The following is a 57671-nucleotide window of genomic DNA, read 5'->3' on the forward strand; positions in this document are numbered from 1 at the left end:
ATCGCGCAGGATGCGCGCGCGAATGGCCTCCGGCGTCTGGGCTTCAATGGGAACCTGGCATTCCGGGCAGTGCTGGGTGCCCAGCTTCACGAACAGCAGCCTCAGGAAGTGGTAGACCTCGGTCATGGTGGCCACGGTGCTCTTGCGCCCGCCCCGGCTGGTGCGCTGCTCAATGGCGACCGTGGGCGGGATGCCGAAGACCGCGTCCACATCCGGCCGCGAGGCGGGCTGGACAAACTGGCGTGCGTAGGCGTTCAGGGACTCCAGGTAACGGCGCTGGCCCTCATTGAAGATAATGTCGAAGGCCACAGTGCTCTTGCCGGACCCGGACAGGCCCGTGATCACCGAGAGCTTGTTGCGCGGGATGCGGATATCCACGTTCTTGAGGTTGTGCTCCCGGGCGTGGTGGATGGTGATGGCATCCGGCAGCCGTGGGGCCGTTTCAGCCTGCTCGGCCACCGCCATAACCTCTGCGGAAGTTGGCGCTGCCGGCCCCTGATCGAGGGACGCGCGATAATCCCTGAGCGCCCTGCCCGTGTGGCTCGACTCCACGGCCATAACGGCATCCGGTGTACCGGCCGCGATCAATTCCCCGCCCGCGTCACCGCCCTCGGGACCCAGGTCAATCAACCAGTCCGCCGCGGCCATCACATCCAGGTTGTGCTCGATCACGGCCAGTGAATGCCCCTGTTCCAGCAGCCGGCGAAAGGCACTGAGCAGCGTGGCCACGTCATCCATGTGCAGCCCCGTGGTGGGCTCATCAAACAGGAACAGCAACCGCTCGTCGGTCCCCCGGCGCCCGCTGGCCTTGGCAAGGTGCCCGGCGAGCTTCAGGCGCTGGGCCTCGCCGCCGGAGAGCGTGGGCACGGGCTGCCCGAGGCCCATGTAGCCAAGGCCGACGGCCTGCAGCGGTTCCAGCCCCCGAAGCACGTTCGGGTAATCCGCGAAGAAATCCACGGCCTGGTTCACCGACATTTCCAGGATCTCGGCAATGGACTTGGGGCCGCTGTCGTACCCAATGGATGGTGCCAGGGTGACTTCCAGGATCTCGGGCCGGTAGCGCCGCCCGTCGCAGTCCGGGCAGCGCAGGTAGACGTCGCTCAGGAACTGCATTTCCACATGCTCGAAACCGTTGCCACCGCAGGTGGGACAGCGGCCATTGCCAGCGTTGAAGCTGAAGGTGCCCAGGGTGTAACCGCGCTCCTTGGCCTCCGGCAGCGCCACAAAGACCTTGCGGATGGCGTCGAAGGCGCCCACATAGCTGGCGGGGGTTGAGCGGGTGGTCCGGCCGATCGCGGACTGGTCGATCAGGATGGCGTCATCGATGCGCTCATGGCCCTCAATGGCCTCATGAGCGCCGGGCACTTCCCCCGGATGCCCCTTGATCTCGGCCAGGGCCCGGTATAGGACGCCCTCCATCAGTGTGGACTTCCCTGAGCCACTCACGCCGGTGACCACCACCATGCGGTTCAGGGGCAGATCCACATCGATCGATTTCAGGTTGTGCTCGGATGCGCCCCGTATATGAATCCACTCATCGGGCTTCGGGGCTTCAACAACGCGCTCCGCGGCTGCCCCTTCCACCACGCGGCGGCGCCCGGTGAGGTAATCGGCGGTCAGGGAGCTGCTGCTGCCCATAAGCTCGGCGGGTGTGCCCTGGAAGACGATCTCGCCGCCCCGCTCTCCGGGCCCTGGTCCGATATCAATGACCCGGTCGGCGGCGTGCATCACCTGCGGATCGTGCTCAACCACGAGCAGGGAGTTGCCTGCATCCCTCAACCGGTGCATCACGCCGATGATCCGGTCCATGTCCCTCGGGTGCAGACCGATACTGGGCTCATCCAGCACGAACAGGGTGTTCACCAGGGAGGTGCCGAGAGCCGTGGTGAGGTTGATGCGCTGCACTTCGCCCCCGGAGAGGGTGCGGGACTGGCGGTCCAGCGTCAGGTAGTCGAGCCCCACGGCCACCAGGTAATCCAGACGGGCGCGAATGGCATCCAGAAGCAGGTCTGAGGCTTCGTCCAGGGGGGCCGGCAGGTGCAGGTCCCGGAACAGGGCCTGGTTGCGCGCCAGGGACAGGCCCATCATATCGGCAATGTTCAGGCCGGGCTGCGCCTGCAGTGTCTCATCCGAAAACCCCGCGCCCATGGGCTTGAAACGCTGCTCCGGCGCCAGCACCGCATCCGCGTCGGCCTTGCTCCCAACTCGCCAGAGCAGGGACTCGGGCTTAAGCCGCGCGCCGTGACAGGTTGGGCACTGGTCGTAGGAACGGTAGCGGGACAGCAGCACCCGGATGTGCATCTTGTAGGAGCGGGTCTCAAGAAAGTCGAAAAATCGCTGTACGCCATACCAGCCGCCCCGGTTGGAGTCCCAGCTCCAGTCGGCCTCCCCCTCAATGACCCAGCGACGGTCGCCTTCATCCATGTGCTCCCAGGGAACATCCGTGGGGACGTGGTTCCGCCGGGCATGACGGATCAGATCCTGCTGGCATTCCTCGTAGCTCTCGGTCTGCCAGGGCTTGATGGCGCCCTCTTCCAGACTCTTGCGCTCATCCGGAATCACCAGCCGGTAATCAATGCCCATCACACGACCAAAGCCACGGCACTCGTCGCAGGCACCCATGGGGGAGTTGAAGGAAAAGCTGTTGGGGATGGGATCGGTGTAATCCAGGTCGCAGTCCGGGCAATGCAACCCCTTCGAGAACCGCCACTGCGCTGTGGGCTCACGGTTCTCATCCAGCGGAAAGACACTCAGGCGCCCCTGACCGGCGCGCAGCGCGCCCTCCACGGCTTCCGTAATGCGGTCCCGGCGCTTCTCCTCCAGGCGGACCCGGTCCTGCGTCACCCTCAGGGTGCTGTCATCCACCTGTTCCACGCGGGTGTATCCCTGGCGCTCAAGTTCAGCCTGCACCTTCTCGGCGGCCACGTCCCCGGCCAAGGGGATATCAAAGGTGATCAGTGCCCTTGCGCCTTCGCCCCGGGACAGCAGGTTGTCAACGATGCTATCTTCACTGTCACGGCGCACCTCCTCACCACACCCCTGGCAGAACAGCCGGGCAGCACGGGCGAATAGCAGCTTCAGGTGGTCGTTCAGCTCCGTCATGGTGCCGACGGTGGAGCGGGAATTGCGCACCGGGTTGGTCTGGTCGATGGCAATGGCCGGGGGAATGCCCTCGATGGCGTCCACAGCGGGCTTGTCCATGCGGTCCAGGAACTGCCGTGCGTAGGGGGAGAAGGTTTCCACGTAGCGGCGCTGGCCTTCGGCGTAGACGGTATCGAAAGCCAGGGAGGACTTGCCGGAACCACTGGGGCCGGTGATGACGGTAAGCTCCCCCAGGGGCAGCTCCACATCCAGGTTCTTGAGGTTGTTCTGGCGCGCGCCACGCACGCGGATCACGTCATTGGACATAGATGGCGGATGCAACTCCGAAACAGGGGTTCAACGGTGCCCTAGGCACAGGGAGATCAAACGTAGAATGGTACGCCAGTCGAACGCAAGCAGATTCCGAACACAGGACACCGATGATCGCCAAGAACCCTGAAACCCGCTACTTCCTTTTCTTCGTGCTCTTCTGGGTCGCGCTGCTCGGCGTGGCATCGCTCTTCTTCGGGTCCTGGCAGTCCCACCAGCAGAACCCCAATCAGGAACTGGTGAGCCAGAACAGCAACGGTGTGATTGAGATCAAACTTGAGGCCAATCGACAGGGCCATTATGTGGCCAACGGCAGGATCAACAACGAAGCCGTTACCTTCTTCCTGGATACCGGTGCCACCAGCGTATCGGTGCCCGAATCCATTGCCAACGAGGCTGGGCTGAAAAAGGAATACCAGGCCCGATCCCAGACGGCCGCCGGAACGGTAAACGTATGGGGCACGACCATCGATACGCTAAGGCTTGGAGACATCACACTCCGCAACGTCTCCGCCACCATCAACCCGGCCACGGATATGGACATTGTACTGCTGGGCATGAGTGCCCTGGGGCAACTGGACTTCTCCCAGAGCTCCGGCACGCTCACCCTGCGTACAACGGACAACTAGTCCAGAAGGCGCTGGTCCGGCGCCCGGGTTGCCACGTATCCATGACTACAGGCAAACCACGAGGCGGCAATCATGGATACGCTTTTCTATGACGGACAATGCCCATTGTGCAACCGGGAGATGGGTTACCTGCGGAAGGCCGCCGATAACGGACTGGTGCTTCAGGACATCCATGAACTGGTTGACCCCCATGTCTGGCCCGGGGTCACACAAGAGCAACTGCTCAGGCGACTGCACCTGTTGCGCGAATCAGGGGATTTTGAAATCGGGCTTGAGGCCAACGTCAGGGCCTGGAGCCATACGAGGATCGGCTGGCTGTTGAGGCCACTTCTATGGCCGGGTATCAGGCGGGTTATCGGGGTGTTCTATACGCGATGGGCGGACCGGCGCTACTGCAACCGTTATGCCTGCGGACTGGATCGGTGACAGTGCCCATGGCCGGTGATGGCCTTGAGCCAGGAAAGATGGTCGGCGTGGCAGGATTCGAACCTGCGACCCCTTCCTCCCGAAGGAAGTGCGCTACCAAACTGCGCCACACGCCGTAACTGGCCCTTTCATCGAAGGCGGATTCTACACCAAAGCCGTTTCTGCACCAAGCAATAACCGGCAGAGCCTCCGCGAACGGGAGCGAATTATCAGGATCGCGCCCGGTCCCTGTCAAGCAGATCCACACCGAAATGCAGTGCGTACCAGCCTCCGTTAGAATAGACCCCTGAATAATGATTTTGAGGAATGCATGCCACTGCCCCCCTTTCCGTTCGATAACAGCTATGCGCGACTTCCGGATGACTTCTTCGAACACAGCCGTCCAACGCCGGTTAGCACTCCGGAACTGATCCATTTCAACGTGCCCCTGGCCGAAGAGCTCGGAATAGACACCTCAGACGCCGACGAGGCGGAGCTTGCCGCTGTGTTTTCGGGAAACCGGGTCCCTGAAGGCGCGGAGCCCATTGCCCTGGCCTATGCGGGACACCAGTTCGGAAACTTTGTTCCCCAGCTCGGGGATGGGCGCGCCATCCTGCTTGGCGAAGTGATCGATCAGGACCACAAACGCCGTGACATCCAGCTCAAGGGGGCCGGCCGGACACCGTTCTCCCGCGGCGGGGACGGGCGCGCGCCCCTGGGGCCGGTGGTGCGTGAATACCTGCTCAGTGAAGCCATGCACGCCCTGGGCGTACCCACCTCGCGGGCCCTGGCAGCCGTTGGAACCGGCGAAAGCGTGCTCAGGAACCGGCCTGAACCGGGGGCCATCCTCACGCGGGTCGCCGCCAGCCATATCCGGGTCGGCACCTTCCAGTTCTTCGCGGTCCGCCAGAAAACGGACAGCGTCCAGCAACTGGCGGATTATGCCATTTCCCGTCACTACCCGGCGGTCATGTTCACGGACACGCCCTACCTCGAACTGCTCCGAGCTGTGGTGCACAAGCAGGCGGAGTTGATTGCCCAGTGGATGAGTATTGGCTTTATCCATGGCGTCATGAACACGGATAACGTGGCCATATCCGGAGAGACACTGGACTATGGCCCCTGCGCCTTCATGGATACCTATCACCCCGATACGGTGTTCAGCTCCATCGACATGATGGGCCGTTATGCCTATGGGAACCAGCCCGACATCACTTACTGGAACCTTGCCCGCTTTGCTGAATCGTTGCTGCCCCTGATTGATGAGGATAAGCCGCGGGCGGTGGAGAAAGCCAAGGAGGTGCTCGCGGAATTCAGCAGTCACTACGAAGCTGAGTGGCTGAGGCTCATGGGGGCAAAAATTGGGCTGGAGTCGCCGGCGGAATCAGACCGGGAGTTGATCCAGGACCTCCTTGCACTGATGGCGGCCAACGAGCTCGACTTCACCCGTTTCTTCAGGGAACTCTCCCACCTGGCCGCCCATCCCGATAATGACACACGGATCACCACCATGCTCCGTACCCAGGAGGACTGGAACAGCTGGCACCCGCGCTGGCTTGCGCGTCTTGAACAGGAATCGGACTCCCCTGGTAAACGCAGCGACCGGATGCTGAGAACCAATCCCGCCATTATCCCGCGAAACCATCTGGTGGAACGGGTTATCCAGCAGATGGAGGGCGGAAACCACTCACTTTTCCATGAGCTGCTGGATCAGCTCAGGGATCCATTCGCCACGGCACTGGATGGCACGCCTCACACCCAGCCGCCCTCGAAGAACGAGAAAGTCCAGCGTACGTTCTGCGGCACCTGATGCCGCTCCCTCACTGAAACCGGTGTTCCTGATTCGTAAATTTGACATTTATTAACAGTTCTACGGCCAATGCCCTCGGATTGATACCCCCTATACATTGATCCCAGGTGTCTGATCCGGAGAGGTCAATCATGGATGTTCCAGCTCAATCAGGACAGGACAATCAGGCTTATCACGTCCCGATCCTACCACCACGGTATGTTCAGCATTTCCTTCGTTTCATGGAGGCACGGGGGATTGGTCCCCAGGCACTGCTCGAAGGAACAGGTCTGACAGAGGAGGGCCTCAGTCAACCTCACGCCGGCGTGAACATGAACCAGCTCCTGGCGCTGATCGGACGCGCCGCTGACCTTGTCGAGGACGAGACCGCGGCGTTTGAGTTCGGTAAGGAACTCGACCTCGCCGCTCACGGCCTCGTTGGCGCAGCCATGCTCTGGCAGAACGATTATTTCCGGCTTGTCGAAATGATTGTGGAGTACGAGCGCGTCTGCCTGCCCATACAGGACCTGGTCCTGACAATGCACGGCGCGGACCTGCACATCCAGCTCAATGACCTCTGGGACCTGGGCAGGATCCGGCCCTTCATGGTACGGATCTACATGGGGAGCATTTACGAGCTCTCCCGTCACGTCTGCCGGGAAATGACGTTCGAGTTTGACTTTCGAACCCGGCTCAGTGCCTCCGACTGGCAAGCCGTCGCCCCCGAGGCGGCCCTCTCGTTCAATGTCGGGATAACTCGGGCTGTTATCAGACCGACCCAGAGCATGGTCCGCGACTTACGCACCGACCTGCCCTCCTTCATCGCCAGACTTCACTCCCGACGGCAGATGGAAGCCGATGAGGACATGGACAATACCAGGCGGCAGGTGCGGGAACAGATCTTCCGCAATCCGGGCAGTGACTGCACGCTGGAGAAGATCGCCGATCAGCTCGGCATGACGCCCCGCTCGCTCCGCCGACACCTGCGGGCCGAAGACTGCTCCTTCCGTGAGCTGCGCAACGAGATTCGCAGGATCTATGCGGAACGCTATATCTCCGATACCCGCCTTCCCCTCAGCCTGATCGCTCAGAAACTCGGATTCAGCGACCAGGCCAGCTTTACACGCGCCTACCGTGCCTGGACGGGCCGCACCCCCGGAGAGACCCGTCGCGGCGAGCAGTAATCGTGCGGACCGGTTTTCTCCGGTCGCCCCCTCCCGGAACATTACCTCCAGCCACGCGCTACCCATCCCGCCTGCCCTTTCTGAGCCGCCGCTTAGAACTTGAAGCGCATCACGAAACAGGAAAACAGTTCAACTTTTAACCGCTTTTAACAAACCCTTTGCCTTTTCGGGCAATACGCCAACGCCGAAGTGAAGAGATTGTTAAGTGACAGGCTCGGGCAATGAAATGCCCGGTGTCTGGTCGTGCAATCTCGTCCTATGGATGCGCCGAAGTTGGGACGAACGCAACACCGTAACGTTTTATTCATGACAAAAAGTATGAGGACAAAATTCATGAGTTCCATCAAAAATAAACCCTCGCAACAGAAGCAGAGGCTGGTCCTGTCGACCGCTGTTGCGGCTGTGCTCGCCGCCGGCGCCACGAGTGCCAATGCGGAAGAGGTGTCCGTGACCGTCGAGCATACCTGCCCGCTGCCGCTGATTGGCGACACGGTCCTTACTTCTGAGGTCAGCACGAACCTTCCGGCAACCCTGGAGATTGGAGAAGCCACCGGCGAGATCCCGATCGACGTCGTCACCTCCATCCCCAACAACGCACGTCAGGGCCTGTCCCTGGCTGGCGGACGCACACTTGAGGGGACCGCCACTGCCAGCAACACCATTTCCCTGACCAATGAGGATGACCGTCAGCTGTCCGCGGTTCTCGACATTCCGCAGCAGCCCATCCCCGAGGAAAGCGGTTCCTTCACGGTCGACGCGTCCGGCACCGTTGAGTCCCAGACTTTCAACGAGCCCGGTGAGGGAGAGATCAATGTTGGGGGTCTGGTCCTCGAACAACAGGTTCGTGACGGAAACGGCGACCTTGTTGGCGACCCGGTGGGCGAATTCACCGCTGACTGTACCCTTAACGCCGATTCCGACACCCTCCTCCATACCTTTGTGGTAGAGGATGACGGCGGCCCGGTCGAGGATCCCGCCAGCATCGACGTTGAGCCGCAGGAACTTGCCTATGGCGAAACCGCGCCCGGCGATTCCCAGAGCGACCGGACCCAGTCCGTTGCCGTCAGCAACACCGGGGACCTTGACCTCGGCATCAACAACGTAACCATCCAGGGCAATGACGCGGACGCCTTCAACCAGACCAATGATTGCTCCAGCGTTGCCGGCGGCGAGTCCTGTGGCGTCGATGTAACCTACACCCCGGATCCGACCCTTGACCGGGATCAGACCGCAACCCTCGTCATCGAATCCACCGATGAAGAGAACGCGACGGTCGAGGTTCCACTCAGCGGCACGCCCATTCCGGAACCGCAGCCCGAGATCACCCTGGATCCGGAAAGCATCGATTTCGGCAATATCAACATTGACGAAGCCGAGGGTGTTGTAACCCGAGAGCTCGAGGTTGGTAATAGGGGTGGCGCCAGCCTGAATATCAGTGGCGTACAGGTCTCCGGCGACAATGCATTCAGCCAGACCAACGATTGCTCAAGCCTCGAGACGGACAGCAGCTGCAGCGTCAGCGTGCAGTTTGATCCGGCGGCTGGTGTCGGAGACTACTCGGGAACACTGACCATCACCAATAGCGATGAGGATCAGGAAGTACCGCTTTCGGCCTCCGTCGTCGAATCCGATGACGGCGTTGAGGTGGACTACGACCTGGTCGGCGACACCATCGTTTCCGCCTCCGACGCTCTGGTTGAGCTCACCGGTGAAATCCTGAGCACCGTTGACCTCGGCAGTGGTGATGTCACAGCGGACCTGTCCCTCGATCCCACAACCACCGAATTCGAAATCATCAAGCTCTTCAGCACCATCAAGGGTCGCGCGGATATCGAATTCGAGCCGGTTGGTGAAACCACCGGCACGCTCGAGAACGGCCAACTCACCACCAATTCCAAGCTCAACATCAAGGTTCCGGAAGCCAACGTGGTGATCTGGGGCCATGAGCTGAAGATCGGTGGCGGCACCGAGTGCCAGACCAGGGAGCCGGCCGAAATCACGCTGAAAAACCAGGGCGACAGCTTCCAGCCGCTGGATGGTGGCGTCGTGGAAGGCGTGTATGACCTGCCTGAACTCGAAAACTGTGGGCTGTTGACCCGGGTACTGAACAAGTTCATGTCCGGTCCCGACAACCCCATTGAGCTCGAACTGACTCCCCAGAACAACGAATAAACGGGAGCAACCGGGGTAGCCACCACGAGTGGCTGCCCATTCCAGAAGCAAAGAGGAGAAATTGTGATGTACACAATGAAGAAAAGCCTGATCGCTGTATCCATTGCGGCAATGCCCCTTGCAGGCGTTGCCGAACTTCAACCCATGAACGACACGCAGATGAGTGGCGTTACCGGCCAGGCCGGCGTGACCATCGAACTGTCCACGGAAGCCACGATCGACAGCGTTGAGTACAGCCAGGGTTCCGACACTGGCTCCATGCTCATGAACAACGTTCGGATCGGTGGCCACGATCCCGGTGAAACGCTGGACGTCGACATCAACGTTGATCTTGTAGACAGCAGCGGCTCAATTTCCAATCCTCAGGGAGCCATGCCCACTGACCTGGAAGACGGTGACGCCTTCATCAATGTGCGCCCTCAAGGAACTGGCAACGGCGGCGGCACTTTGGGCACTGTCGAGCAGGGACTTGATATCGGCTCTCCCGATGCCACCGATGGAGGCGCACTGGAGCTTCAGTCCAGTGACGGATCGAACTCCGCCACCCTGATCTCGAATATCAGCGCCGATTTCTGGTTCTCTCAGCTGGATCTCACCGCCCGCGTTAATAATCAGATCGCTGGCGGCAATCCTGACAGCGGCTCAATCCGGCTCAGGACCATATTCTCAGGTGAGTTGGACGCGGATTTCGATGTCGCCGCGGTCTCGCTTCCGGGTGTTCGCATTTCCGGTGAGGATCGTCTGGCTTCGCTTCAGGACCCCACGACCGACATGTCCAGCGAAGCGATTTCAGGTGTAACTATTCGGGCTGAGATTGGCGCAGGTCCCGCGATCTCCGGAAACGCGGAACCTTCGGAAACGCTGCGGGTAGATCTTACTGACTTTACCGCAAGTATCTGGATGCCCGAGGTCAACGTTGGCAGCGGTGTTGACAGCGTTGCAAGCATCGGATCTGTTGGGATCGAAAACCTCAGAATCAACGATACGCAGATGTCCATCTACGGCCGCGAATAAAGCCATCTGGGACCGGGGTCTAATCCCCGGTCCCCTCCTCCCGCTGAATCTCCAGTGGTTGGTTCCTCAGCAGCTCCTCAAGCCTCTCGTGTTCGTCGATTCGCTGCAGTACACTCTTTCTAACCGGTTCGGGCATCTTTTCCGGATCAAGCCGGAGCGCACTGGGAAACTCCGGGGCTGCGTCTTTCTTTTCTTTTTCTTCCTCTTCGCCGCTCTTCCCGGCTGACGCCGTATCCTCGTCCGCAACCGTAGAACCCCACCCCATTGCCAACAGGATGGCAGGCACACAAATATAGAGCCACTTGCCGTTCATTACACACCTCTCTTGACCATGCTGGCGTTAAGTCCACCAGCCAGCGAATCCGTGTCATTGGCCGCAACCCTTTCCCATAGGTCGTTCAGGTTCTGCGGTGCTAGTATGAAGTTCAGGTGATTTGTTCGATCAGATTTTATATCAAACATCATCTTCATCACCCGACGCAAGGAGCGCGACGTCATGAACCGCCAAAGGCTACGCACCCGCTGCTGCGTCTGGTCGTTCTGCCTGATATGGGCGGTTGCCTTTTGCTTTGCCCCCATGCCGGCACACGCCGAACCAGATAACCAAAAAACGGGTGAAGAAACGAACGGGGAAGGCGTCGAGACTGCCACCGAAGAGGAAAAAGAAAAGCCCGAAGAAGCAAAGCCTGCTGTCCAGCCCGAACTGGAGGCCAGCACCAGAAAACCAGAGCAAATCCAGCTTCCTGACAGCGAAACGGCGGATATCCGCCAGCAGATTCAGGCCCTGAGAAGCTCCCTGGACCAACGCCTGATTGCGGTTGAATCCACACGCACCCGCCTCAGCTACGCGGAATCACTTCTCAATCGACTTCAGGACGAATACAACAGCTTTGAGCTTCGCCTGGAAAAAGCCGGCCTCAACCTCACCGGTGATTACGCGAGCCTCCTTGAGCAACGGCTTGAGCGGCTTCAGCGGCAAGGCATTGCGGAGGACCTGATTGACGACATTGAAAACCAGTTGTCTACAGCGCGCGAGGAGCAGCTTCGACTGGAAGAGTTTGAAGCCGTTATCGATCCCGGCGATGATGCCCGCAGCCAGCTGAGGAGCCAGAGGGCCAGCATCATCCGCCAGCTGCACAAGGCGGTCACGGAACACATTCGGGCGCTGAACGATTATTACAGGACGGTATCGGCGCTGCAGGAACAAGTGGAGGCCTATAAGGTTCTGCTGCAGCAGCGACTCTTCTGGCTGCCCAGTGCGCCAGCTGTAGGAGCCGAAACCCTGACAGAGCTGTTTGGGGCTGCCGCCTGGTTTGCCGAGCAGTTGCGTCTTGAACCGTTCAACGACGCAATACGCGAATCGATTCAGGAGCGTGGCGGGCCCATAACCCTTCTCATCGCCCTTCTGGCACTGCTGCTCATCAAGCGCGGGGCCATCAAACGCAACCTCAGGGCCAACGGCCAGTATGTTGGGAACGTTGGCCACGATCGCATCAAGTTTACGGTTTATGCATTCGCCAACAGCATCTTGTTGGCCCTCCCCGGCGTGCTGGTATTCGCTGTCGGGGCGCTTTTACTCATGGAGGGCAACGACTTTTTCTCGGGTCTGTCCAGGGGACTGGGCACTGCAGCATTAATCGTCCTCCTGCTGGCATTTTTTCATAATGTGGCCCGCCAGGGCGGATTGGGAGACGCGCATTTTTACTGGCATAGCGACTCACTGCGCGCCCTTCGCCGGGAACTGCCGTTTCTTCTGGCGGTTATCATCCCGATCACCGTGATCATGCCGACCACCGCAACACCCGCCGGATCCGAATTCGTGGACAGCCTCGGGCGCTTGCTCTTCACCGCCGCATCCATAGCGCTGTCGACCTTCGCGCATCGTATCCTGAGTGCGATCCGGGCCGACCGGCCGCAGAGCAAACGCCTGTTGTTCCTGCATGTACTGGCAGTGGCCACGCCCCTGGTACTGTTGGTGGCATCGCTGCTCGGCTATCACTACACCGCCCTGGTACTGGAGCGCAACCTGTTCATCAGCATCTGCTGGCTGGCATTCAACATCATGCTGTTCTACATCGGGCTACGGGCGCTTTCGGTCCGCGAGCGTCGCCTGACGCTGGAGCGGTTGCGGGAGCACCGTGAGGCTCAACGCCAGCTCGCCGTAACCAGGGAAAGCGCCGAACCCTCAGGTGAAGGGGTACCGCAAGCACTGGATATGCCGGAAATGGACCTCAGGGATATCAGTCAGCAGAGTACCGCGCTCCTGCGCATCCTGATTTCGGTGCTCGTCATTACCGGCCTCTGGCTGCTCTGGGCCAGCCTGATTCCGGCCCTGCAGCTGTTCGACAACATCACGCTCTGGACCATCGCCACCGACCTGGAAGGCGGCGATCCGCTACCCATTACCCTGGGTGACCTGCTGCTGGCGCTATTCGTTGGCGTGGGTACAGTGCTCGCCGTCAGAAACCTGCCCGGCACCCTGGAAGTCATGATGCTGAGCCGGATGAAGCTTGAGCCCGGTACCAGCTATGCCATTACCACCCTCACCACCTATGCCCTGGTGTTAATCGGTGTGGTGGTTTTCCTTGGGGTGATCGGCGTCCAGTGGTCGAAGCTGCAGTGGTTGGTGGCAGCACTCGGGGTGGGTCTGGGCTTTGGCCTGCAGGAGATCGTCGCCAACTTTGTGTCCGGCATCATCCTGCTGTTCGAACGCCCCATCCGCGTCGGAGACACGGTTACCATTGACGGCATTACGGGCACGGTCACACGTATCCGCATTCGTGCAACCACCCTGGTTGACTGGGACCGCAAGGAGCAGATCATTCCCAACAAGACCTTCGTGACCCAGGATCTGACCAACTGGACACTGTCCGACTCCATCACGCGCGTCATACTGGAAGTCACCGTTGCCTACGGCTCCGATGTGGACCAGGTTCAGGAACTGCTTACGGAGGTGGCACAGACCAACGAACGGGTCGTGGATGACCCGGCACCGGCAGTGTTCTGCGTGGGCCTGGGAGATAGCGGTATTGATTTCGAGCTGCGGGTGTTTGTGAAAGATCCCCTGGACATTATGCCCCTGTCCCATGAGATCAACGCCGCCATTACTCGGGACCTGCATGAGGCAGGCATCGAGATCCCCTTCCCCCAGCGGGATATTCACGTTCGGTCAATCATGGATACATGAACTGCGACGGGGCCGTAATTCTACAACGAAAGCGTTAAATGGCGGTGGGCCAGTCCGCTTCGGAGGGCTATATATGCCTGATTTTACCCATTTTTTTAGAACGTCTCCGCAATAAATCCCTGATTACTCCCATAATCCTGTAAACCCCTGTCGCACCTTGTAACATCCAATGTTATTCTTTATGGTACGTATATGAGTACGTGAACTTTTTGAGGGGTTGGGTTTCTGGTGCGGGATTCGAACCCCTTACAGGGAGGCGGTGACATGCCAAAGAAAGCGAAAGAGATGACAGCGAAAGAGGTGCGGGATCTGAAACCGCGCATTGGTAAAGACGGAAAACCGTACAATACCTATTATGCCGTTGGTGGTGTCTCCGGTCTAAACCTGGAGGCGGCGGCAACCGGCGGCAAGTCCTGGGTTTTACGTGTCGCCGTTGGTGTCCAGCTCGACACCAAAGGGAACCCGAAACTGGATAAGAATGGCTATCCCAAACCACAGCGCCAAAGTATCGGCCTTGGTGGCTTCCCTGATGTATCGCTTTCACAGGCGCGTGACAAGGCGCGAGAGATCAAAGAAAAGATCGCGCAAGGCATCAACCCGCTGGAGGAAAAGAAAGCCGCCAGAGCCGCCCTGATTGCCGCCCAACGGCGCAACGTCACTTTCCGGGAAGTGGCGAAAGACTGCTATGACGTTAAAGCCGCTGAGTTCAAAAACGAGAAACATTCCCTGCAATGGTGGCGCACCCTGGAGGTTAATGCTTTTCCGTCTATCGGTGACATGCCCATAAACGAGATCAGCACGGATGACGTTGTACGCACCCTGAAACCAAAATGGGACAGCACGCCGGACGCGGCTGACCGCATACGTCAACGCATGGGCGCAGTATTTGAGTATGCCTTGACCGGGGATAAGCCAATCCGCACCAATCCGGTCAACCCTGCCCGATGGGAGAATCTGAAGGGCAAGCTACCTGCCTTCCAGGCCGTCAAAAAGAAATCCGGCAAGGCCAACCGTCACCATCCCGCCCTGCCCTATAAAGACATGCCGCGCCTAATGGCGGATCTGCGTTCGAAACATGCCAACGGGGCGAAGGCTTTGCAGTTTGCCATATTAACCGGCGCTCGCTCCGAGGAAGTCAGAAAGGCCACGTGGGATGAAATCGACCTGACCGAAAAGACATGGCACTTGAGCGCAGAGCGGATGAAAGCCGACCGGCCCCACACGGTCCCATTGTCGGATGCTGCCGTGGAGCTACTGAGGACCATGCCGAAAAAGACTCCGGGTAATCTGATATTCGGATCAGCACAAGGCAAAGTTATGTCAGATAACACGCTATCCAAGCTCATTAAGGACATGCACGCGGCGGATCTGAAGCGCGGTGGCGACGGATACACCGACCCAAAACAGGATAACCGTATTGCAACGCCACACGGCACGGCGCGTTCGAGCTTCAAAGAATGGGCCAGGAAGGCCACAAGATACCCGGACGAGTATTCCGAGATCGCGCTGGCACACGTCAACACTGACGAGACGCGCTCCGCGTATGCGCGTGACGAGCTACTGGCAGAGCGTCGGCCAATGATGCAGGAATGGGCGCGGTATTGTTACCAGGGCGATCAGTCGGAATCAGAGGATGCGGAGAAGGAGGCCGGTTAAAACGGTTATAAAAACCCCTTGCCTTATAACTGAAACATGCTGTAGCATTGGATCTGTAACATGCTTAATGTTACTACAAATTGCAAGCTTGAGCGATGGCAACTTAACAGCGTCAGCCGAAGACGGGGTCTCCGGAAAGGCGTTCCGACGGGGTCGGTGGCCGTGCCAGATAAGTTGAATAGCTCGTAAAAGTGGCGGTGCCACCTGCTTTGCGGAGTCAATCTGATTGATGATGCAGCCGGTGGACCGCCATTTTTTTATGCGCGTGGGGCCGGTTGCCCGGAGACCCCAAAATGAGCGAGCTGAAAAAATACCTCTCTGACAGTGATAATGCGACCCGTTACGGCGTAAGCCGTCAAACCGTCTGGCGCTGGGTGCGTCAGGGTAAGTTCCCCTCCCCTATCCGTATCAACGGATGCACCCGCTGGAAACTCTCCGACCTGGAAGCGTGGGAAGCACGCCAGGAGGGTGTAGCGTGAGCGCATACACCACGATCCAAGTAGCTACCCTGGAAACCGGCGTTAGCAAGGGATTGCTGATTCCTGCCATTGCCAGAGGCGAAGTAAGAGCCTGGAGCATTGCCGGTGAAACTGTCGTTGTCCTTTCCGATGTTCGCAGCTTCAAAGCGCGGATTATGGCTGACAGGGGGTGCGAATCATGCGATTGAATGAGAACGCCCCCGCAGCCTGGGAAGCTGACGAGGGCACACAAGAGACGAGCGGGCAAGCTCAAATTGATTATAACGTAATCAGTGACGAAGCCGCTAGCGCCCTGATGAGCGCGTATCCGTGCTGTCTGGTGTATCAAAAGGGCGAGATTGACGGTAACGGCAACCCCTCTCCGGGCAAGAATCCCAAAGGGTTTAAGTGGACCGACAATCCGCGCAAAGCTACAGAGCGAAGCGCCACCGATGGGATAGGCGTTATCTGCGGATTCTCTGGCAACTACAGCGCCCCGGTGGGAGCCGTGGACGTTGATGTTACGCATGAGGACGCAGCGCGTGAGCTTTACGACTTTATCAGCCAGTACCTAAAAAACAGGGACGGGGCAAAGCTGGTACGCACCGGCAAGCCGCCAAAGTTCCTCATTCCCTACCGCATGCCGGAGGTGGCGAAAAAGAAAAACACCACCGCGCTCTATCCGGTAGATGCTGAGTCTGGGTTAATCCATACGGAAAGGGAGCATAAAAACCAGGTGGAGTTCCTGGGCAAAGGCGAGCAGTTCATCGCGTACCACATTCATCCTGATACTGGCGAGCCGTACCAGTGGCGGAACCTTTGCGACGAGAACGCCCCTCAGAGCTTGCACGAGTGCGACCCTGCCGAGCTGGTGGAGCTGACAGCCGATGATCTGGATACGTTTGATTGGGCGTTTAACGAGATCGCAGACCGCCACCGGCTGGAGCCGAAACCGAAAGGCGACAAAGACCAATCCAAGCCGTGCCAGTCCCTAGAATCTGCCGTGCATGAAAGCGAGGCGGATCACGTTGATTATCTGGTTTCGTGGATTCCAAACAATGATGCGGACTATGACGATGAATGGTTCCCGATCATTGCGGCTATCCATGACGCGGCAGGCGAAGCCGGGAAAGAAATAGCCCGTAAATGGTCTGCCCAATCAGGATTGCACGAGGAAGGCAAGTTCGAGAAAACCTGGGGCAGCATGGGCAGCTATTCCGGCAAGCGAGCCAGTAAGGGGAAACTGATTGCCCTGGCCCGCGAGAATGGCATGCCCAGAAGTAACCCCAGAGCGTCGACAACATCCGCACAACAGCCAAACCCACCGGAGCCGGACCAGTGGCCTACCCTGGCCGATCCGTTCGCAGAGTACACCGTCCCGGCCTTTCCGCTGGATATTCTGCCCAATGCGTTTCAGACGTTCTGCCGTGAGAAGTCGGAACAATCGGGCTTTGATGAAGGCGGTTACGCGTTCTGCCTGCTGGCTGCGTTCGGTAACACCGTGGACCACCGCGCCCAACTGGATCTGGGACCGTTCAAGGTGCCTGCCTTTTCCTGGAATGGCCTCGTGGACAGCTCAGGGGGCGGCAAGAGTCCGGTACTCAGTGCATCCATCAAAGCGCCTTGCGAGATCAATGACGCCATTGTCAGAGACTCTGAGCGTGCTATGGGCAAGTGGCGCGAGGAGCTGGAGTCTGCAAAGCAGGCCAAACAAGATCCGCCGCCCAAACCTCCCTGGAAGCAGCGCCATGCCAGTGACACCACCACTGAGGCATTGGCTCAACTTCTGAGCGACAACCCGGAAGGCGTCAATCTGTACTTTGACGAGATGACCGAGTTCCTGGGGCGCATGGATGCCTACAGTGGCAAGGATGGCGGAAAGGACCGTGGTGTCTATCTGCGCTCGTGGGATGGCGGTCAAGTAACGATCAACCGCGCAACCAAGGAACCGCTGGTGGTGCCCAACTTCAGCGTGGGAATACTCGCTGGTGTTCAGCCAGAGGTACTAGCGCAGAAGTTCCAGAAGTCGGGAGGCGCTTCCGGCGCTGATGGGCTTTATCAGCGGTTTGCCCTGTACTGCATGCGCCCTGCCGGTGAAGTCGATTACATGGCAAAGCTGAATCCGTTTACCGAAACCAACGTGACTCAGGTATTTAACGCCCTGCAACGGTGGAACGAGGACGAAACGAAGCTGTCAGCCAGTCTCACAACCGGCGCTCAGAGTCTAATGCAGGACTACCACAACCAGGTTAGAAAGCTGGCAACGCGGACCAGTGCAAGGCGCTTTGCAGAGCATCTAAACAAGTTCCCCGGCATGCTGGGGCGCTTTGCGTACTCGCTGCACTTGCTCTATGCCGCCGCCCGTGACGAGCCGCCCCACCAATACGTTGATGCCGACACTATGAAGCAGGCCATGAAGCTGATGCGCGTGCTGTATCGCCATTCAGAGGCCGTCTATGCGGTTCTGGATCAACAGGCGGGGGATGTTAAGGCGCTCGTTATCAGTGCCGCTGAGGCGATTCTGGCGAAGCAGTGGGCGCAGTTTAAGAGAGGCGATCTGACGCGCAATGCGACCTATTGGCAGGGGGCGGAGTCGTACCATGCGGAGAGTGCAACGGATTACCTGATCGAGATGGGCTGGATAGCCGACATTACACCACCACCGATTCCAGGCAAGCGGGGGCGGCGCTCTGATGGTGTCTTTGCCGTTAATCCAAAGGTGCATGCTCAGTTCAGCGAGCACCAGAGGCGGATCAAGGAGGCCAGAGCCGAAAGGTATCAGGCATTGAAGGAAGTCGCGGGAGGGAATTAGTTGAATTTCTTGTATGCGCGTACGAGACGGAAAGTATAAATAACCCCTCTATATATATTTTTCACTTCGTACGCACATACAACTTATTCAACAAAATACCGTGGTGAAGCCCAGCCAGGGAGGGCAATCCCTAATGGTCAAAAAATGAACAGGACAACCCCATGAGAGACATAGACGAAACCCAAGAGAAAGGCGACTCGTGCAACCCTGCCGAGATCCTGGAGGCAGCGAAGGAGCTGAACGTCCCGGAGCATCATATACGCCCATTGTCGTGGTACGTGACGGGCTTTTGCCTGCATAACAAGGCAGAGCGGCATGGGCCTGCCCATCGGTTCTATTTAATGGCGGAGCGGGAGGCAGAGGCTATCGCAGTGATTTACGGATAACGAACCAGAGCCAGGGATGGCACGCCACCTTTCAGACCCAGCCGCAAGAATAGCCCCAATCAACCCCGCTACCCTGCCCTGAAACCCCTTATGGCGGTCATATACGCCGCCATACCGTCATATAAGTCATAAACCTATGGACGCACCTTTTTATAACGTGCCATAATACGTACCATAAACAGGTTAAAAACGGCGCGATTACATGCCCAAACAGTCAGACATACCAAGCAAGTTTAACCACGGCTGGCTCCAGGATCTTGACTCCAGGACTGCCCTGGCCCGTGAGCTACGGGAACGCTATAAGGCCCTGACCGATGATCTAGGGGGCGCTGATCGGCTTTCATACGCCCAGGCTAGTTTAGCGGAACGCGCCCTCTGGCTGGAGCGCTTTCTGGTACTGCAAGAGCAAGAGCTGGCCAATGGTAGGGAGTTCGATGCTTCCCGCTGGGTCCAAGCGTGCAATAGCTTGCAAGGGATCCTCACCAAGCTGAGGTTAGAGCGAAAAGCCAAAGAGGTCCCCTCGCTTGGTGAATACCTCAAGGCGAAAGGTGGCAACCAATGACCGACCGACACCCCGCTCCAGCTCCAGTCGATCCCATAACGGCCTTAACCGATGACAACCTGCTTGCGCCGATGCTCCCTGGCGTCCATGACGGAAGCTGGGATAACTGGCTCGTTATCGTGCGTGGCCTTTACGGCATGCCGATGACCGACGAACAGGCGGCGACCTGGAGGCAATTAACCGACCGTGAGCCGCCCTCAGAGCCGCTACGCAGCGCTTTTATGCTGGTGGGTAGAAGGGGCGGGAAAACGCAGATAGCCGCCGCCCTGACGCTCTATGAAACCGCTATGAGGGACTGGAGCAACGTCCGGTCTGCCGGTGAGCTGATTGTCGGCGCTATGGTTGCCGGGGATCGTCGGCAAGCCGGACAAGCCATGCGATATATCAGCGGTGGCCTTGATAGTTCCTCGATGCTGAAGCGGATGGTGGTCAAAGAGACAACGGAAGCTATCGAGTTAAGCAACGGGACAGAAGTCACCGTAATGACGGCCAACCATAGGACAATTCGCTCGCGCAGCTTTGGCGCGCTGATCTGCGACGAAATCGGCCACTGGTATCAAGAGGGAGCGTCACCAGACGTTGAAATCGTCCGAGCCGCTGAACCTGCCCTCAGTCTCACTAACGGCCTGCTGTTAGGCGCATCAACCCCGCACAAGCGTGATGGCGTGCTGCATTCCAAAGACAAGCGCCATTGGGGTGATGACGAGTCTAAGACGCTCATCGTTCACGGCACGAGCCGCCAACTTAACCCGCGCTTGCCGCAGTCGGTAGTAGACGAGGCGATGGCAGAGGACGAGGCCGCCGCCCGTTCGGAGTACCTGGCAGAGTGGCGTGATGACCTTGCCGGATTCATTCAACGCGACGTCCTGGAGGCGCTGGTCGATCCCGATGTGACCGAGCGTGAACCCGACCGCAACACCCGCTATCGGGCCTTTATTGACGTATCCGGTGGCGTCGGGGATTCGTTCTGCTGGGCAGTAGCGCATAGCGAGGATGGCGTCGACATTCTGGATCTGGTGAAAGAGGTCAAGCCGCCGTTCGATCCGCTCCAGGTAACAATGGAATGCGCCGAGGATCTGAAGCGGTACAAGCTGCGCAGAGCTGCCGGTGATGCCTACGCTGCCGAGTGGGTAACGTCTCACTTCCGCCGATGTGGGATTGAGTACGACCGCAGCGACAAAAACCGCAGTCAAATCTATTTGGACGCCCTGCCCCGGCTGACTTCCGGCAAGGTGACATTGCTCGACAATCAGCGCCTCATCAATCAGGTGGCTGCCCTGGAGCGTCGAACCCGCAGCGGTGGCCGGGACTCAGTAGACCATCCTAGAAACGGATCAGATGATGTTGCCAATGCTGCGCTTGGTGCAATTTGCGGCCAATCGCGCGACCGCAGCGGCTGGATTCAACCAATGCCGGTGGCATTCCCCGGACAAGTGCAACAGCAACCCAAACGCTGGACCCCAATAGGACACTAAGAGGACATAACCATGAGTATGCGAACCGATTTGAAATTCCAGAACGGCAAACTTTCCGCCAACGTGGAATCCAACAATGCAGACGCCCGCGAGGCGCTGCCCCCGATTGACCCCGGCGACCGGCTAGGGTCTGACCAGTGGGGCGAGGCGCTGAAAAAGCAGGCCGGGGATCTGGCCGATGATCCGGCGCTGAATACTGCCGCCCGCGCCCATGAGCGGCTGGTTAAAGGGTTTCAGTCAGTCGCACAGCAACGGGACACGCAAGACCCTTCAGTGCCACAGCTCCAACATCTCCGACAAGTTGAGACTAACTTTAACTCCCTGGTGAGCATGGCTAGTAAGCAGACCAGTGCCGCCCGTGAGGACGTGGCGAAGCGCGTGAAGGACGTTAAGGCAGAGTTCGAGCAAGGTATCGGATTCAATGATAAGGACGCTTCCGAGATTCGCGGAATGCTGCGCAACATGGATCAGGATCAGCGCTCCGAGTTCATTCAACAGGCGGTAGAAAACGGGGATGGAAACGTAATGGCGGCGGTTTTCCGCTCGCATCCGTCCCTGTCTGGGCTCTCTCAGGACGCCGTAAACGCCCGCTATCGCCAAGCCATGCGAAAGCACGCCCCCAAGGCGGAAAAGCTGCTGGACAGCCTAGAGCAAGCTGATTCGCTGCTGTTTGATTCGTTCAACGACCTGTTGACCAAGGGCGACCAGCTCACAGCTAAAGAGATCCGCGAAAAGAAAGAGCAGGAATCCCAGGCCGCGAAGCAGGCGGCTGATGCTGTCACTGCCGATTGGACTGCGTAACCGATCAACCGCCGCCCCGCTTTGCCCTAACCGCCCCCTAGCAACGGGCTTAGCGGTGGTGGCGGCCTTTTTAGGAGATCCCGCCCGTGGAAGCACGCAACGTAGATTGTGAAGACCCCGCAGACCGGATAACCGGCGAGCGTCGGCTATGGGCGGAGGCTCTGGGGCAGTTATTGCGTGATGGGATTGCCCATTGGAAGGGCAAGCAAGGCGCATCCGGTGGAGCCACACCCACGGACCTGGAACAAGCCTTCGATGATCTGTGCAGGGCTGGTCCTATGACGCGCTATGTATGCGACCGGCTGGAGGTGGACGCGCAGACGGTGGCGGAGCAGTTCATCCGGTATCTGGAGGCGCATTAAGATCCGTAAGTAATCCAAGCGCCGATAGCCAAAGCAATAAAGGCGGTAATCATTCCAGGACCAAAGCCCGCTGTCATTCCAACCACAACAGCGACACCTATCCCGACTAACGCAAAGGCTTGACCAAGATCGTTCCGTAGTTTTGAACGCTGGTTGCCCTTTTTATTGGCATCTACGCTTCCGGGCGAAGGTTGCCCCGCTGCACTGGAGCTGATCGGACAGCCGCACTCGTTACAGGTTGCGGCCTTATCTGAGACTTGTTTACCGCATTCCGGGCAAGCAATGAGCGCCATGGTGCTGATCCTCGTTTCCGTGCCTTTGCGAAGTATGGCAGACAATATGCCGCATTGCCGGAGCGAGCTGTAAGGATACGGTAAGGATCAAGGGAAAGGTGCCAGTCCTCTCCCTGGCTAGTCCCACCACTGAGCAGGTGGCGCACCCCGTCGGCATCCGTGCTAATCGCATCCGTGCATAGGGGCTCTCATCCGTTGAGACGGTGCGAACGATACAGAGCAAACGGCATACCCAGTATAGGCATTTTGCTCATGGACGTGTAGGAAATCGCTTACACATCGTCATCTTCATGCATATCAAACCAGCTAGCCAACTCATCCACACAACGGCTGAGCTGAAGCCGCTCTTCTACGCTAAGTGAGCGCGCCTTAACAATCCAAGCGCCCTCCCCCTTTTCATCCTCCACTTTTTCTGTGTTCATCATTCCTTGGATAACTTTAATCCAATCCTTAGCACTTTCATCCAGGAACGGGCTAACTTCTTCAGTCTCAATGCCTTTAAGACCAAGATGGCAAGCGTGGAAAGCGTTAGCGATTGACCCCTCCTCCCCCTCCAGATGGGGAAGCATCAAACACGCACGGGCTTCATTCAATTTTTCAGCTGGGTAAGTAAACCGCATAGAACCGCTCCTATTCCGAATTTATGTCAGATAGAAGGGAGTGAGGCATATAGACGCCAGAGGGTCAATATCGGGATCGGGACAACCGGATAGTTTCTAACCGTTTTCAGGTTGGTACGTAGAAAGGTGCGTTACGCCCTAAATTCTTCGTAACTACCTGAAAATAAAGGAGTAATGGCGGTGGGCCAGGGATTCGAACCCCGGGAGGGCGTTAACCCTCGGCGGTTTTCAAGACCGCTGCATTCGACCACTCTGCCAGCCCACCGGCAGGTGTTGCCCGAACGGACAACGCAGCGAATGATACCCGAAAAGCCGCCGCTGTCAAAGGGGCGGAAATCGACGAAATGCCTTTGCTTCCCAACTAATAGCCATTATTATTGGGTAGAACTCTGACACTGTAATATCAGGAGCGTATTGATGGACAACAACCGTTTTCCGGGCACGGCACAGGCCCAGACCCAAGGCGGTACTGCGAGCCAGGGACTAAGCCTCGAAGTCGTTAAGGTACTGCGCAATACCTACACACTGCTGGCCATGACACTGGCATTCAGTGCCGTGATGGCAGGCATCTCCACCGCCATGGAAATGCCCTTCGGCGTCAGCCTGGTCTGCTTTCTGGTGTCCCTCGGGCTGATCTGGTTCGTGTTGCCTAAAACGGCCAACAGTTCCGCTGGTATCTGGGTTGTTTTCGCCTTCACCGGTCTGTTGGGTTTTGGTCTCGGGCCAACGCTGAACCACTACCTGAGCATGTCCAATGGCGGTAGTATCATCATGCAGGCCTTGGGCGCCACTGCGATTGTGTTCCTGGGGCTGTCCGGCTATGTGCTGACCACCAAGAAGGATTTCAGCTTCCTGCGTGGCATGTTGATGGCCGGTCTGCTCGTTGCTGTGGTCGGTGTTGTCGGCGTGCTTGTTCTCAGCATGTTCGGCGTCGATGTGAGCGCTGTCTCATTGGCCCTGAGCGGCATGATTTCGCTCTTGATGGCCGGGTTCATCCTGTATGACACCAGCCGCATCATTAACGGCGGCGAGACCAACTACATTCTCGCGACGACCGCGCTTTATCTGAACATCTACAACCTTTTCGTCAATCTGCTGCACCTCATTGGCGCCTTTACCGGCGACGGCTGATTCAGCCGTGAAACTCGCACTGATCATCACCGGTGCCCCCCATGACAGCCAGGCAGCAGCATCCGCCTGGCATGCCGCCAAGGCGGCACTCAAGGCGGGACACCAGGTGGTGAGAGTGTTCCTTCATGGAGAAGGGGTCCGGCTCGCGGGCCCGCTTCCCGTTTCCCAGGACCCTGCCAGCAACTGGCACCAGAAATGGTCCGACCTCATCCTCGCTCACGACATCCCGGCCACCGCCTGCGTGGGATCGGCACTGCGCCGAGGTCTTGTGGATGAACGTGAAGCTGCGCGATACGACCGCACCGCCAACATCCTTGACGGCTGGACCCTGGGAGGGCTTGGTGATTGGGTGGAAGCGGAATACGAAGCGGACCGGCTCATGCATTTCCAGTCGGATCGGTGACCCCATTGACTGTTTCTGCGACCAGGAGCCTGCTATTTGTGGCGGACCGCCCTTTTGGCAACGGCACCCAGGCCAGTGAGTTGCTGGAGATGCTGCTGTCGGCGGCAACATTCAACCTGGACACCGCCCTGCTGCTGTGCGGTGCCGGAATCAGCTGGCTCCATACTCCGGAATGCCTGGAGCGCCTCGGAGAGCTGCCTCTTTATGGCGCTGACACGCTCTACGTCAGCCGGGAAGAACTGGCGGTCTGGGGCAGTCCGGCCCTGCCGGACGTCTTCAAATCGGTGAGCGGGGACGAAATCCGGCAACTGTACCGGCAGTACGCGCGGGTGATACAGCCATGAAGACCCGGCTCCACATACTGAACAAGCCAGTGGATCACCCCCGCTACCGGCGGTGCCTGGAGGCGCTTGAGCCGGGTGATGTGCTGGTCCTCATGGAGTCCGGGGTGCTTGTGCTGATGGATGGAGCCCATTTCCCATCCATCATGGATGATGTTCAGGTGTACGCCATGGCTGAGGATCTTGCGGTCTATTCGCGGATGCAGGCACTGGAAGCGGACGTCAGGCCCCTCGGCTATCAGGGGCTTATCGAACTGGTCTGCCGCCTCGGATCACCGCTGAACTGGTGATCCCTAAAGCAGCAGAACCGGGAGGATAGCGACAACCGCGCCACAGACGCCGCCCGCCAGCATGAGTCGCCCCTCCTCTTCCTGGAATACCGGCCGCAGAATGGACTGAAAATCCTTCGCTGGCATTCCGGCGATGCGCTCTTCAATCAATGCCGCCACCACCTGCGCCCGGTCTTCATTGAAGGCGCTATCCTCAAATACCTCATCGGAGGCTTCCAGCGCACGCTGGTTCATCGCCTGCTTGAGTTCCGTATACCCGGAGGCACCAACCGCTACCTGGGTACTCAGTCGCATCACGATGGATTCATCCAGCATCGGTCTGAGGTGCTTCTGGATAATGGCCCGCGTTCGTGCGGACTTATCGCCATGGATCATGGCGTGAGCGACTTTTTCCACGGTCAGCAGTTCCCGGGCCACTTTATCCGCCCAGACGCGGCTTATCTCAGGCTGTTGCCGGACCAGTAACCCCTGGAAGCGAATTCCGACAACCCGACGCTCCTCAACCGGCCGAAAGATCAGGTTCAGTGCGATCCAGTTGGTCGCCAGCCCCACAAGGAAGCTGCCACCGACCAGCACCAGCGGATGCGGCCAAAGGTACCAGCCCGCCATCAGGCCAACCCCAAGCACGGCACCTATGAGGCCGCCACTCCGGACGACAAACCTGAAAGTACGCGATCCCGCGCCCCACAGCACCTCATTCATAAAAGCGGGCCGCTCGGCCAATTCCGCACTGAGTAGCGCCTTGAGATCCACCAGGGTTCCGAGCTCGCCCCCGAAATCATTGACCATCGCATCCACACGTTCCGGCAACTTACGTTCCACGAACTGATAGATCCGACGGCGGACTCTCAGGGGCAGGTTATCCCAGAGCACCGGGTGAAGGTCATACATGACGTCATCGACGTACTCATCGAGATGCGGCATGATGCGGCTGACCACTTCACCGGTAATCAGCGCCGGGTCCAGCCTCTGGTACAGGCCGGTTAGATCTCCCGTACGGGCCAGGGTCCCCTCAATGCAGCGGTGTGCCATCTTCTCCGCTTTTCGCGGAACGACGCCCTGCCAACCCAGCCAGGGGGGGTGCCCGAATGGTGCCACCGGCTCGAACAGCATCCACAGGGCCAGGCGGTTGGTGCCCCAACCAACCAGCGCCGTAAACACAGGAATGGTCCAGAAAACAAAGGGTAAATCAGCGAGTGCCACAGCGATGTCCAGAGTTCGGATTCAGGTGCACACTGTAGCGGATATGAAGGGGTTTCGGTATGGCACCGGGGCGCCCTGCCCCGGTGGAACAGCATCAGTAGTAGGCGTTTTCGCGGTAAGTGTGGTCCGTGACGTCCTCAATCCCGGCAATCTCCGGGAGCTGTTCCTTGAGGGTCCGCTCCACGCCCTGCTTGAGCGTCAGGCTCACGGCGGCACAGCCCTGACACCCGCCACCAAAGCGCAGAACGGCCACGTTGTCGTTGGTCAACTCCACCAGTGACACCTCGCCGCCATGGGCCGCGAGGCTCGGATTCACTTCCGCCTGCAGGATGTAATCCAGGCGCTCGGACAGCGGTGCATCCGGGCTGACCTGGGGCACCTTGGCGTTGGGCGCCTTGATGGTCAGCTGCCCCCCGGTCTGATCCTCCTGGAAATCAACCACGGCATCTTCCAGGAAGGTGACGCTGTTGTGATCGATATAGAGCGGAAATTCGTCCATATCCAGCTGCTCATCCGAGGGGACCACCTCGTGCGGCGGACAGTAGGCAAGGCAGGTCTCCGCATGCCGGGTGCCGGGCTGGGTTACGAAAAGACGTACTCCCATCCCTTCAACTTCCTGTTTTTGAACCAGTTGGCCCAGATAACGACGGGCTGATTCAGTGACGGTAACAGGTTCCAAGGCGCTTCCCCCTTGTGATTCGGAACTATAGCCGTATTGTAAGCAACCCGCACGACGATTGAAAGACCAAGCAAAACGCTCAGGTTTATGGCACAATATCAAAAATTATTGATGATCATGGCGCTCAATCAGGAAAACCACGTATTTTTCTGATAGGATGGCGCGACTTTAGAGACATACTAGATATCCCGGTTCAGGGACACGGACAGTTTCCCACCTTCAAAAACGCTCAGGATGACGCTCCCCTGCTCTCACAGGGCGACCGCCTGAAGCACTTGTTCTGTCTTTTGATTCGATAACTGACAAATTGAGGTAGTTGAATCCATGACTGATCGTAAAAGTCGACTGGAGCAGCTGAAAAACGCGCTGCAAGAACGCATCGTCATCCTGGATGGCGGCATGGGTACCGAAATCCAGAACCTGCAGCTCAGCGAGGCCCAGTACCGTGGTGAGCGGTTCAAGGACTATGAGTATGAGGTCAAGGGCAACAACGACCTGCTCTGCCTGAGCCAGCCGGAAATGCTGTGGGACATCCACAAGCAGTACATGGATGCCGGCGCTGACATCATTGAAACCAATACTTTCAACTCCACGCGGGTATCGCAGTCCGATTACCACATGGAGGACCTGGTTCCGGAGCTGAACCAGAAAGCGGCCCAACTGGCCCGTGAATGCGCGGATGCCAAGACCGCCGAGGATCCGAGCAAGCCGCGCTTCGTCGCCGGTGCCGTAGGCCCGACCTCCAAGACGGCATCAATTTCACCGGATGTGAACAACCCGGGTTATCGCAACACCAGTTTTGATGCGCTTTACGAGGATTACTACGAAGCCATCGAAAACCTCATCAAGGGTGATGTCGATATCATCCTGCTCGAAACCATCTTCGATACGCTGAACGCCAAGGCCGCGATCTACGCCGCCCAGCAGTACGAGATCGACTCGGGCGAGGAAGTGCCGCTGATGATCTCCGGCACCATCACGGACGCCTCTGGCCGTACGCTCTCCGGTCAGACCACGGAAGCCTTCCTCAACTCCGTTGAGCACGGCAACCCGCTGCTGATCGGCCTGAACTGCGCCCTGGGCGCCGACGCCATGCGCCCCTACGTGGAAGAGCTGGCCAACAAGGCTCCCTTCTACGTATGCACGCACCCGAACGCGGGTCTGCCCAACGAGTTCGGCGAATACGACCAGACGCCGGAAGAGATGGCGGACATTGTCGAAACCTTTGCCCGCGACGGCTTCCTGAACGTCATCGGCGGCTGCTGTGGTTCAACGCCCGAGCATATCCGCGCCGTTGCCGAGCGCATGAAGAAGTATGAGCCGCGCACAGTCCCGCACCGCAAGCCGCGCCTGCGCCTGTCCGGCCTTGAGCCGTTCACCGACGACGACAACGTCGTGTTCATCAACATCGGTGAGCGCACCAACGTTACCGGCTCCAAGAAGTTCCTGCGCCTGATTAAGGAAGAGCAGTACGAAGAGGCCCTGGAAGTGGCCAAGGACCAGGTTGAAAGCGGTGCCCAGATCATCGATATCAACATGGACGAAGGCATGCTCGACGCCAAGGAGTGCATGACCACCTTCCTGAACCTGGTCGCCTCCGAGCCGGACATCTCCAAGGTTCCGATCATGGTCGACTCCTCGCGCTGGGAAGCGATCGAAGAGAGTCTGAAGTGCATCCAGGGCAAGAGCATCGTCAACTCCATCAGTCTCAAGGAAGGTGAGGAAGACTTCCTCAAGAAGGCGCGAGCAGTACGCCGTTACGGCGCGGCCGTGACCGTGATGGGCTTTGACGAGCAGGGCCAGGCGGATACCGCCGAGCGCAAGATCGAGATCTGTAAGCGCTCCTACGACCTGCTGGTCGAAGACGGCTTTCCGCCCCAGGACATTGTGTTCGACCCGAACATCCTGGCGATCGGTACCGGCATCGAGGAACACAACAACTACGCGGTGGATTTCATCGAAGCCACCCGCTGGATCCGCGAGAACCTGCCCTACGCCTCCGTCAGCGGCGGCGTGAGCAACCTGTCGTTCTCCTTCCGTGGTAACAACGCGGTGCGTGAAGCCATGCACTCGGCCTTCCTGTACCACGCCATCAAGGCCGGTATGAACATGGGCATCGTCAACCCCAGCCAGCTGGTGGTCTATGACGACATTGGTGCTGAACTCAAGGAACATGTTGAGGACGTCATCCTGAACCGCCGCGAGGACGCCACCGACCGGTTGCTCGATATTGCCGAACGCTACAAGGGCCAGGGCGGCCAGGAGAAGAAGGAAGACCTGGAGTGGCGCGAATGGCCGGTTGAAAAGCGGCTTGAGCACGCGCTGATCAAGGGTATTACCACCTATATTGACGAGGACACCGAAGAAGCACGCCTGCGCGCTGATCACCCCATCGAGGTGATTGAAGGGCCGCTGATGGACGGCATGAACGTTGTTGGCGACCTCTTCGGCGAAGGCAAGATGTTCCTGCCCCAGGTGGTCAAGAGCGCCCGCGTCATGAAGCAGGCCGTCGCGATCCTGATCCCCTACATCGAGGCCCTGAAATCCGAAGGCCAGAAGGCCAAGGGCCGGATCCTGATGGCCACGGTCAAGGGCGACGTGCACGACATCGGCAAGAACATCGTTGGCGTTGTACTGCAGTGCAACAACTTCGAAGTGATCGATATGGGCGTCATGGTCCCCGCCGACCAGATCCTCCAGAAGGCCAAGGACGAGGATGTGGACATGATCGGCCTGAGCGGCCTGATCACGCCCTCACTGGATGAGATGGTACACGTCGCCAAGGAAATGCAGCGCCTGGAAATGAATATCCCGCTGCTGATCGGCGGCGCCACCACTTCCAAGGCGCACACCGCCGTCAAGATCGACCCGAGCTACGAGAACGATCAGGTCATCTATGTGAACGACGCGTCGCGCAGTGTGGGGATTGCGGCCAAGCTGGTCAGCGAGACACACAAGCAGGAACTGCTTGACGAAGTCCAGGCGGACTACGAGAAAGTGCGCGAGCGGCGCAAGAATCAGGGCCGCAAGGCCAAGATCATTCCGATCGACAAGGCCCGCGCCCGCGCGCCGGAACTGGACTGGGAGAACTATACACCCACCAAGCCGCAGTTCCTGGGTCTCAAGACCTTTGACCATTTCGACCTCAACGAACTGGTCGAATACTTTGACTGGGCCCCCTTCTTCCAGAGCTGGGATATGCCGGGTAAGTACCCGGAGATCCTGGACCATCCGGAAAAGGGCGAAACAGCCAGAAACCTCTTCAACGATGCCCAGAACATGCTCAAGTGGCTTGTCGAAGAGAAGAAAATCCGCTGCCGTGGTGTAATCGGTTTCTGGCCCGCCAACCGTGTGGGCGATGACATCGAGCTCTACGAGGACGATTCCCGCAAGAAGGTGCTGACCAAGGTGCATCACCTGCGTCAGCAGGACGACAAGGCGCCGGACAAGCCCATGATGGCCCTGTCCGACTTCATTGCCTCCAAGGAATCCGGTATTCCGGACTACATCGGTGGCTTTGCGGTAACTGCAGGCCCTGAAGCGGATGAGCTCGCGAAGGAATACGAAGAAGCCAACGATGACTACAGCGCCATCATGGTGAAGATCCTCGCGGACCGCTTTGCGGAGGCATTCGCCGAGTGCATGCACGCTCATGTGCGCAGGGAGTACTGGGGCTACCAGACTGATGAATCCCTCTCGACGGAGGATCTCATCAAGGAGCGCTACCAGGGCATCCGTCCGGCCGCCGGCTATCCCGCCTGCCCGGATCACACGGAGAAGCCCGAGCTGTTCCGCCTTCTGGACGCCGAGAACAACTGCGCCATGCAGCTGACCGAGAGCAACGCCATGCTCCCGGCCGCCGCTGTATCCGGCTGGTACTTCTCGCATCCCGAGTCCAAGTACTTTGCCGTCGGCAAGATCAGCTCGGACCAGATCGAGGACTACGCCAAGCGCAAGGGCATGAAGAAGAGCGAGGTTGAACGCTGGCTCATGCCGAACCTGGCGTATGATCCGGACGAGTAAGCGCGTCGGGATTCAATAGGCGCCCAGGCGGGCATCGGGGGCTGGCAGAGCCATGCCCCTGATGCCCGCTTTTTTTTGCTTTACAATAGCGCCCACAAACCACACTCATGGGTTCGGTCAATGGAGGCAGTCTTGAGTGAACAGAAGCAGTCAAAACCCGGATTCTGGCAGGTTGTCCTGAGCGTACTGGCGGCAGCGCTGGGCGTGAACTCGCGGCGCAATCAGGAGCGGGATTTCCAGTCCTCAACGCCCCTGCCGTTCATCGTCGGCGGTGTGATTTTCGGGGTGATTTTCGTGGTATCGATTGCGTTGATCGTGATGCTAGTACTGGAGAATACGGGCGCGGGATAGGCCCCGCACCCGGAAGGATCGCCTTACTGCGTCGCCACAAAGGTCGTCGCCAGGGCGACCAACAGAAGAATCAGCCCAACGGCGGCAAAGGCATCGGCCCGGTCATCCCCCTGGTCAGCGACTGCTTTCTCTTCCGTATTTGGATTGTCACCGTAGCTCATGGTCATCTCCTGAAAAAATCCGCATCATTGGTCATCATTCGCCGGCAATGATAACGGCCTTTTGCCCACACTGCCAGCCCGGCCGGATGGATTACTGATACCGACTGTGGCGCAACCACTCGAAACCCTTCATGAAAACGCTTTCCGCCACCGTTGCAGCAGTCAGCCCCAGCTTTTCAGGCAACGTCTTGCGTTTCTCATAGCGCACCAGGAAGACATCCCGGTCATTACAGGCGTCCATCAGCAATTCATCGGATGTTTTCAGCTCATCCGCCAGATTGACCTCAAGGGCCTGCCGGCCAAACCAATACTCGCCGGTTGCCACCCGATCAATGTCCACAGCCGGGCGGTGTTCACTCACGTACTGTTTGAAGAGCTTGTGGGTCTCCTCAAGGTCATCCCGGAATTTCTTGCGGCCCTTATCCGTATTTTCTCCAAAGACGGTCAGCGTCCGCTTGTATTCGCCGGCGGTCAGAACCTCGAAATCCACATCGTTTCGCTTCAGGAGCCGATGGAAGTTGGGCAACTGGGCCACCACACCGATGGAGCCCAGTATGGCAAACGGCGACGCCACGATGCGGTCCGCCACGCAGGCCATCATATAGCCACCACTCGCCGCGACCTTGTCGATACTTGCCGTCAGCGGTAGCGAGCGCTGTCGGATGCGATCAAGCTGGGCCGCCGCATAACCATAGGAATGCACCATTCCTCCGCCACTCTCAAGGCGAACAACCACCTCATCCCGCTGCGGATCGGCGACGCTCAGGATCGCGCTCACGCAGCGCCTCAGCGAGCCTGTCTGGCTGGCCTTTATATCCCCCTGGAAGTCCACAACGTAGAGGCGCTTGCGGCGGGCCTCCTCCGAGCCCTTCGCCGCCTTACTGCCGGCTTCCTTCTTTTCCTTCTTGCGCTTGCGTCGCAGGTCCTTGAGCCAGTGCTTCCTGGCGCCTTCATCCTGAATGCTGGCTTCAAGGGTTTCACGGGTTTCACGCACCCGGTCATTGACCCGCACTACCTGAATTTCCCCTTCGTCTTCTTCCTGGCGGGCCCTGTGTGCCGCCGACATGGCCATGGCGATGACGACCAGTGCCGCCACGGCAAAGGTGATGAGCTTGGCCAGAAAAAGACCGTATTCCGCGAGAACTTCCACTTTATGCCTCCTGTTGCGGAAACTGCTTTGAAAACAGCAAAGACTGCATTCTAACGATTAATCGCCGAGCGGGTAAGAATAACCGCAGTATTTGTCGACCGCATTCAAACAAGCGTTCGCTTTGCCTTGACAGTGCACAAAGGCCCACCTACAGTCAGCCCGAAGCCATCCCATTGGCGATTCCATAATGGCAATAAAGGGAAGCACGCATGTCTGTTAAACCCGTATTTGAAAAGCTTGAGAAAAACTTCAACGCCGATGCAGCGGCTGGCCTGGATCTCATCTTCCAGTTCGATATCGAAGATGATTCCCCGTATCACCTGGTCATCAAGGATGGCACCTGCGAGCTCAAGGAAGGCAAACATGACGACCCTTCCGTTACACTCATCATGAACACTGAGACGCTCCAGGGCATCGTCAGCGGCGAGACGGATGGCATGCAGGCCTTTATGGCCGGCCAGCTCCGAGCCGAAGGCGACATGATGCTCGCGACCAAGCTCGGCGAGCTGTTCAACATAGGTTGATCAGTCGTGACAGGCGCCGCCCCTGGCGGCGTCTGTTACTGCCTCCGTGCCAGCGCTTCCTCAGCAGCACTGTTGGCTGGAACCGGCACGATCTGATTGCCCTGCAGCACAACCTCGAAAACAGCCCCCTCAACGATCGGAACCCAGAGTGGATACAGCAGCTCCGCACGGATCAGTGGCAATGGCAACAGACGGTCCCACTGCCAGATATCGATCCAATCCCTACCTCTTGAGGGCTTCTCAGCCCGAAACTCCACAAGCGATCTTGCCGTGGAGTCATGGCCGCGGACTGAATCCGTCCGGTAAAGCTGGGAGGGGCCTGTGCCGCCGAGCGGGGTATCGAGGACGAGCAGCCGACCTGTAATCTCCAGCAGATCCCCCCGGACGACCTGGTTACGAAGCAACCTTTCCTCGCTGCGCAGCTCAACCCGCCAGGCTTGATCGCCCTCTGATTCGATGCTGAGCCGATACAATGGCCGGTCGGGCGAAACACCCTGCCACTGGAGCGTGCTCCAACCCACCGCCATGACAAACAGCCCGGCCAGCACCACGAGCAATCCCAGGGTGCCCTTGAGCCAGGGGAGGAACCAGCCGGAGAGTCGGGAAAGAACCATCGCTGCCGCCAGCGCCACTACCAGTCCAGTTGCGACCAGTATCCAGCCAGGCATCAGATACCCACGTCCTGCAGCGATGTCTCCGCCAGCCTGAGCAACTCGGGATTGCGGTTCTCGTTCACACCAAGCCCCTCAATGTAGTATTCGAGGGACGTAATGGCGTCGGCCAGAGCCTCGAGAACCTTACTATTGGGCGGTTGCTGGGCATTGAGGAGCTGCGTCTCAATGCAGGTGGTCAGGCGCGCGATAACGCTCGCCGCGGCCTCGTCATCAAGGAGCTTCATGCCCCCTTCTATGCTGCGCAGGGTCACCGGAACGTTGGCCAGGTGGAGCTTGTCGAAATCAGATTCAAGGAAGGCGGTAATCGCCTGTTTCGCAAGCGTCAGAGCCGAGCTTGCCTCGTCCCCGAGCACAATCAGTGCCTCCTGGACGTAGACAGACTGATCATTGCGGCGGACCTTCTGGGCGAGCTGATCGGTTTCCGCGGTAACCCCGTGACTGGCCAGGTGCTGGGCCGCCTCCTCAATATTGAGCACCGCATCCGCCACCGAATAGAGCTCCGCCTCTGAGGGAAGCGTTCCCTTTTCCTGCCAGCCGCGGAGTTTTCCGGCCTCCTCGCGTGCCAGGGTGCTGAGCTGGTGGAGGTCCAGAATCAACAGGGAATTGCCGACCCGCTCCAGCGACTCGGCAATGGTGTTCAACTCGGTGGTATCCGGGTCAATGCCACGCTCCACAATATCCAGCCGGTCCTTGAGTTCCTTCAACTCCTCGTTGATGGCATCGGAGAACGACCTCAGGACGTCAGCACCGGGCCCGTAGAGATGGCGCCGGTGCTCGAGCATCCGCTCCTCGGTGAATGCCGCCGGCGCGACCTGGTACGCATCCAGGATCCGGGTCACCTCACGCTTCTGGGACCCGCTGCGGTACAGGATGTACACCAGCTCCCGGAATACGGAATGGGGCGCGGTCTTGCCCATCGCAACCCGCCCTACCTGGACCAGCTCACGGGCATACCGCTCAATTTTCATGAACAGCCGCTTGCGGTTCTTTTCAGCAGGCAGCTGCTTTTCTTCCATAACATCCGTAACGATCGTCACCAGACACCAGAGTGAGGACAGCGCCTCCCCCTGGCAAAGCCTGGAAAGCCCCCGGGCCGCCCGTGCCAGGAGACGGCGGCTCGTGGTCATGTTCTCATTGCGGATCAGTCCCAGAAGCCCCACCTGGTACATCAGCCGGAAGCGCCGTGCGTGGATCTCCATATCATTGTCATCAACCGTTTCCAGCGGTGGAAGCGACAGGTCTGCGCAGAAATCCGGCGAGGCTGCAAGACTGGTCTCAAAGAAGCAGGAATCCGGATAGGGGCTGTCGTGCCGCGCCTCCCGGATCTCATTGATGACCGGCAGCAGGAGCTCCGGGCGGTCAGTCTGTTGACGCTGGTAATACTCAACGTAGCGCCGCAGCGTGAAAATGGCGTTATTCAGAGCCGTCAGCAGGTTGTTCTTGTCGTCGGTGGCGCCAACGGGCACTTCATTGGACAGGGATACGGCCTCCTGACACAGAAGCGCGCCGCCGCGCAATTCAACGAGAGAGAAAATACCGCGAAGCTGATTCAGGTAGTCAACACAGTTCTGCAGGTCCTCGCCACTTTCACGATTTTCCTGGAATCGTTCCAGACTCTGCTCCGCCTGGCCGATGGTATGCTCGATTTCTTCCCGAACCAGTCCGAAGGACTGAGTCTTGGTTGCGAGAGACGCTTGCACCATAAACGGAGCTTCCCGTTATACTACGTGTGTTCATTATCTATAACACAGATTCCAGCGGCCTCAAGAATTCAGCCGTTGATCCCAGACTACTTGTGTCTTTTCCGCCATCCGATCCAGGAACTCGCGGTGACACTTCACTTCCTCCTCGGAAGCCTCCAGCACTGGCAGCGGCTGACGATCAGCCGACAACCGTTCAATTTCAGATCCACCCGCTTGACCGGCGCCCGCCTCATCGAGCGAAAGCGCGGTCTGTCCCCCGGTCATTGCAAGATAGACCATTGCCAGGATTTCTGCGTCCAGCAGAGCCCCGTGGAGTTCGCGGTTGCTGTTATCGATGCCGTAACGCCGGCACAGCACGTCGAGGTTGTTCTTCTGCCCCGGATGCTTCTTGCGCGCGAGCACCAGTGAATCCGTTACGCCGCAGATTTCCCGGGTCAGCGGATAGCCCGCATTCAGCAGGGAGAATTCGTGATCCATGAACCCGACGTCAAAGGGGGCATTGTGGATAACCAGCTCCGCGCCGCGGATGAAGGCCAGGAAATCATCGGCAACATCCCGGAAAACAGGCTTGTCCGCGAGGAATTCGTTGGTGATCCCGTGCACCTCCACCGCGCTGTCCTCAACCTCACGCTCCGGGTTGATATAGACGTGGTAATGGCGTCCAGTCAGTTCACGGTTCTCAAGCTCGACGCAACCGATTTCGATGACCCGGTGCCCCTGTTCCGGCTCCAGGCCCGTGGTTTCCGTGTCCAGCACAATCTGGCGCATAATCTCTAGACCCTCTCCACTACGTCTGCCGCTCCGCGGTTCGCCAGCTCATCAGCGCGTTCATTTCCCGCGTTGCCGGTGTGACCCCGCACCCAGTGCCAGTGCACCCGATGAGAGTTGACCAATTCATCGAGCTGTTGCCAGAGCTCAACGTTCTTCACCGGTTTTTTTGCCGCTGTCTTCCACCCGTTTCGCTTCCATCCGGCCATCCATTGATTGATCCCGTTCTTCACGTACTGGGAATCGGTGTACAGATCCACCTCGCACTCGCGCTTGAGCGCCGAGAGCCCTTCGATGGCAGCCTTGAGCTCCATCCTGTTATTGGTGGTATCCGGCTCACCCCCACAGAGTTCCTTCTGGTGGTTGCCGAAAATCAATACCGCCCCCCAGCCCCCCGGGCCCGGGTTTCCCTTGCAGGCGCCGTCGGTATAAAGCGCGACACGACTCATGAGCGCCTCGGTTTTTCGGTGTACGTTGAGGATCCTGTTCCCTCCCTGAGCTTAGACCGGCTAACGTCCGGTGACATGTTACGATTTGCAACTGGCATCGCTATGACCTTCCTATCCGCCATCGCTGGCTTAAACGGTATGGATCCGGTTTCGCGCTTTTCAGCGACAATACAGTAAAACCCGCCCAACGGAATCTGTATGCCGCGCTCATAAACGGGCTCCAGAAAAGCCATCCTTGCGAGAAACCGGGAATTGGACACTGGCGGGCGAAAGAACCCATAACGCGGTGGTGCCGAGCAACAGTCCAGAACTCCCAGCCAGTCCTGAACGCGCGTTGCTGACAGGAAGCGACTGTTCCAGGGAGTGCCACGGCGCGCACCCAGTAAGCGCCGCAGCCCCCACAGCCCAAACGGATTGAACCCCACAACCATGACCTGCCCCCCGGAACGCACGATACGCGCACCCTCACGCAGGGACTGGTGCGGGTCGTCCGCGAGGTCCAGTGTATGGTGGAGAACCACCGAATCCATCACGTCATCATGAAATGGCAACTCCTCCGGACGCGCAATCACCGTCTGCTCCCCGCCCGCATCGGCCTGCCCCGCTCCTCCGGGCATGACGAGAGGCTGCTGCCACCCCGGATAACGGGGCGTCACTGACACATGCGGCCCCACGCCCACCTCAACGTGCCGCGTCCCAAAAACACGCGCCATGGCGGTGGCAACACAGGCCCGCTCCTGATTCAACAGGGTCTGGCCAAGCGTTGTATTCATCCATTGTGCAAATGCGTGACTTTTCATGGTGTTTCCGCCATCCCGGGGTTTTTAAACCCAACACAGATACTATACTCAAAGGTGCACACACTATGGCAGGAGTAAGGACAATGAGCTACCGGGTCGAGCCCATCCCGGCACTGAAGGACAACTACATCTGGTGCCTCTATCATACCGGAAATCACCGGGCCCTGGTCGTTGACCCCGGCGAGGCCGCGCCTGTCCAGCGCTTCATGCAGGAAAAGGGACTGTCGCTGGATGCCATCCTGATCACGCACCACCACCCTGACCATGTGGCCGGTGTGAAGGAACTTCTGGGAAAGGCCACGGTCCCTATCTATGGACCGAGCAAATCATCCTTCAAGGGTATCACCCACCCCGTGGCGGAAGGGGACCGTGTAACCTGGCTGGATCTCAACTTCGATGTAGTCGCGGTTCCGGGCCACACCCTGGATCATATCGCCTTCAACTGTACGGATCGCCCCCTCGACCATCCCGTCTCATTCTGCGGCGACCTGCTCTTTGTCTGTGGCTGCGGTCGCCTTTTCGAAGGCTCCGCCGAGCAGATGCGCCATTCGCTGGACAAGCTCCGCGGGTTGCCAGGCGACACCCTGATCTGTGGTGGTCACGAGTACACACTTGCCAACCTTGCATTCTCAAGAACCGTCAACCCGCACGACGAGAAGCTTCAGGCGTTTGAATCGGAATGCAAGGCAATGCGCGAGGCGGGAAAACCAACCGTACCCACCCAGCTCGGGAGCGAAAAACGACTGAACCCCTTTTTACAATGGGATAACAGAACCATTGCGCAGGCGGCGGTCGACTATGGGGCGCAGGCCGGACTTACAGTGGATCCTGAAAACCCCGATCAGGTATTTGCCGCCATCCGCCACTGGAAGGATAACTTCTGATACGAAGGGTAATGTCTGTTTGATTGACGCCGGTGAAAGCGGTTTCTAGAATCCATTATCGCCTTCACCCGCGTTGAACTGCGGCTCAAACGGAACCCCAGGAAAACCGTGTTATGCATTACTTTCCAATACTCTGCCTGATATCCGCGATCAGTGTTCCGTTGCTCAACGGATGCGAGAGCATCTCTCGGGAACAGGGCTCAACACCTTCGGATCCCGTTCCAACGGTAATGCGCGCCGCCCAGCTCGACGCGAACGTCAAACGCACCCCGGGAGCTACACCGAAGACAGCCACGGGGAGTGCCGCCTCAGAGAAGGTCGTCGAGGCTGAGCCCACTATCTGGGATCGGATGCGCAGCCGTTTCAGGCTCGACCTGGACAGCAGCAACCCCAGGGTCCAGAGCCAGCTGAACTGGTACAGCAGCAACCAGCGCTACATGGACCGAACGGCACAGCGGGCCAAGCGTTACCTGCCCTACATACTGAATGAGCTCGAGGCCAGAGACATGCCGGGCGAACTCGCCCTGTTGCCTCTGGTGGAAAGCGCCTATGATCCCTTCGCCTACTCCCATGGCCGCGCTTCGGGGCTCTGGCAGTTCATTCCTTCTACAGGGCGCGCCTTCGGTATGGGCCAGAACTGGTGGTACGACGGGCGCCGGGATATTGTGGCCTCAACCCAGGGTGCGCTTTCCTACCTGAAGCAGCTAGCCGACCGCTTCGATGGCGATTACAAACTGGCGCTCGCCTCCTATAACGCGGGGGGCGCGCGGGTTGCCCGGGCGGTCAGGCGTAACCAGAGACAGGGCAGGCCCACTGACTTCTCGAGCCTGCAGCTTCCCCGCGAAACCCGCCACTATGTTCCCAAACTGATCGCCCTGGCCCGGATCATCCAGAATCCCGAGGCACATGGTATCGAGCTGCCGGAGATCGCGAACAAGCCCTATTTCGAAGTAGTGGACATCGGTGGCCAGATGGACCTTGCCCAGGCGGCGGACATGGCCGGTGTCGAGGTGAATGAGATTTACCGCCTCAACCCCGGCTTCAATCGCTGGGCCACAGCGCCCAACGGCCCGCACCGACTCCTGATTCCGGCGCACGCCTCCGAGCAGTTCCGCGCGGCGCTTGAGAACATGCCACCTGAGGAGCGGGTGAGCTGGAGAAACTACACTGTTGAGTCCGGCGACACGCTGATCGGGCTTGCACGCCAGTTCAATACAACACCCGATGTCATCCGTAACAATAACAAGCTCCGCGGCCACACGATCCGGAAAGGTCAGACACTGCTCATTCCCGTTGCCGGAAAATCCGGGAACTTCTATGCCCTCAGCGAGCAGAAACGACGGCAATCACGGCAGGCCGCGAGCGGTGGCAGCAACCAGTCGCGGATTGATTACCGGGTTACCAGCGGTGATACCCTCTGGGACATTGCAAGCGCCCACGATGTGTCCGTTCAGAAGCTTGCCAAATGGAACAGCATGGCGCCCGGTGACCCGATCAAACCCGGCGACCAGCTTGCCATCTGGAGCTCTTCAGCAAACGCTGGAAAGACGCTGGGTGACAAGCGCGACAACATGGTCCGCCGCGTCGGATACACGGTGCGCTCCGGAGACTCGCTGAGGCAGATCGCCAACCGTTTCAATGTTGGCGTCTCCGACATTACCCAGTGGAACGACCTGAATATGCAGGACTATCTTCAGCCCGGCCAGCAGCTTAAGCTGTTCGTGGATATACGCAACACACATTGAGGTGATAATGGGACTACTCGAAGGCAAGAAAGCGCTGGTGGTCGGGATCGCCAGCAAACACTCCATCGCCACCGGCATCGCGAAAGCGCTGCACGATCAGGGCGCGGAACTGGCACTGACCTACCAGAATGAAAAGCTGAAGTCGCGGGTCGAGGGCTTTGCCCAGGAATGGAACAGTAATCTGGTTCTGCCGTGCGATGTCGCGGACGACGAGCAGATATCCGCTCTTTTCCAGCGGCTCAACGAGGAATGGGGCGGTCTGGATATCCTCGTTCATTCCGTGGGCTTTGCGCCCGGAGAGGAACTTGACGGCGACTTCACTGATGTCACCTCACGCGAAGGTTTCAAGACGGCGCATGACATCAGCTCCTACAGCCTCACCGCCCTGGCGCGCGAGGCCCGCCCGCTTATGCAGGGTCGCCAGGGCTCGATCCTGACCATGACCTACCTGGGCTCCCAGAAGGTGCTCCCGAACTACAACGTGATGGGACTGGCCAAGGCGAGTCTGGAGGCCAACGTGCGCTACCTGGCCGCGTCGCTGGGCGCCGAGGGTACACGCGTCAACGCAATCTCGGCCGGCCCCATCAAGACGCTGGCGGCATCCGGAATCAAGAGTTTCCGGCGGATGCTCTCGGAAAACGCCAAGCGCACGCCCCTTCAGCGCAATGTGACCACAACCGAAGTGGGCAACACGGCGGCCTTCCTGACGTCGGATATGGCAAGCGGCATCACCGGGGAGGTTATCTACGTGGATGCGGGCTTCCGCAACATGGCGATGAACGCCCTGGAAAACGAATAACCAGGCACCATTACACCATCAGACTGACAACGCACCCTTCCGGTCCGGAAGGGTGCTGTCTTCGCCCTCGAAAAGACTCAGGCCAGCCCGCCAGCAGCCACCGCCACGCCGATTGCATAAAATCGGGATTTGACGCAGTATATCGCCCCAAATGACTCTCCGGAATGAAACGAGGCAGTGATGGCAGGCAATGACATCGAGAATGTAAATATTGACGATCAACAGGTCCTGATAACGCCCGCGGCGCTGAAAGAGGAAATGCCCCTCAGCGACGCGGCGCGGCGCACGGTACTTGAAGGCCGCCAGACCATCAACAATATTCTCGACGGCAAAGACCCGCGCCTTTTCCTGGTCGTGGGGCCCTGCTCCATCCATGATCCGGAAGCGGCCATGGATTACGCCCGCCGACTCAAGGCACTGGCGGACGAGGTGAGCGACACCCTCTACCTGGTGATGCGCGTCTATTTCGAGAAGCCCAGGACCACAACCGGGTGGAAGGGCCTGATCAACGATCCGCACCTGGATGACAGCTTCGACATCGAAAAAGGCCTCCATATCGGTCGCCGCCTTCTGCTGGACATCGCCGAACTCGGGCTGCCCACCGCCACCGAGGCCCTGGACCCGATCTCGCCCCAGTATCTGCAGGACACCATTTCATGGTCCGCTATCGGCGCGCGGACTACGGAATCCCAGACGCACCGTGAGATGAGCAGCGGGCTTTCCATGGCCATCGGATTCAAGAACGGGACCGATGGCGCCCTGGACGTCGCCGTCAATGCCATGAAATCCACGGGCAGCCCGCACAGTTTTCTCGGCATCGACCAACAGGGCAAGGTTGCGATTACGCGCACCCGCGGCAACCCCTACAGCCACGTGGTACTGCGTGGCGGCGGCGGAAGCCCGAACTACGATTCAGTAAACGTGGCGCTGTGTGAGAAGGAACTCAGGGAAGCGGGCGTGCGCAACGCCATCATGGTGGACTGCAGCCACGCGAATTCGAACAAGGATCCGGCGGTACAGCCCCTGGTTATGCAGGACATCACCCATCAGATCCGCGAGGGTAATTCCTCGATCATCGGCCTGATGGTTGAAAGCAACATCAACTGGGGCAAGCAGTCCATTGGGCCGCGCGATCAGATGCAGTACGGTGTCTCGGTCACCGACGCCTGCATTGACTGGGAAACCACCGAGCAGGCCGTGCGGGGCATGCGGGATGAACTGAGGGATGTCATCCCCCGCCGTCACCGGAGCTGATCAATCACTCCACCGGTGACGCCGTTCCCGGCTCCATCCATTTGAGCCGGGAGCGCAACTGGACTACTTCGCCCACGATGATCACCGTGGGCGCACGCACCCCGGAATCCTCAACTTTCGCTGCAATGGTCTCCAGTGTTCCGGTCACCACCGCCTGTTCAGGTGTGGTGCCCCGGGAAACCAACGCCACCGGCATATCGCTCGACATCCCATGGGCGACCAGCTGCTCGGCGATGATCGGCAGCCCAACCAGGCCCATATAGAACACCAGTGTCTGGCGGTTCTGGACGAAATCCTGCCAGGGCAGATTGGCCGTGTTGTTCTGCAGGTGCCCGGTTATAAACCGCACCGACTGGGCGTAATCCCGGTGTGTGAGCGGAATGCCGGCATAGCTGGAGCAGCCTGATGCCGCCGTTATCCCGGGAACGACCTGGAAACGCACACCCTGCTCGGCGAGCGTCTCGATTTCCTCACCACCACGCCCGAAAATAAACGGGTCGCCACCCTTGAGTCGCACAACACAGTTTCCTGCCCGGGCGTACTCAACGAGCATCTCGTTGATGCGTTCCTGGGGCACGCTGTGATTGGACCGCTCCTTGCCCACATGAATCACCTGGGCGCGCTCATTGATCAGGTTCATGATGGGCTCTGATACCAGACGATCGTGCAGCACCACATCCGCTTTGCCCAGCAACCGCAGGGCTTTCACGGTGAGCAGATCGGGATCGCCCGGCCCTGCCCCCACGAGGAAAACCTCGCCCGCCGCCTGCGTCGCGCCCGGCAGGACCTCCAATCGTCCCTCGGGCAGAAGCCACCGGAAACGCCGTCGAATCCAACGCCGGATCATTTCGTCATTCCTTCCGCTCCCAGCACTTCAAGCCCACCCATATAGGGTCTCAGGGCCTCCGGAATACGGATCGAGCCATCCGCCTGCTGATAGTTCTCCATCACCGCGACCAGGGTGCGCCCTACTGCCAGGGCCGACCCGTTGAGCGTATGCAGCAGTTCCGGTTTGCCGGTTTCCGGATTGCGCCAGCGCGCCTGAAGGCGACGAGCCTGGAAATCCCGGGTATTGCTGCAGGATGAAATTTCCCGGTACGCGGATTGCCCGGGCAGCCAGACCTCGATGTCGTAAGTCTTGGCCGCGGCGAAGCCCATATCGCCGCCACAGAGGGTCACAACCCGATACGGCAGTTCGAGTTTCCGCAGAACCGTTTCGGCATGCCCAGTCAGTGCCTCCAGCGCCGCCTCGGATTCCTCGGGGCGAACGATATGAACCAGCTCCACCTTCTCGAACTGGTGCTGGCGGATCATGCCCCGGGTGTCCTTGCCATAGGCCCCCGCCTCGCTGCGGAAACAGGGCGTATGACACACCAGCCTGACCGGCAGGTCCCCGGGCTTCAGGATCGTATCCCGCACCAGGTTGGTGGCCGGGACTTCGGCGGTCGGAATCAGGTAGAGGTCCTTGTCACCCTCGATCCGGAACAGGTCCTCCTCGAACTTGGGGAGCTGGCCGGTTCCCGTAAGGCTCTCGCTGTTCGCGAGATAGGGAAGGTAGGTTTCCGTATACCCATGCTCCCCCTGGTGAAGGTCCAGCATGAGCTGGGTCAGCGCCCGGTGCATCCGCGCAACGCCGCCCTGCATGACGGCAAAACGCGAACGCGCAATGGTGGCGGCGCGCTCGAAATCCATTTGTTCCAGCGCTTCCCCCAGATCCACATGATCCCGGGCTTCGAAGTTGAAGGAGGTGGGTTCCCCCCAGCGGCGGATCTCGACGTTGTCGTCTTCGCTCTCGCCTTCGGGTACATCCTCGTCCGGAACATTGGGAATGCCCTGCAGAAGGTCATTCAACTCGGTCTGCAGCGTGCGCAGGTGGTCTTCCGCGTCGGACTTCTCGTTTTTGAGCGATTCCACCTCGTCCAGTAGTGGCTGGACGGGCTCACCGGCCTTCTTGGCTTCTCCGATGGCTTTCGAGCGCCGTTTCTGTTCGGCCTGCAGCTCCTGGGTACGGCTCTGGAGCGTCCTGCGGCGCTCCTCGAGGGATTTCACTTCATTGATATCCAGCTCGAAATGCCGTTTGGCGAGCCTGGAAGCCACGGTTTCCGGTTCCGTGCGAACCCATTTCGGATCTAGCATGGGAATAACCTGTTTACTGTTTTGAGTCTTCTCGGGTATAGCGTTGCCTGGTGCTCTCGGCGTTGAGGCGGTCCAGGTAGGCACGCTTTTCCGCCAGTTTCGTTTCCAGCCCCCTTGGCTCCGGATGGTAGAAACGGGTGCCGGCCAGGGCTTCGGGCATGTAGGACTCCCCCGCGGCAAAGGCCTCGGGCTCATCGTGCGCATAGCGGTATTCCGCCCCGTAACCCTGCTCTTTCATCAGGGCCGTGGGCGCATTGCGAAGATGCACCGGTACGGCCCTGTCCTGGTCCCTGCGCACCAGGGCCATGCATTCGTTATAGGCCCGGTATACACCGATGCTCTTGGGTGCCAGCGCCAGATAGGTTACCACTTGTGCCAGGGTCAGTTCTCCCTCCGGGCTCCCAAGCCGCTCCTGGACCTGCCAACCCTCCATGCTCAGGCTCAGCGCCCTGGGGTCCGCATTGCCGATGTCCTCGCTGGCAATCCGCACGAGCCGCCGTGCAATATAAAGCGGATCGCAACCCCCATCCAGCATCCGGCACATCCAGTACAGGGCCGCATCCGGATCGGAGCCGCGCACCGACTTGTGCAGCGCCGAGATCTGGTCGTAGAAGACATCCCCACCCTTGTCGAAGCGACGCAGGGACGATTGCAGGACCTGCTGAAGGATATCGTCATCAATAACGCGCCGGCCCTCGGCGTCTTCCTCGGCCAGGTCCGCCGCAATCTCCAGGATGTTCAGCGCGCGCCGTGCGTCCCCGTCCGCCGCCCGGGCCATGGCGGCCATCAGTGCGTCAGACACGGTAACCGCCCCGCCCAGCCCTTCCGGTGCCGCCAGGGCCCGCTCCAGCAGGCGGACCAGGTCCTGCTCTTCCAGGTCCTTGAGCACATAGACCCGGGTGCGGGACAGCAGGGCGCTGTTGAGTTCAAAGGACGGGTTTTCCGTTGTTGCCCCAATGAACAGTATGGTGCCTTCCTCAATGTGCGGCAGGAAGGCGTCCTGCTGGGACTTGTTGAACCGGTGAACCTCATCCACGAACAGCAGCGTGTCCTGCCCGCTCGTTTCACGACGCTGGCGGGCGGTTTCCACCGCGCTGCGGATATCCTTGACGCCGCTCGCCACGGCGGACAGGGTCTCGAAGACCACCGAGGTCTGCTCCGCGAGCATACGCGCGAAGGTCGTCTTGCCGACACCGGGCGGTCCCCAGAGGATCATCGAGTGGAGCTGGTTCTCCATCACTGCCGCGCGCAGGGGCTTGCCCTCGCCCACCAGATGGGACTGGCCGACGTATTCGTCGAGGTTGCGTGGCCGCATGCGGGCCGCGAGTGGTCGATGGCGGCCTTCCTCACCGCCAAAGAGCCCCTGCTGCATCAGCCGGGCTCTCGCTCGTTCCGGATCACGTCGACATTGTCCGGGACGTCCAGCTCAAAACGCTCATCGTCGATGGACTCGTTAAGCACCACCTCCTCGAAACGCAGCCGGCTGTGCTGGTCCAGGGAATCATGCAGGCGCATCTCCCTCAGCACGCCATCCTTGAAAACCATGGCCAGTTCAAGGAAAAGCGTGTCCTTATCCCGGGGCTCAAGGATAAAGACCTTCCGCTCCTCTTCGTCCTGACGACGGATTTTGAAGGAGGACGCCAGATCCACAACCTCCCCGGAAAGCAGAAGAGCGGGAGTCGAGGCAATCCGGTCCTCCAGCGGATAGACCGTCATCTGCAGCAGGTCCGGATCGTAGACCTGGACCTCGTCCCCGGCAGTCACAATGGTCTGTTCAAGGGGCGGATCCGTGTGCCAGTAGAAATCGCCACCACGCCGCGCCTTGACCTGACCGGTGGACTCCTGGATGCGTTCCCCCTCATCCGTGGTGACGGTCTGTGTGAAGTCCGCCTGGTAACTCTCGTAACCGGAGAGCATCTCCGAAAGTGCCTCGGCGTTGTTTTTCGCACCACTGCCCTGTGCAGTCACGCTCAGGAGCAGGGCCAATACGGCAAGCAGGATTCTCATGGGCATAAATCAGTCTCTTGGTGGTGGGGCGGCCAACACTTCGCGTCCACCATTCTGGCCGGCGGGGCTGACTACCCCGGAGGCTTCCATGGCTTCGACCAGGTTGGCGGCCCGGTTGTATCCGATCTTGAATTTCCGCTGCACGGAGGAGATGGAAACACGGCGACTCTCGGTGACAAAGGCCACGGCCTCGTCAAAAAGCGCGTCCTTTTCACTGTCGTCATCATTCATGGCGGCGATGCCCGGCACACTGTCGCTGTCGCCCCCGCTCAGCACGTCTTCGACGTAATCCGGCTCACCCCGGCGCTTCCAGGCCTCAACCACGCGATGGACCTCGTCGTCCTCCACAAAGGCCCCGTGAACCCGTTCCGGCATGCCGGAGCCCGGCGGCAGGTAGAGCATGTCGCCGTTACCCAGAAGCTGTTCCGCACCGCCCTGGTCCAGCACGGTCCGCGAATCCACCTTCGACTGCACCGAGAAGGACATGCGCGTCGGAATGTTGGCCTTGATCAGGCCGGTGATCACGTCCACCGACGGGCGCTGGGTCGCCAGGATCAGGTGAATGCCCGCCGCCCTCGCCTTCTGGGCGATACGGGCGATCAGTTCCTCAACTTTCTTGCCGACGATCATCATCATGTCGGCGAACTCATCCACCACCACAACGATATAGGGCAGCGGTTCCAGCTCCGGGCGCGCGTCCTCGCTGGGATCGATGGCATTGTCGGGGTTCCAGAGCGGGTCCTTGATGGGCTCGCCGGCCTCTCTCGCATCCCGGACCTTGCGGTTGAAGCCGGAAAGGTTGCGCACGCCCTGTGAAGACATCAACTGGTAGCGCCGCTCCATCTCAGCCACACACCAGCGCAGGGCGTTGGCGGCTTCCTTCATGTCCGTGACCACGGGCGCGAGAAGATGCGGAATGCCCTCGTAAATGTTTAACTCGAGCATCTTGGGGTCGATCATGATCAGGCGCACATCTTCCGGAGTGGCCTTGAGCAGCATGCTCAGGATCATCGCGTTCACGCCCACGGACTTGCCCGAACCCGTGGTGCCCGCCACCAGCAGGTGCGGCATCTTCGCGAGATCCGCCACCACCGGGTCACCACCAATGTCATTGCCAAGCGCCAGCGTCAGGGGCGAGTTGGACTTCTCCCAGGCCTTGGACGTCAGGATCTCGGAAAGCCGCACCATCTCCCGTTCCTCGTTGGGAATCTCGATGCCCACCACGGACTTGCCGGGGATGACCTCAACCACGCGCACACTCAGCACGGCCAGCGACCGGGCCAGGTCCTTGGCCAGATTGGTGATGCGGCTGACCTTGACGCCGGCGGCAGGCTTGATCTCAAAGCGCGTGATGACGGGGCCCGGATTCACTTCCACAACCTCCACGGCCACCCCGAAGTCAGCCAGCTTCTCCTCGAGCAGCTGGGACATGTACTGCAGCGAGTCCTCGGAGTAGCCCTTTTTCTTGTTGGGGTCCGGTGGATCCAGGATGGTAATCGGGGGAATAGGCCCCTCGCCGTTGTCAAACAGCGAGGGCTGGTTCGCCTTCCCGGAAGGCGCGCCGCTCGAACTCTTGTTCCGTTTGAAGGGTGATATCTTTACGCTGCTTTCGGGCGCGGCCTCCTCCTTCTTGGCTGCCGCCTTCTCGGATTCTTTCCGTTTCTTCCCGCCCGGCGCCGCCTGCGCCGCCGCCTGTTCGGGTGCTTCCCCGGCTGCGATCGGGGGGAGCTCCAGGGCCTCATCAGGCCCGGATTCGGAGATGACGGGTTCGCGCCGCTCAGCTGTCGCGCCTTCGTCGGATTTTCTCCGCCTGAGGCGAAGACGAATCAGCAAACGTCGCCACAGGCCCGGCTTGCCGTGATCAACCCGATTATTGATCAAGGGGGGCTCCGGCTCCGCCTGTTCCGCTTTACGCGGCCGATCCAACGCCACCCGGCGAGGAATTCGCAGACGAGCCAGCACAGAAGAGAACGCACGAATGACACCACGAGTCCCGAGCAGCAAGAGCCGCACCACTTTCAGCGCGGCAAGCCCCACAGTGTCCACGACCCAGATCCAGGAAAGCCCGGTAAAAAGGGTCACGCCGAACAGGGCGATGGCGGCAAGAATCAGGGTCGTGGCCGGCCGGTTGAGCACGCCTACCATGGCGGTCCCGATCTCGTCGCCAATCACCCCACCGGAGTCCGGCCCCAGACCAAAGAAGGAGTAAAGCCCGAACAGCCCGCAGCTCGCCATCAGCAGCAGGATAAAGCCGCCACTTCGAAGCAGGAACAGTGGCCAGTGGAAATCCGGATAGCGGCCACGCTGGCGATACAGGAGAATGGCACCCCAGCCTCCGAGCACCGGAAACAGCCAGGCAAGCTTGCCGAAGAAAGTGATCAGCAGGCTGGCAATCCAGGCACCACTGCGCCCGGCGTAATTGGTCGCCTCAGTCTGGTGCCCGATGCTGGCCCAGCCCGGATCCGCCGGGTTGTGGGAAACCAGCGCCATAACCAGATAGAGGCAGAGCACAATAAGCGCAATGAGTCCGCCCTCGCGTCCGCCCTGGGCGAGCAACTGTCGGAACCGGTAGTGCCCCTGCTGATCAGCCGCCTGATCGGCCTGCCCTGTCTTGGTATTCGCCATAGAATCCGCTTAATGCATTTTCCCAAGTAAAACATGTAATGGACTGATATGCCACCACAATACACCTGGAAAAGTCCTGTCAGGTGCGGCTCAGTGCCTGGTCAAGATCCGCGATCAGATCATCCCGGCTCTCCAGCCCCACGGAGATACGCACCAGATTTTCCGTAATTCCCCCGCGCACCTTGTCCTCATCCGAGAGCCGGCCGTGGGTCGTGGTAGCGGGGTGTGTCACGGTGCTCTTGGTGTCACCCAGATTCGCCGTGATGGAGAAAAGATTCAAGGCGTCAATAACGCGCCAGGCCTCCTCGCGGCCGCCCCGGAGCCGGAATGAAACCACGCCACTACCGCCGCTCTGCTGGCGCTGAGCCAGCTCGTTCTGGGGGTGGTCCGGCAACCCGGCATAGAGCACGGTCTCGACATTCGCCTGCTCCCTGAGCCATTGAGCGATGGCCAACGCGCTCTCCGAGTGTGCCCTCATCCGCAACGACAACGTCTCAAGCCCCTTGAGGAAGACCCAGGCATTGAAGGGGCTCATGGTCGGGCCAGCCGAGCGCAGCACACCGTGCACCTCTTCCATCAGGGACTCGCTTCCGACAACGACCCCCCCGACACAGCGCCCTTGACCATCCAGGTACTTAGTCGCGGAATGGATCACCACATCGGCCCCATGGCGGAAAGGCCGCTGGAGCACGGGGGTGCAGAGGCAGTTGTCCACGACAAGAAGGGCCTCGTTGCCATGGGCCAGTCTGGCCAGCGCGTCCATGTCCGCGATCTCCCCCAGCGGGTTGGACGGAGTTTCCAGGAACAGCATGCGCGTCTCCGGGCGCACCGCGGCCTGCCATTCCGCCAGATCCGTCAGGTCCACGAAGGTGGTGCTGACGCCAAAACGCGCCATGTACTTCTGCAGCAGCACGGTCGTGGTCCCGAATACTCCCCGGGAGCAGACAATGTGATCCCCCTGCTGCAGCAGCCCCATCATCGTTGCCAGTATTGCGGCCATTCCCGAGGCCGTCGCTACTGCCCGCTCACCGCCTTCGAGTGCGGCAATACGATCCTCAAAGGTGGCCACTGTTGGATTCGTGAAGCGTGAATAGATATTGCCGGGCTCATCACCGGCAAATCGCGCCGCCGCCTGTGCCGCGCTGTTATAGACGAAACTCGATGTCGCGAAAATGGCTTCGCTGTGCTCCAGCTCGGCACTGCGACGCTGACCGCCGCGAACCCCCAGCGTCTCAATGCCAGCCCCGTCCAGATCCGGTAGCGGAATCCCGTTGTTGTCAGCGTCTCCGTGCGTCATGACCCTACTCGTCGTTATGCATATCAATGACATCGCTGTCCGCGGTGAGCTCCTTGTTCCGCTGCGACTTGCGCGCATCGGACCGCTCCCGCTCCAGCTTCTCCAGGTACTCGGCGGTTACATCCCCCGTCGGGTACTGGCCGTTGAATACGGAGCAGTCAAAGCTCTCAACGCGGTCATTGCCTTCACGCGCACACTCAATCAGGTCGTCAAGCTCCTGATAGATCAGCCAGTCCGCCCCAATGATCGCCTGGACCTCCTGCTCGGTTCGCCCATGGGCAATGAGCTCATTGGCCGCAGGCATGTCAATGCCGTACACATTGGGATAGCGAACGGGAGGCGCGGCCGACGCGAAGTAGACCTTCCTCGCCCCGGCATCACGCACCATCTGGACAATTTCCTGGCACGTGGTCCCGCGCACAATGGAGTCATCCACAAGCAGCACATTCTTGCCGCGGAACTCCAGTTCGATCGGGTTGAGCTTCTGGCGTACCGAGCGTTTGCGCATAGTCTGCCCCGGCATGATGAAGGTCCGACCGATATAGCGGTTCTTGATCAGCCCTTCCCGGAATTTCACCCCAAGCTCAAAAGCGAGCGGCAGAGCCGATGTACGGCTTGTATCCGGAATCGGAATGACCACGTCAATATCGTGATCCGGCATTTCACGCAGGATCTTGTGGGCGAGCGCCTCGCCCATGCGCAAGCGTGACTTGTAAACCGAAATGTTATCGATGATGGAATCCGGCCGCGCAAAGTAGACGTGCTCGAAAATACAGGGGTGCAGGGTCGGGTTCTCGGCGCATTGCTCGGTGTAGAGGGAGCCATCCGTCTCGATATAGACCGCCTCGCCCGGATCAATGTCGCGGATCAGCTCAAAGCCCTGGGAAGCAAGTGCCACACTTTCCGACGCGATCATGTATTCCTTGCCGTTCTCGGTCTCGCGCACCCCGAAGCACGCGGGCCGGATACCATTCGGATCCCGGAAGCCGACGATCCCGTACCCGGTAATCATGGCAATGGCGGCATAGGCGCCGCGAGCACGCCGGTGTACCGTGCGCACGGCGGCGAAAATCTCATCCTTGGTCGGGTTGAGCTTGCCCATCTTCTGCAGCTCATGGGCAAACACATTCAGCAGCACCTCGGAGTCCGAGTTGGTGTTGATGTGACGCAGATCCGACCGGAACACATCACTGGCCAGATCCTCCGCATTGGTCAGATTCCCGTTGTGCGCCAGGGTAATGCCATAGGGGCTGTTCACATAGAAGGGCTGGGCTTCAGCGGAGCTTGAGGACCCGGCAGTGGGGTAACGCACATGGCCAATACCAACATTACCGACCAGACGCCGCATATGCCGGGACCGGAACACATCCTGAACCAGGCCGTTATCCTTGCGCAGGAAGAAGCGCTCATTCTCAAAGGTCACAATGCCGGCGGCATCCTGGCCCCGGTGCTGCAGCACGGTCAGGGCATCGTAAAGCGACTGGTTAACGTTGGTGGTACCAACAATTCCGACGATTCCGCACATCGGGTACTGTTACTCCGCGGTTGATGAGGATTCGGTTTCGGCGTCAAGCGGCAGCTCGGGGACCGCCCCCTGCATTTGCATCAGGCGCTGGCCTCCCTGCCGTATGGCGCTGTCTTTCGACAGCTTATCCCCGTCATCCGGACTGGGAAGATAGGCGTTAATGTCATCACCAAGCAGGTCCCGGGACCATTCCTCGACTTTCACCAGCTCGCCGACCGTTACTGAACGCTGCCACCATGTATCCTCGGTCACCGGTGTCATCCGTAACAGCGCCAGGGCAACCACGACGACGATCAGCCCCCGGGCCAGCCCGAAAACGGTTCCGAGAACACGATCCGTTGCCGACAGGCCTGTGGCATGGACGAGCTTCGCGAGCGCATTGCTCACGAGTGCGCCAACAACCAGGGTGCTGACAAAAAGAATGGCGAAAGCGGCAACCAGCCGGACGGCCGGCGTCTCAACCGTCCCGGCCAATAACGCCTGCATACTGGGATGAAAGGTCCGGGCAATCACAAAGGCCCCGACCCAGATCACGAGTGACATCGCCTCCCGGACAAAGCCTCTTTTCAGGCTGATCAGGGTCGATATCCCAACAATGGCAATGATGACCCAGTCAATCCAGATCAGCGCGTCCATCAGGCAGCCTTCACTCGCTTATAGAAGCGGCAATTCTAGCAGGAATCGGGACCCGGCCAAACCGGCCCTACTCCCCGCCAGTAATAACCAGGGTGTCAAGCCCAAACGATTGATCCAACTCGGCCTTGGCATCCTCCGCTGCCGAGCGTTCGATGAATGGCCCTGCAAAAACCCGCGTAAGGGTTTCCCCGTCGCGCTCGAACGACTCGATGTAGGCGTCCATCCCCGCTTCCCGGGCGCGATCCCGGAGTTGCTTTGCGTTGTCAGCACTGCCAAAACTTCCGAGCTGAACCAGGTAAGCTCCCTCCAGTACGCTCGTATCAGGCTGCTCGTCCGGTGACGGCTCAGATTCATTGCCGCCAGTGCTGCCGTCATCCGCCATGGGGAGATCGGCGTCCTCGCTGTCATCCCCATCACCGGTTTGATTCGGTGCGGGCACCGAGCCCTGCACGGTCTCGGTCACCTCGGGTTCTGTCGGCTCTTCCACGGTCACATCCGGAACATCGGGTTCCGGTGGTATTTCCAGCGTCTGCCGTTCGCGTTCCTGATGCGGCTCATCAAAGAGCATCGGCACGAAGATCACCGCCAGGCTGACAATAATGAGTGCGCCAACGATTCGCTGTTTGAATCCGTCCAAAACCTGATTGCCTCGGCTGTTCGTCAATGGCGGGAGTGTAACCCGTTCACTGCTGCTGTGCCACTCTGCAGCGATTCAAGGAGGGGGCCGGCTTCCTCGACGGTATGGAAGGAACCGAAGACAAGGATCCTGTCGTCGGGCGCGGCCATTCGCATTACCGCTTCCACGGCGGCGGGGACATCCGGGAAGCACTGCACCGCACTGCCCTCCAGGAGGCCCGTCAGCCGCTGTGAGAGCGTCTCTGAAGACAGACCGCGACTACCGGGCAATCCCGCCAGAAACCACTCATCGACCTGTGACTTAAGGGCGCCGGCGACGCCCGCCACGTCCTTGTCCGAAAGGGCAGCGTAGACCGCCAGTAGCCGCCCTCCACCGGAAAGGGTGCCGAGCCTCTCCGCCAGCCAGCACGCCGCATGAGGGTTGTGCCCCACGTCCAGGATGATCTCCGGTGCCTGCCCAACGCACTCGAAACGCCCCGGCAATTCTCCCGATTCCCGCAACGCCTCCAGCCGCTCCCGGTCAACCGGGAAGCCCAGATCACGAAAGGCCTGGGCCGCAATCTGATGCGCCGTTGTCAGCGGCGTCGCTCCAACGTCAATACGTTCAGGCCCGGAATTCCCATCAAGGACCAGGACTCCCGGGGCCTCATCCGCTGAAGGGCCAAAATCACGGCCACGGACCCGTAAAGCCACCTCCTGCGCCCGCGCCTGGCGCACGACCGAATCCGGTGGATCAGGGTCACCGAAAATCGCGGGCAATCCCGGCCTCAGGATACCGGCTTTCTCGTAGCCGATCCGATCACGGTCCTCGCCAAGCCATTGGGTATGGTCGAGGTCGACGCTGGTGATGATGGCCAACTCGGGATCGACGACATTGACGGCATCAAGCCGCCCGCCAAGCCCAACCTCCAGCAACGGAAACGCCACGCCCGCCTGCTGGAAGATCCAGAAGGCCGCCAGGGTCGTGAACTCGAAATAGGTCAGGGGCGTGTTGCCACGGGCCTCTTCCACGGCCGCCATGGCCCGGCAGATGGCATCATCATCCACTTCATCGCCATTAACCCGTATGCGTTCATTGAATCGATGGATATGCGGCGATGTGTAGGCTCCGGTCAGACAGCCTTCACTCCGAAGCAGTCGCTCCAGGCTGTGCACGGTACTGCCCTTGCCGTTGGTGCCGCCCACGGTAACAACCCGCCCCCGCAACCCCTGAGGAAGAAGGCGCCGGTACACAATAAGGACCCGATCCAGCCCAAGCTCGATCTCCTGAGCGTGAAGATGCTCAAGCCATTCCAGCCAGCGCGCCAATGGCGCGCTGGCATCAGGCGGTGGGTTCTTCGGGGACATCGTCTGGCACATCCTCAATGCCGCTGTCTTCATCCAGGGCCGGTTCGGCGCGGTGCTGAAGCTTGGCCAGAATATGCGCGATGCGCTCGCGCATGTCGTGACGGTCGACAATCATGTCGATCGCCCCGTGCTCAAGCAGGAATTCGCTGCGCTGGAACCCCTCAGGCAGTTTTTCGCGCACGGTCTGCTCGATTACCCGGGGGCCGGCAAAGCCAACGAGCGCGTAGGGTTCGGCAATGTTCAGGTCCCCGAGCATTCCCAGACTGGCTGATACGCCGCCGAAAACCGGGTCCGTAAGCACTGAGATAAAGGGAATGCCGTTCTCGCGCATCCGCTGCAGTGCGGCGGATGTCTTGGCCATCTGCATCAGCGAAACGATTGCTTCCTGCATCCGGGCACCGCCACTGGCGGAGAAACACACCAGCGGCACTCCCTGCTCCAGGCAGAGATTCACCGCGCGAACAAATTTCTCTCCGACCACGGCCCCCATGGAACCACCCAGGAACTTGAACTCAAACGCCACGGCCACCACCGGCACACCCTGGACCGACCCGGCCATGGCAACCAGGGCATCCTTCTCTCCGGTACTTTTCTGGGCCTGGCTCAGGCGTTCCTTATAACGACGGGTATCCTTGAACTTCAGACGATCGACGGGTTCGAGCTCCGCCGCGATTTCGCGGGAATCCTCATCCTTATCCAGGAAGATCTCAAGCCGCCGCCGGGCCGCAATGCGGATGTGGTGATCGCATTTCGGACAGACATTGAGGTTGCGATCCAGCTCCGGGCGATACAGAAAACCGCTGCATTTCGGGCACTTTTTCCACAGCCCCTCGGGAACGGTGGAACGTTGCTGGGCATCCGAGCGGATCATGCCCGGCATAATTCTATCGAGCCAGCTGCTCATGAATGCTGCTCCCTTTAAAGTGTATCCAGACTCTCGCGCAGTGGACGGACGAGGCGGTCAAGAGCCTCGTGCAATGCCGGCCCTGCTTCAGGGTGACGACTGATACAGTCCACAATAACACTGCCAACGATAATTGCATCGGAAACCCGGCCAACCGCCCTCGCCGTCTCGCTGTCACGGATCCCGAAGCCCACCCCCACAGGCAACTCCGTCAGGGCCCTGATATGGTCCACCCGCTGCTCAACCGCTGTTGCATCAATGGTGGCTGAACCGGTGACTCCCTTGAGAGAAACATAGTACACATACCCGGAACAATGCCTGCTCACCAGCCGGATGCGCTCATCCGAGGTGGTTGGCGAGAGCAGGAACACCGCATCCAGGCCATGTTCGTTGAGGATCGGCACAACACGATCGCCCTCCTCGGGAGGGAGATCCACAAGCAGCACGCCATCGACCCCGGCTTCTTCGGCCATGGCGGCAAAGGTTTCATACCCCATGGCTTCGACCGGGTTCAGGTAGCCCATCAGCACCACAGGGGTCTCGGGATCCGTTTCGCGAAAACGGCGGACAATCCCCAGGACATCCCTCAGGGAACAGCCCTTGGCAAGGGCCCTCTCGCAGGCTTTCTGTATGACGGGCCCATCCGCCATGGGATCCGAGAAAGGCACCCCGAGCTCGATCATGTCGGCACCCGCGTTCACCAGGGTGTGCATGATGCGCAGTGTCTCGTCACAGTCAGGATCCCCGGCCGTGATATAGGGGATCAGCGCCTTGCGCCCCGCTTCCTTCAATCGGGGCATCAGGGTTGGGATTCGACTCATTGATTGGGGCCCTATTCGACGTCGATGTTATCCATGCGCGCGACAGTGTTCATGTCCTTATCGCCACGCCCGGACAGGTTGATGATGATGGACTGATCCGGCGTCATCTGCCGCGCCAGCTTGAGCGCGTAAGCGATGCCGTGCGCCGTTTCCAGAGCGGGCATTATACCTTCAACCGCGGTCAGTGTCCGGAATGCGTCCATGGCTTCATCGTCAGTAACCGACACATAATGGGCACGGCCTATATCCTTGAGCCAGGAGTGCTCCGGGCCGACACCAGGGTAATCCAGTCCGGCCGATACCGAGTGCGTTCCGGAAATCTGGCCATTTTCGTCTTCCATCAGGTAGGTCCGATTGCCGTGCAGAACACCAGGCCGGCCAGCGCTCAGGGGCGCGGCATGCTGCCCGGTCTCTATGCCGTAACCGCCGGCTTCAACACCGTACAGTTCCACCGATTCATCGGTCAGGAACGGATAGAAGAGCCCGATGGCATTGGAACCACCACCGACGCAGGCAACCAGCGCATCCGGAAGTCGTCCGGTTTTCTCGAGATGCTGGCGCCGGGCTTCACGACCAATCACCGACTGGAAATCCCGAACCATCATCGGATACGGGTGCGGACCTGCGACGGTGCCGATGATGTAGAAGGTATCGTCAACATTGGTAACCCAGTCCCGCAACGCCTCGTTCATAGCGTCCTTGAGGGTTCTGGTGCCCCCCTCGACCGCTTCCACTTCCGCGCCCAGAAGCTTCATCCGATAGACGTTGATCGATTGGCGCTTCACGTCCTCGGCACCCATGTAAATCTTGCACTTCAGGCCCAGGCGGGCGGCAACCGTCGCCGTCGCCACCCCGTGCTGACCGGCCCCGGTCTCCGCAATCACCCGCGGCTTGCCGAGAAAGTGCGCAACCAGCGCCTGGCCAATGGTGTTATTCACCTTGTGCGCACCGGTATGACAGAGATCCTCGCGCTTGAGCCAGATCGAGGCGCCGCCGGTCTCCTCACTCAGCCGGTCGGCGCGGTACAGCGGGGTTGGACGCCCCACATAGTCTTCAAGATCCCGCTCAAAACGCTCCCTGAACTGCGGGTCATCCCTCAAGCGGCGATACTCGCTCTCCAGGTGATCCAGGGAATCGATCAGCGTTTCCGAGACAAAGCGCCCGCCATAGTCGCCGAAGTGGCCCCGGC

At 59.6% G+C, this 57671-nt stretch carries 51 protein-coding genes and 2 tRNA genes (2 of these 53 running past the window's edge); 25 read left to right on the forward strand and 28 right to left on the reverse strand.

Features of this window, described 5'->3' with window-relative positions; genetic code table 11:
- On the reverse strand, nucleotides 1-3408 hold the 5' portion of the coding sequence (uvrA, locus tag DES49_RS07820; protein WP_133735854.1) for an excinuclease ABC subunit UvrA. 2160 nt of this gene lie to the left of the window's left edge; only the first 3408 of its 5568 coding nucleotides appear in the window; it begins with the start codon at nucleotides 3406-3408; its stop codon lies off the left edge, out of view.
- A 113-nt stretch (nucleotides 3409-3521) separates the two neighbouring features.
- On the opposite strand from uvrA, the gene DES49_RS07825 reads away from it, so the two are divergent.
- Together DES49_RS07825 and DES49_RS07830 are read left to right on the forward strand one after the other, a co-directional pair.
- Nucleotides 3522-4040, forward strand: a complete 519-nt coding sequence (locus DES49_RS07825) for a retropepsin-like aspartic protease family protein (RefSeq protein ID WP_133735855.1) — start codon at nucleotides 3522-3524, stop codon at nucleotides 4038-4040.
- Between the two features lie 72 nt (nucleotides 4041-4112).
- Nucleotides 4113-4466 (forward strand): thiol-disulfide oxidoreductase DCC family protein, encoded by a 354-nt coding sequence (locus DES49_RS07830; protein ID WP_133735856.1) that lies wholly within the window; start codon nucleotides 4113-4115, stop codon nucleotides 4464-4466.
- A gap of 39 nt (nucleotides 4467-4505) precedes the next feature.
- Here DES49_RS07830 and DES49_RS07835 read toward each other — a convergent pair.
- Nucleotides 4506-4582 (reverse strand) — tRNA-Pro (locus DES49_RS07835).
- A gap of 194 nt (nucleotides 4583-4776) precedes the next feature.
- On the opposite strand from DES49_RS07835, the gene DES49_RS07840 reads away from it, so the two are divergent.
- The 4 genes from DES49_RS07840 to DES49_RS07855 all read left to right on the forward strand — a co-directional run bounded on the left by DES49_RS07840 (nucleotide 4777) and on the right by DES49_RS07855 (nucleotide 10604).
- Nucleotides 4777-6255 carry a protein adenylyltransferase SelO gene (locus tag DES49_RS07840; RefSeq protein ID WP_133735857.1) on the forward strand — a complete coding sequence of 493 codons (1479 nt, stop codon included), beginning with the start codon at nucleotides 4777-4779 and terminating at the stop codon, nucleotides 6253-6255.
- A 131-nt stretch (nucleotides 6256-6386) separates the two neighbouring features.
- Entirely contained in the window at nucleotides 6387-7418 is a 1032-nt protein-coding gene (locus tag DES49_RS07845) for an AraC family transcriptional regulator (protein WP_133735858.1), read from the forward strand.
- A 333-nt stretch (nucleotides 7419-7751) separates the two neighbouring features.
- Nucleotides 7752-9590, forward strand: coding sequence for a choice-of-anchor D domain-containing protein (locus DES49_RS07850; protein WP_166646034.1), 1839 nt, complete (start codon nucleotides 7752-7754; stop codon nucleotides 9588-9590).
- 66 nt (nucleotides 9591-9656) lie between these two features.
- Nucleotides 9657-10604: a DUF6160 family protein gene (locus DES49_RS07855; protein ID WP_133735860.1), complete on the forward strand. Its 948-nt coding sequence runs from the start codon at nucleotides 9657-9659 to the stop codon at nucleotides 10602-10604.
- A gap of 19 nt (nucleotides 10605-10623) precedes the next feature.
- Here DES49_RS07855 and DES49_RS07860 read toward each other — a convergent pair whose 3' ends face one another.
- On the reverse strand, nucleotides 10624-10917 hold the full coding sequence (locus DES49_RS07860; protein WP_133735861.1) for a hypothetical protein: 294 nt from the start codon (nucleotides 10915-10917) through the stop codon (nucleotides 10624-10626).
- Nucleotides 10918-11100: 183 nt separating this feature from the next.
- Between DES49_RS07860 and DES49_RS07865 the strand changes: the two genes are divergently transcribed.
- From DES49_RS07865 to DES49_RS07900, 8 genes are all read left to right on the forward strand, one after another.
- Nucleotides 11101-13791 (forward strand): mechanosensitive ion channel domain-containing protein, encoded by a 2691-nt coding sequence (locus DES49_RS07865; protein ID WP_243864958.1) that lies wholly within the window; start codon nucleotides 11101-11103, stop codon nucleotides 13789-13791.
- A 264-nt stretch (nucleotides 13792-14055) separates the two neighbouring features.
- Nucleotides 14056-15447 (forward strand): tyrosine-type recombinase/integrase, encoded by a 1392-nt coding sequence (locus DES49_RS07870; RefSeq protein WP_133735862.1) that lies wholly within the window; start codon nucleotides 14056-14058, stop codon nucleotides 15445-15447.
- 293 nt (nucleotides 15448-15740) lie between these two features.
- On the forward strand, nucleotides 15741-15926 hold the full coding sequence (locus DES49_RS07875) for a helix-turn-helix transcriptional regulator (protein ID WP_133735863.1): 186 nt from the start codon (nucleotides 15741-15743) through the stop codon (nucleotides 15924-15926).
- Between the two features lie 178 nt (nucleotides 15927-16104).
- A complete protein-coding gene (locus tag DES49_RS07880; RefSeq protein WP_133735864.1) occupies nucleotides 16105-18717 on the forward strand; it encodes a DUF3987 domain-containing protein in 2613 nt (870 codons plus the stop codon).
- Between the two features lie 588 nt (nucleotides 18718-19305).
- On the forward strand, nucleotides 19306-19665 hold the full coding sequence (locus DES49_RS15550) for a hypothetical protein (protein WP_133735865.1): 360 nt from the start codon (nucleotides 19306-19308) through the stop codon (nucleotides 19663-19665).
- Nucleotides 19662-21140: a hypothetical protein gene (locus DES49_RS07890; protein WP_133735866.1), complete on the forward strand. Its 1479-nt coding sequence runs from the start codon at nucleotides 19662-19664 to the stop codon at nucleotides 21138-21140. Before DES49_RS15550 ends, DES49_RS07890 begins: the two co-directional genes overlap by 4 nt.
- 12 nt (nucleotides 21141-21152) lie before the next feature.
- Nucleotides 21153-21941: a hypothetical protein gene (locus DES49_RS07895; protein ID WP_133735867.1), complete on the forward strand. Its 789-nt coding sequence runs from the start codon at nucleotides 21153-21155 to the stop codon at nucleotides 21939-21941.
- Nucleotides 21942-22027: 86 nt separating this feature from the next.
- Nucleotides 22028-22303: a hypothetical protein gene (locus tag DES49_RS07900; RefSeq protein ID WP_133735868.1), complete on the forward strand. Its 276-nt coding sequence runs from the start codon at nucleotides 22028-22030 to the stop codon at nucleotides 22301-22303.
- On the opposite strand, the gene DES49_RS15615 is transcribed toward DES49_RS07900, so the two are convergent.
- The 3 genes from DES49_RS15615 to DES49_RS07915 form a co-directional block, all read right to left on the reverse strand.
- Entirely contained in the window at nucleotides 22300-22596 is a 297-nt protein-coding gene (locus tag DES49_RS15615) for a zinc ribbon domain-containing protein (protein ID WP_243864959.1), read from the reverse strand. The genes DES49_RS07900 and DES49_RS15615 overlap by 4 nt on opposite strands.
- A gap of 272 nt (nucleotides 22597-22868) precedes the next feature.
- A complete protein-coding gene (locus DES49_RS07910) occupies nucleotides 22869-23216 on the reverse strand; it encodes a hypothetical protein (protein ID WP_133735869.1) in 348 nt (115 codons plus the stop codon).
- Nucleotides 23217-23391: 175 nt separating this feature from the next.
- Nucleotides 23392-23481 (reverse strand) — tRNA-Ser (locus DES49_RS07915).
- A gap of 152 nt (nucleotides 23482-23633) precedes the next feature.
- Between DES49_RS07915 and DES49_RS07920 the strand changes: the two genes are divergently transcribed.
- From DES49_RS07920 to DES49_RS07935, 4 genes are read left to right on the forward strand one after another with little or no spacing between them, the layout of a single operon-like run.
- On the forward strand, nucleotides 23634-24347 hold the full coding sequence (locus DES49_RS07920; protein ID WP_133735870.1) for a Bax inhibitor-1/YccA family protein: 714 nt from the start codon (nucleotides 23634-23636) through the stop codon (nucleotides 24345-24347).
- A gap of 7 nt (nucleotides 24348-24354) precedes the next feature.
- Entirely contained in the window at nucleotides 24355-24750 is a 396-nt protein-coding gene (tusD, locus tag DES49_RS07925; protein WP_133735871.1) for a sulfurtransferase complex subunit TusD, read from the forward strand.
- Nucleotides 24751-24788: 38 nt separating this feature from the next.
- Nucleotides 24789-25094: a DsrE family protein gene (locus DES49_RS07930; protein WP_133735872.1), complete on the forward strand. Its 306-nt coding sequence runs from the start codon at nucleotides 24789-24791 to the stop codon at nucleotides 25092-25094.
- A complete protein-coding gene (locus DES49_RS07935) occupies nucleotides 25091-25381 on the forward strand; it encodes a DsrH/TusB family sulfur metabolism protein (RefSeq protein ID WP_133735873.1) in 291 nt (96 codons plus the stop codon). The genes DES49_RS07930 and DES49_RS07935 overlap by 4 nt, the downstream gene beginning before the upstream one ends.
- Before the next feature lie 3 nt (nucleotides 25382-25384).
- Here DES49_RS07935 and DES49_RS07940 read toward each other — a convergent pair whose 3' ends face one another.
- Nucleotides 25385-26584, reverse strand: a complete 1200-nt coding sequence (locus DES49_RS07940; protein ID WP_166646035.1) for a DUF445 domain-containing protein — start codon at nucleotides 26582-26584, stop codon at nucleotides 25385-25387.
- Between the two features lie 94 nt (nucleotides 26585-26678).
- A complete protein-coding gene (gene nfuA, locus DES49_RS07945; protein ID WP_133735874.1) occupies nucleotides 26679-27263 on the reverse strand; it encodes a Fe-S biogenesis protein NfuA in 585 nt (194 codons plus the stop codon).
- Nucleotides 27264-27587: 324 nt separating this feature from the next.
- Between nfuA and metH the strand changes: the two genes are divergently transcribed.
- Both metH and DES49_RS07955 read left to right on the forward strand, forming a co-directional pair.
- Nucleotides 27588-31286, forward strand: coding sequence for a methionine synthase (metH, locus tag DES49_RS07950; protein ID WP_133735875.1), 3699 nt, complete (start codon nucleotides 27588-27590; stop codon nucleotides 31284-31286).
- 132 nt (nucleotides 31287-31418) lie between these two features.
- The gene (locus tag DES49_RS07955) at nucleotides 31419-31637 is read left to right on the forward strand and encodes a DUF2970 domain-containing protein (RefSeq protein WP_243864960.1); all 219 of its coding nucleotides are present in this window, start codon (nucleotides 31419-31421) and stop codon (nucleotides 31635-31637) included.
- A gap of 23 nt (nucleotides 31638-31660) precedes the next feature.
- Here the strand turns inward: DES49_RS07955 and DES49_RS15490 are convergent, their stop codons facing one another.
- Both DES49_RS15490 and sohB read right to left on the reverse strand, forming a co-directional pair.
- On the reverse strand, nucleotides 31661-31798 hold the full coding sequence (locus tag DES49_RS15490; protein ID WP_166646036.1) for a hypothetical protein: 138 nt from the start codon (nucleotides 31796-31798) through the stop codon (nucleotides 31661-31663).
- Nucleotides 31799-31889: 91 nt separating this feature from the next.
- Nucleotides 31890-32948: a protease SohB gene (gene sohB / locus DES49_RS07960; RefSeq protein WP_133735877.1), complete on the reverse strand. Its 1059-nt coding sequence runs from the start codon at nucleotides 32946-32948 to the stop codon at nucleotides 31890-31892.
- 209 nt (nucleotides 32949-33157) lie between these two features.
- Here sohB and DES49_RS07965 point away from each other — a divergent pair, with 209 nt between their 5' ends.
- Entirely contained in the window at nucleotides 33158-33472 is a 315-nt protein-coding gene (locus tag DES49_RS07965) for an SCP2 sterol-binding domain-containing protein (RefSeq protein WP_133735878.1), read from the forward strand.
- Nucleotides 33473-33507: 35 nt separating this feature from the next.
- Here DES49_RS07965 and DES49_RS07970 read toward each other — a convergent pair whose 3' ends face one another.
- Genes DES49_RS07970 through DES49_RS07990 form a run of 5 tightly spaced genes read right to left on the reverse strand, consistent with a single transcriptional unit; the run spans nucleotide 33508 to nucleotide 37866 of the window.
- On the reverse strand, nucleotides 33508-34140 hold the full coding sequence (locus DES49_RS07970; protein ID WP_133735879.1) for a hypothetical protein: 633 nt from the start codon (nucleotides 34138-34140) through the stop codon (nucleotides 33508-33510).
- Entirely contained in the window at nucleotides 34140-35849 is a 1710-nt protein-coding gene (locus DES49_RS07975) for a FimL-related protein (protein WP_133735880.1), read from the reverse strand. The genes DES49_RS07970 and DES49_RS07975 overlap by 1 nt, the downstream gene beginning before the upstream one ends.
- Nucleotides 35850-35909: 60 nt before the next feature.
- Nucleotides 35910-36617 carry a DNA polymerase III subunit epsilon gene (gene dnaQ / locus DES49_RS07980; RefSeq protein ID WP_133735881.1) on the reverse strand — a complete coding sequence of 236 codons (708 nt, stop codon included), beginning with the start codon at nucleotides 36615-36617 and terminating at the stop codon, nucleotides 35910-35912.
- A gap of 5 nt (nucleotides 36618-36622) precedes the next feature.
- Nucleotides 36623-37066, reverse strand: coding sequence for a ribonuclease HI (gene rnhA / locus DES49_RS07985; protein ID WP_133735882.1), 444 nt, complete (start codon nucleotides 37064-37066; stop codon nucleotides 36623-36625).
- Nucleotides 37063-37866, reverse strand: coding sequence for a class I SAM-dependent methyltransferase (locus tag DES49_RS07990; protein WP_133735883.1), 804 nt, complete (start codon nucleotides 37864-37866; stop codon nucleotides 37063-37065). The genes rnhA and DES49_RS07990 overlap by 4 nt, the downstream gene beginning before the upstream one ends.
- Before the next feature lie 83 nt (nucleotides 37867-37949).
- Between DES49_RS07990 and gloB the strand changes: the two genes are divergently transcribed.
- From gloB to DES49_RS08010, 4 genes are all read left to right on the forward strand, one after another.
- Nucleotides 37950-38750 (forward strand): hydroxyacylglutathione hydrolase, encoded by an 801-nt coding sequence (gloB, locus tag DES49_RS07995; protein ID WP_133735884.1) that lies wholly within the window; start codon nucleotides 37950-37952, stop codon nucleotides 38748-38750.
- Between the two features lie 113 nt (nucleotides 38751-38863).
- A complete protein-coding gene (locus DES49_RS08000; RefSeq protein WP_133735885.1) occupies nucleotides 38864-40495 on the forward strand; it encodes a LysM peptidoglycan-binding domain-containing protein in 1632 nt (543 codons plus the stop codon).
- Nucleotides 40496-40502: 7 nt separating this feature from the next.
- Nucleotides 40503-41294, forward strand: coding sequence for an enoyl-ACP reductase FabI (locus DES49_RS08005; protein WP_133735886.1), 792 nt, complete (start codon nucleotides 40503-40505; stop codon nucleotides 41292-41294).
- A 180-nt stretch (nucleotides 41295-41474) separates the two neighbouring features.
- A complete protein-coding gene (locus DES49_RS08010; RefSeq protein WP_133735887.1) occupies nucleotides 41475-42548 on the forward strand; it encodes a 3-deoxy-7-phosphoheptulonate synthase in 1074 nt (357 codons plus the stop codon).
- 4 nt (nucleotides 42549-42552) lie between these two features.
- Here DES49_RS08010 and cobA read toward each other — a convergent pair whose 3' ends face one another.
- The 13 genes from cobA to trpB form a co-directional block, all read right to left on the reverse strand.
- Complete coding sequence (cobA, locus tag DES49_RS08015) at nucleotides 42553-43395, reverse strand: uroporphyrinogen-III C-methyltransferase (RefSeq protein ID WP_133735888.1); 843 nt, start codon at nucleotides 43393-43395, stop codon at nucleotides 42553-42555.
- Nucleotides 43392-44684, reverse strand: a complete 1293-nt coding sequence (serS, locus tag DES49_RS08020) for a serine--tRNA ligase (RefSeq protein WP_133735889.1) — start codon at nucleotides 44682-44684, stop codon at nucleotides 43392-43394. Before serS ends, cobA begins: the two co-directional genes overlap by 4 nt.
- Before the next feature lie 13 nt (nucleotides 44685-44697).
- Nucleotides 44698-46056, reverse strand: a complete 1359-nt coding sequence (locus DES49_RS08025; protein WP_133735890.1) for a replication-associated recombination protein A — start codon at nucleotides 46054-46056, stop codon at nucleotides 44698-44700.
- Entirely contained in the window at nucleotides 46056-46697 is a 642-nt protein-coding gene (gene lolA, locus DES49_RS08030; RefSeq protein ID WP_243864962.1) for an outer membrane lipoprotein periplasmic chaperone LolA, read from the reverse strand. The genes DES49_RS08025 and lolA overlap by 1 nt, the downstream gene beginning before the upstream one ends.
- A gap of 3 nt (nucleotides 46698-46700) precedes the next feature.
- A complete protein-coding gene (locus tag DES49_RS08035; protein WP_133735891.1) occupies nucleotides 46701-49316 on the reverse strand; it encodes a DNA translocase FtsK in 2616 nt (871 codons plus the stop codon).
- A 79-nt stretch (nucleotides 49317-49395) separates the two neighbouring features.
- Nucleotides 49396-50613 carry an O-succinylhomoserine sulfhydrylase gene (locus tag DES49_RS08040; protein ID WP_133735892.1) on the reverse strand — a complete coding sequence of 406 codons (1218 nt, stop codon included), beginning with the start codon at nucleotides 50611-50613 and terminating at the stop codon, nucleotides 49396-49398.
- A gap of 4 nt (nucleotides 50614-50617) precedes the next feature.
- Nucleotides 50618-52138, reverse strand: coding sequence for an amidophosphoribosyltransferase (purF, locus tag DES49_RS08045; protein ID WP_133735893.1), 1521 nt, complete (start codon nucleotides 52136-52138; stop codon nucleotides 50618-50620).
- A gap of 9 nt (nucleotides 52139-52147) precedes the next feature.
- Nucleotides 52148-52774 carry a CvpA family protein gene (locus tag DES49_RS08050; protein WP_133735894.1) on the reverse strand — a complete coding sequence of 209 codons (627 nt, stop codon included), beginning with the start codon at nucleotides 52772-52774 and terminating at the stop codon, nucleotides 52148-52150.
- Nucleotides 52775-52841: 67 nt separating this feature from the next.
- A complete protein-coding gene (locus tag DES49_RS08055; RefSeq protein WP_133735895.1) occupies nucleotides 52842-53411 on the reverse strand; it encodes an SPOR domain-containing protein in 570 nt (189 codons plus the stop codon).
- Between the two features lie 23 nt (nucleotides 53412-53434).
- Complete coding sequence (folC, locus tag DES49_RS08060; protein ID WP_243864964.1) at nucleotides 53435-54757, reverse strand: bifunctional tetrahydrofolate synthase/dihydrofolate synthase; 1323 nt, start codon at nucleotides 54755-54757, stop codon at nucleotides 53435-53437.
- Nucleotides 54732-55661: an acetyl-CoA carboxylase, carboxyltransferase subunit beta gene (accD, locus tag DES49_RS08065; RefSeq protein WP_133735897.1), complete on the reverse strand. Its 930-nt coding sequence runs from the start codon at nucleotides 55659-55661 to the stop codon at nucleotides 54732-54734. Before accD ends, folC begins: the two co-directional genes overlap by 26 nt.
- 14 nt (nucleotides 55662-55675) lie before the next feature.
- On the reverse strand, nucleotides 55676-56482 hold the full coding sequence (trpA, locus tag DES49_RS08070; protein ID WP_133735898.1) for a tryptophan synthase subunit alpha: 807 nt from the start codon (nucleotides 56480-56482) through the stop codon (nucleotides 55676-55678).
- A gap of 11 nt (nucleotides 56483-56493) precedes the next feature.
- On the reverse strand, nucleotides 56494-57671 hold the 3' portion of the coding sequence (gene trpB / locus DES49_RS08075; protein ID WP_133735899.1) for a tryptophan synthase subunit beta. It continues 40 nt past the right edge of the window; the window shows 1178 of its 1218 coding nt (coding positions 41-1218); its start codon lies beyond the right edge, outside the window; the stop codon is at nucleotides 56494-56496.

Source organism: Halospina denitrificans (genome assembly GCF_004364635.1).
Lineage (GTDB): Bacteria > Pseudomonadota > Gammaproteobacteria > Pseudomonadales > Oleiphilaceae > Halospina > Halospina denitrificans.

Bases quoted from the DNA above. Each gene is read 5' to 3' on its own strand.
- DES49_RS07865 (WP_243864958.1), top strand. From the start codon at position 11,101: ATGAACCGCCAAAGGCTACGCACCCGCTGCTGCGTCTGGTCGTTCTGC.
- DES49_RS07830 (WP_133735856.1), top strand. From the start codon at position 4,113: ATGGATACGCTTTTCTATGACGGACAATGCCCATTGTGCAACCGGGAG.
- DES49_RS07990 (WP_133735883.1), bottom strand. From the start codon at position 37,866: ATGAAAAGTCACGCATTTGCACAATGGATGAATACAACGCTTGGCCAG.
- dnaQ (WP_133735881.1), bottom strand. From the start codon at position 36,617: ATGCGCCAGATTGTGCTGGACACGGAAACCACGGGCCTGGAGCCGGAA.
- gloB (WP_133735884.1), top strand. From the start codon at position 37,950: ATGAGCTACCGGGTCGAGCCCATCCCGGCACTGAAGGACAACTACATC.
- accD (WP_133735897.1), bottom strand. From the start codon at position 55,661: ATGAGCAGCTGGCTCGATAGAATTATGCCGGGCATGATCCGCTCGGAT.
- DES49_RS08035 (WP_133735891.1), bottom strand. From the start codon at position 49,316: ATGGCGAATACCAAGACAGGGCAGGCCGATCAGGCGGCTGATCAGCAG.
- DES49_RS15615 (WP_243864959.1), bottom strand. From the start codon at position 22,596: ATGGCGCTCATTGCTTGCCCGGAATGCGGTAAACAAGTCTCAGATAAG.
- DES49_RS15550 (WP_133735865.1), top strand. From the start codon at position 19,306: ATGCCCAAACAGTCAGACATACCAAGCAAGTTTAACCACGGCTGGCTC.
- DES49_RS08025 (WP_133735890.1), bottom strand. From the start codon at position 46,056: ATGCAGCAGGGGCTCTTTGGCGGTGAGGAAGGCCGCCATCGACCACTC.
- DES49_RS08005 (WP_133735886.1), top strand. From the start codon at position 40,503: ATGGGACTACTCGAAGGCAAGAAAGCGCTGGTGGTCGGGATCGCCAGC.
- rnhA (WP_133735882.1), bottom strand. From the start codon at position 37,066: ATGAGTCGTGTCGCGCTTTATACCGACGGCGCCTGCAAGGGAAACCCG.
- DES49_RS07825 (WP_133735855.1), top strand. From the start codon at position 3,522: ATGATCGCCAAGAACCCTGAAACCCGCTACTTCCTTTTCTTCGTGCTC.
- DES49_RS07920 (WP_133735870.1), top strand. From the start codon at position 23,634: ATGGACAACAACCGTTTTCCGGGCACGGCACAGGCCCAGACCCAAGGC.
- DES49_RS08010 (WP_133735887.1), top strand. From the start codon at position 41,475: ATGGCAGGCAATGACATCGAGAATGTAAATATTGACGATCAACAGGTC.
- DES49_RS07855 (WP_133735860.1), top strand. From the start codon at position 9,657: ATGTACACAATGAAGAAAAGCCTGATCGCTGTATCCATTGCGGCAATG.
- metH (WP_133735875.1), top strand. From the start codon at position 27,588: ATGACTGATCGTAAAAGTCGACTGGAGCAGCTGAAAAACGCGCTGCAA.
- DES49_RS07910 (WP_133735869.1), bottom strand. From the start codon at position 23,216: ATGCGGTTTACTTACCCAGCTGAAAAATTGAATGAAGCCCGTGCGTGT.
- folC (WP_243864964.1), bottom strand. From the start codon at position 54,757: ATGTCCCCGAAGAACCCACCGCCTGATGCCAGCGCGCCATTGGCGCGC.
- DES49_RS08040 (WP_133735892.1), bottom strand. From the start codon at position 50,613: ATGACGCACGGAGACGCTGACAACAACGGGATTCCGCTACCGGATCTG.
- serS (WP_133735889.1), bottom strand. From the start codon at position 44,684: ATGCTAGATCCGAAATGGGTTCGCACGGAACCGGAAACCGTGGCTTCC.
- DES49_RS07935 (WP_133735873.1), top strand. From the start codon at position 25,091: ATGAAGACCCGGCTCCACATACTGAACAAGCCAGTGGATCACCCCCGC.
- DES49_RS07875 (WP_133735863.1), top strand. From the start codon at position 15,741: ATGAGCGAGCTGAAAAAATACCTCTCTGACAGTGATAATGCGACCCGT.
- DES49_RS08000 (WP_133735885.1), top strand. From the start codon at position 38,864: ATGCATTACTTTCCAATACTCTGCCTGATATCCGCGATCAGTGTTCCG.
- cobA (WP_133735888.1), bottom strand. From the start codon at position 43,395: ATGATCCGGCGTTGGATTCGACGGCGTTTCCGGTGGCTTCTGCCCGAG.
- DES49_RS07975 (WP_133735880.1), bottom strand. From the start codon at position 35,849: ATGGTGCAAGCGTCTCTCGCAACCAAGACTCAGTCCTTCGGACTGGTT.
- DES49_RS07970 (WP_133735879.1), bottom strand. From the start codon at position 34,140: ATGCCTGGCTGGATACTGGTCGCAACTGGACTGGTAGTGGCGCTGGCG.
- DES49_RS07870 (WP_133735862.1), top strand. From the start codon at position 14,056: ATGCCAAAGAAAGCGAAAGAGATGACAGCGAAAGAGGTGCGGGATCTG.
- DES49_RS07965 (WP_133735878.1), top strand. From the start codon at position 33,158: ATGTCTGTTAAACCCGTATTTGAAAAGCTTGAGAAAAACTTCAACGCC.
- DES49_RS07880 (WP_133735864.1), top strand. From the start codon at position 16,105: ATGCGATTGAATGAGAACGCCCCCGCAGCCTGGGAAGCTGACGAGGGC.
- trpA (WP_133735898.1), bottom strand. From the start codon at position 56,482: ATGAGTCGAATCCCAACCCTGATGCCCCGATTGAAGGAAGCGGGGCGC.
- DES49_RS07840 (WP_133735857.1), top strand. From the start codon at position 4,777: ATGCCACTGCCCCCCTTTCCGTTCGATAACAGCTATGCGCGACTTCCG.
- lolA (WP_243864962.1), bottom strand. From the start codon at position 46,697: ATGCCCATGAGAATCCTGCTTGCCGTATTGGCCCTGCTCCTGAGCGTG.
- DES49_RS07895 (WP_133735867.1), top strand. From the start codon at position 21,153: ATGAGTATGCGAACCGATTTGAAATTCCAGAACGGCAAACTTTCCGCC.
- DES49_RS07890 (WP_133735866.1), top strand. From the start codon at position 19,662: ATGACCGACCGACACCCCGCTCCAGCTCCAGTCGATCCCATAACGGCC.
- DES49_RS07860 (WP_133735861.1), bottom strand. From the start codon at position 10,917: ATGAACGGCAAGTGGCTCTATATTTGTGTGCCTGCCATCCTGTTGGCA.
- purF (WP_133735893.1), bottom strand. From the start codon at position 52,138: ATGTGCGGAATCGTCGGAATTGTTGGTACCACCAACGTTAACCAGTCG.
- DES49_RS07850 (WP_166646034.1), top strand. From the start codon at position 7,752: ATGAGTTCCATCAAAAATAAACCCTCGCAACAGAAGCAGAGGCTGGTC.
- DES49_RS07845 (WP_133735858.1), top strand. From the start codon at position 6,387: ATGGATGTTCCAGCTCAATCAGGACAGGACAATCAGGCTTATCACGTC.
- DES49_RS15490 (WP_166646036.1), bottom strand. From the start codon at position 31,798: ATGAGCTACGGTGACAATCCAAATACGGAAGAGAAAGCAGTCGCTGAC.
- DES49_RS08050 (WP_133735894.1), bottom strand. From the start codon at position 52,774: ATGGACGCGCTGATCTGGATTGACTGGGTCATCATTGCCATTGTTGGG.